Origin of the sequence: Corynebacterium xerosis NBRC 16721 = ATCC 373 (assembly GCF_001552415.1) — a bacterium.
GTDB lineage: Bacteria > Actinomycetota > Actinomycetes > Mycobacteriales > Mycobacteriaceae > Corynebacterium > Corynebacterium xerosis.
This window is the reverse complement of sequence record NZ_BCRD01000002.1, coordinates 516,997-573,690: the sequence shown is the minus strand read 5'-3', so window position 1 is coordinate 573,690 and position 56,694 is coordinate 516,997. Positions and strand designations below refer to the sequence as shown.

Here is a 56,694-nt window from a genome sequence, read left to right as displayed (position 1 = left end):
CCGCGATTCTCCGCCTTCGGCGACTATGCGATCGACCGGTCGGATTTGATGAACGTCGCTCTGATGGAGTGGGACGGCCGCGGCCCCGTCGTTGCCGTCGGCGACACCCCGTCCGACGCCGCGGCCGCGCTGGAAAGCGGGATCGGCTTCGTGGGCGTGACCACCGGGCGCCACACGGCATCGGACCTCACCGCCGCACTCATCAACGTGAACCGGCTTCCCACACCGTATTTCACGGATGATGACATGCCCGACGGAACCGCGATCATCGAGGATCTGCGCGACACGCCGGGCGTCGTCAAGCTCCTGGAATCCATGGCGCGCTGACGCCCCACCGGGGGTGGCGACTGTGATTCGCGCCAACGCGTTGCACCTTCCGGCCCGCGGCGAATTCCGTGCAATTCGGAAGCGAAGTGCACCCGAATCGGGCCGAAAGCCCGCAAAAACCCCATTCACCCACTTTTCCGGGGAAATGGCACGCCCGATCGGGCAAAACTTCGTCAGATTGCCTTATTTAATTCAATAGACGTCGCATAAAATGGGGAAAGGCGGTTCGGCATGCGATGTTCCGCATTGTTAAATTGGAGGGGCCGAATCCGTGAAGCCCACCGGACGCGCCCGCCGCGTCCCCTGGAAGGACTCCCCCATGCCGAGGACCGCCCATCGCCCCACCCAGCGGGATCGCGCCGCCATGTGCGAGGCGATCCTCGATGCCGCGGAGAAGCTGCTGCACCGCGACGTCGACGGCACCGGCATCCCGCCGCTGACGCTCGGCGACGTGGCCAAGGAAGTCGGGCTCGCCCGGTCCAGCCTCTACCGCTACTACGCGGGCGTCGAGGATCTCATCGAGGCCGTCGCCATGCGCGGCTTCCCGGAGTGGGCCGACGGCACCCGCCGCGAGGTGGAGGAAGCCCTGGAGAAGTCCGGCCCGCGCGCCGGCGTCCTCACTTTCGTCGAGTCGAACATGCGCCGCGCCCCCGATGGCAAGCTGCGCTGGCGCCACCAGCTGCTGCGGGTGCACCTCGACGAGATCGCGCACCGCCGCGTGCTCGAACGCCACCAGACGGCCACGACGGTGCTGGCCGAATGCGTCGCCGACATGCCCGGCGTGTCGGAGGAATGCCGCGCAAACCTCCTGGAGGCGCTGCGGTCGCTGGTCAGCGCCGCCGTGCTCGTCGCCGCGGACCACCCCGAAGACGTCGCCGCGCACATCCGCCTGTACACGGCCGCCGCGGCCGCAATGATCGACGAAGTGCTCACCGCCGGGTAGTCCGGCTACAGGTCGCCCGCCGCCCGCGAGATCAGCTCGGCGGCCCGGCGCCCGCCGGCGTAGGCCGGCGCCACCCAGTCCGTCGGCGCCGAGGCGATGCCACGGTCGACGGTGACGTCCACGTGGTCCACGAGGTCGATGCGGGGGAAGGACAGCTCGTCCCACAATCGGGCGACCCGTTCCGCGATGCCGCGTGCGGAAGGCTCCAGATACGCGCCGGTGTGCTCGTCGGTGGCCTCCGGCACCGCGGGCACGGCGCCCAGGATCAGATCCAGCCCGGCCGCGCGCAGGCGGCCGACGCCGTCGAGCATGCCGGAGCCGCGGATCGCCCCGATGGGCATCGCGACGGCCCGCGCCCCGGATTCCAGCAGCGCCTTCTCCAGCGACGGCGGCGTCGGGCCGGGGTGGGGCGCGACCAGCCCGGGCACCGCCATGGCGACGTCCGGGCCGGCGGCGCCGGTGATGGTCCGCCACTGCTCGGCGAGCTCGCGGTAACCCACCGGTCGCAGCAGCGTCCCCGCCACCGCCCCTTCCACGAGTCCCGCCGTCACCTGCGGTGCCGTGGGTTCGTGCATGACGACGCTCACGTCCGCACCGAAACGCCTGGTGATCTCGGCGACGTGGTTCGCCAGGCCCTCGGCCAGCGATGCGGCGAGGTAGGCGACGGCGCCATGGTCCGTGAGCATGCGGTGCCCGCCGGGCAGTTCGATCGACGCCGCCAGGGTCCAGGGGCCCGTGACGGGCACGATGATCTTCTCCGGCGCGCTCCCCCAGAATTCCTCGCAGACGTCGAGGTCGCGCTGCAGGTGATCGGCGGCGATGGATTCCGCGCGTCCGCCCTTGTCCGCCACGCGCCAGGACCGCGGCCCCGCGTCGAGGTCCAGGTCGGCGCAGATGGCGGCGGTGCGGCCGATGGGGTCGGCGCCGATGCCGCGGTCGGCGAGGATCGGCAGGTGCGGGGCGTCCCCGGCCTCTCCGGCCAGCACCTCCGCCGTGGCCCGGATGTCGGTGCCCGGCAGCGGGCCCAGGCCGTGGAAGGCGGTCATCGCGCCGGTTCCGTCGACGTGATGGTGCCGGAGCCGAGGACGACGTCGCCGTCGGCATCCGGCCGGTACAGCACCGCGGCCTGGCCGGGGGCGACGCCGCTGAGCGGCTCGCTCAGGGTGCACGTGAATGCACCGCCGACGCCGGTCCCCGCATCGACCGGCGCGGTCCACGCCACGGTGCACGGGACGGGGCGGCCGTGGGCGCGCACCTGCACCTCGGCGGAGAAGGAGGCGGGCGGCTGGGCCGTGCCGGTGTCCTCGCCGGTGCCGTCGAGCCAGACCGCGCGGTCGACGTGGAGGACCCCGACGTCGAGGTCCGCCCGCGCGCCGACGGTCACTGTGCCCGTGGACACGTCCATGCCCGTGACGTAGCGGGGCTTTCCGTCGGGCGCGGGCCCCGGCAGCCCGAGGCCCTTGCGCTGGCCGATGGTGAAGGCGTCGACGCCGTCGTGCTCGGCCAGGGTCCGCCCCGTCGCCCCGTCGACGATCGCGCCCGGCCGGCGCGGGATGTGGCGGCCCAGGAACGCCTGGGTGTCGCCGTCGGGGATGAAGCAGATGTCGGTGGAATCCGGCTTGTTGGCGATGGTGATGCCGCGCGCGGCGGCCTCGGCCCGGATCTGCGGCTTTTCGGTGTCCCCGATGGGGAACAGCGAATGGGCCAGCTGGCGGCGATCGAGGACGCCGAGCACGTAGGACTGGTCCTTGGCCTGGTCGCCGGCCCGGCGCAGACGGCCATCATCGTCGACGAGCGCGTAGTGGCCCGTGGCCACGGCGTCGAAGCCGAGAGCCAGGCCGCGCTCCAGCAGCGCCTGGAACTTGATGCGCTCGTTGCAGCGCAGGCACGGGTTGGGGGTCTCGCCGCGGGCGTAGGAGTCGATGAAGTCGTCGACGACCTCGGCGCGGAACCGCTCGGAGAAGTCCCACACGTAAAACGGGATGCCCAGCAGGTCGGCGACGCGGCGGGCGTCGCCGGAGTCCTCCAGCGAGCAGCATCCGCGGGCGCCGGCGCGCAGGGTGACGGGGTCCTCGGCCAGCGCCAGGTGCACGCCGACGACGTCATGGCCGGCGTCGACCAGCCGCGCCGCCGCGACCGCCGAATCCACGCCGCCGCTCATCGCCGCCAACACCCGCATCCGCCGTACCTCCCGTGTGTCCCTACCGGTCAAACGCCTCGCGCGGTCAGGCCATTCCCGCCGCGCGCGCCCGTGCGACGGTATCACCCAGCACGGCCAGGACCGCATCGACGTCGGCGGCGGTGGAGTCCCAGCCCAGCGTCAGCCGCAGCGCCCCGCGGGAGGTCGCGGCGTCGATGCCCATCGCCGCCAGCACGTGGCTGGCGCGGTTGACTCCGGCGGCGCACGCCGAGCCGGTCGCCGCGGAGATCCCCGCGGCGTCGAGCAGCATGATCAAGCTGTCGCCCTCGGCGCCGCCCACGCTGACGTGCACGTGGCCGGGCAGCGCCGGCTCGCTGGTGTGCACCACGACGCCGTCGATGTCCCGCACGCCGGCCAACAGACGGTCCCGCAGCATTGCGACCGCCCGGCGTTCCTCCTCCATCGCCGCCGTCGCGGCGCGCAGCGCGGCCGCCATTCCGGCGGCTGCGGCGACGTCGGGCGTGCCGGAGCGCAGGCCCCTCTCCTGTCCCCCACCGGCGTTGAGGGGCGTCACCCTCGCGTCGCGGCGCACCAGCAGAGCACCGATGCCGCGGGGGCCACCGAATTTGTGGGCCGACGCCGCCAGCGTGGCCGCCCCCGTCGCGTGGAAGTCGATGGGCAGGTGCCCGATGGCCTGCACCGCGTCCACGTGGACGGGTGCGCCGTGGTCGCCGGCCGCGGCGATGAACCCGCCGATCGGCTGGATGGCGCCGGTCTCGTTGTTCGCCCACTGGCAGGTCCAGACCCGATGCGGGGCGGCGGGACCGTCGCAAAGCTCCCGGAGACGCCCCACCAGGACGCGGCCGGACGCGTCGACGGGGGCCTCGATGACCTGCGCGCCGTGGTGGGCGGCCAGATGCGCGACGGCCTTGCGGATCGCGTCGTGCTCGACCGGAGTGGTCACGACCGTGCCGGGAGCGCCACGGGCCTCCTTCATCGATGCCAGGTACGGGCCGCGCACCCCGAGATTGTCCGCCTCCGTGCCGCCTGAGGTGAAGATGACCTCGATCGGCTCGGCGCCGAGGTCGGCCGCGAGGGACTCGCGGGCGTCCTCCAGGATCTTCCGCGCGGCGCGCCCCTCCGCGTACTGCGAGTTGGGGTTGCCGGCGCCGAGGGCCGCGACCATCGCGTCGCGGGCCTCGGGACGCAGCGGTGACGTGGCCGCGTGGTCGAGGTGGTGGCGGGCGCCGGCGGCGGGGCGGGTGGCGGTACTGGTGCTGGACATCCCCGACAGACTAGCGCGGCGGGTACGCCGAAGGGGCCGCCCGCGAGATGCGGACGGCCCCTTCGGCGGGATGACCGGAAGACTTACGCCTTCTTGATCTCCTCGGTGGCCTGCGGCGCGACCTTGAACAGGTCGCCGACGACGCCGAAGTCGGCGATCTCGAAGATCGGCGCCTCCTCGTCCTTGTTCACGGCGACGACGGTCTTGGACGTCTGCATGCCGGCCTTGTGCTGGATGGCGCCGGAGATGCCCAGGGCCACGTACAGGTCCGGGGACACCGTCTTGCCGGTCTGGCCGACCTGGAACTGGCCCGGGTAGTAGTCGGCGTCGACGGCGGCGCGGGAAGCGCCGACCGCGGCACCGAGGGCGTCGGCCATCGGCTCGACGACGTCGGCGAAGCCCTCGGCGGACGCGACGCCGCGGCCACCGGAGACGACGATCTTGGCCTCGGTCAGCTCGGGGCGGTCGCCGCCCTCGGCCGGGGTGAAGGACACGATCTCCACCGAGGTCTCGTCGGCGGCCGGGAACTCCACGGCGGTGACGGACGGCGACGCGGCGTTCTCCACCGGGTCGACGGAGCCGGGGCGCAGCGAGTACGCCGGGGAGGCGCCGTAGCCGGCGCCCTCGACGATGAACTCGCCGCCGAAGATCGAGTAGACCGCGGAACGGTCGTCCTTGATCTCCACGACATCGGACAGGACGCCCGAGCCGGTCAGGGCGGCGACGCGGCCGGCGATCTCCTTGCCGGCGGCGGAGGCGGCGACGAGGACCGGCACCTGGCGCTCGGAGGCCAGGCCCACGAGGACGTTGACCTCGGGGGTGATCAGGTGCTTGCCGGCCTCATCGGACTCGGCGGCGAGGATCTCGCCGGCGCCGTACTTGCCCAGGGTCTCGGCGAAGCTCTCGGCGGTGCCGGGCTTGCCGACGACCACGGCCGCGGGGGTGCCGAAGGCACGGGCGGCGGTGAGCAGCTCGGCGGTGGTGTTCTTCAGCTCGCCATCGGTGTGGTCGACGAGAACGAGGACGTCGGTCATGGTGATTCTTCTCCTGCTGTTCGTTCGTGCGGTGTTCGCGATGGACGCTTTAGATGAACTTCTGCGACTTGAGGAACTCGGCCAGCTTCACGCCGGCGTCGCCCTCGTCGTTGATGCGCTCGCCCGCGGACTTCGGCGGCTTCGGGGTGGCGGCGGTGACGGAGGTCGCGGCGTTCTCCAGGCCGACCTGCTCGGCCTCGGCGGCGACGTCGGCCAGGGTCAGCTCGCGGACCGGCTTCTTCTTCGCGGCCATGATGCCCTTGAAGGAGGCGAAGCGCGGCTCGTTGGCCTTCTCGGTCACCGACACGATGGCCGGGAGGTTCGCCTTGAGCTGGTGGACGCCGTCCTCGGTCTCGCGCTCGCCGGTGACGGTCGAGCCGTCGATGGCGACGGAGCGCATGTGGGTGAGGACCGGCAGGCCGCGGTACACGCCGAGCACGGCGGGGACGGTGCCCGTGCCGCCGTCGGTGGAGGCGTTGCCCGTGATGATCACGTCGACGTCGCCGATGGCGTCGATGACGGTGGACAGGGCCCACGCGGTCTGCACGGCGTCGGAGCCGGCGAGCGCGTCGTCGGACAGGATCACGGCGTCGTCGGCGCCCATGGACAGGGCCTTGCGCAGGGCCTCCACGGCGCGCTCCGGGCCGATGGTGGCGACGGTGACGTTGCCGCCGTGCTCTTCCTTCAGCTTCAGGGCGGCCTCGACGGCGTTCTCGTTGATCTCGTCGAGCACGGCGTCGGCGCTCTCGCGGTCGAGCGTGAAGTCGTCGTCGGAGAGCTTGCGCTCGGACCAGGTGTCCGGGACCTGCTTGACCAGAACCACGATGTTCGGCATGTGTCTGTCGTCCTTACTGGTTGAGTGACTGTGTACGTGCTTTTCAGTTTGTCCGGCGCGGCCGTGCCGGGGTCTCGTTCACACCCGAAACGGTGTTCGCGTGACCTCGGCCCACTGCCGCGTCCTCTGTGTCGAAGGTAACAGAGTCAATGTCGAACTGTAGGTGATCCACGTAACAATGTCGATATTTTTTCGTTTCTAGTTGAGTTAGCCAGCATTAACGCAGGGTGGCAAAGGCGCATGTCGGGTGCCCCCGCACCTCATGCACCCGGTCCCCATTGCCTCTGCCGGCATACAAAAGCGGTCGCGCTCACCCCGATCCTTGTCACCACGACGCCCAGTGATGCGCCACCGCTGTTCCCGACCTTCCCACCCTTCCCGGCCTTCTTCCCGCCGCCGAGCTTCCACTGCCTGCGCAGCGCGTCGGGGTTGGCGTCGACGCCGCGCACCAGAATCTCGACGGCCGTGCACTCCCTCGCCGCCAGCGCCTGCCGCACCTTCTTCAGCGGCACCTGCTCCAGCACCTCGAATCCCGACGCCCCCGCCGGGATGGCATCGCCGGTCAGATGCGCGATCCGCTCGTCGAGCTGCCACAGCCCGTGCGCCGCCGCGTAGTGCCGCACCAGCCCGGCGCGCACCACCGCCCCATCCGGGTCGATGATGAAACGGCCGGGTTCGCCGACCCCGCAGTCGTCGGGCAGGCCGTCGTCGTAAAGCTCCCGCTTCACCTCGCCGCCCCGGGTCCGCAACACCTGCGCACTGCGCTTGACGACGCCCCCGTGTCCCGCAACCGACCCCGCCGCCAGTCCCGGCGTGTACAGGCAGGCCTCCTTCACGCCACCGTCCACGGAGGTGATGGCGGCTTCGCCCTCCCACTCCGAATAGTCGATGCCGGGCGCGCACTTGATGGCCATCTCGTGGGCGACACGTGAGGCGGGCCCGCGCCACGCGTCGATGAGGTCCGGCAACGGGGGCAGCAGATCCTCCGGGCGCGGGATGCGGCGGCCGCCGGCCCGGCGCGCAGGATCGGCGACGATGATCAACCCCTCGCTGACCGGGGACAGCGCATCGGCGACGGCGATGTGGGCCCCCGGCGCGTTGTGGCGGGCCATCAGCGCGCGGGCGGGATCGAGGTCCGTGCCCAGCACCGGGAAATCCCCGCCCGCCAGCGCCGCGATCTCCGCCCCGATGGAACAGGTCACGTCATGGACGCCCGGCGCGACGCCATCGCCCACCGCAGCCGCCAGCCGCTGCGCACGGGCGGCGGCGACCACCTGATGCGTCGCCTGCTGGGCCGAATCGGAGTCGAGCAGCCAGCCTTCCGGAAGCTTGCCCGCCACCGAGCGCCGGGCGCGTTCCAGCTCGACGACCGCCCGGGCCATCTCCCCCGCCGAGGCCTTCAGGTGGGCCAGGTCCGAAAGGAGGGTGGCGTCGGAAAGCTCGAGGCCGGATGCCGCCGCGGCCAGATCGGGGTCGGCCAGCAGCGCCCTGACCTCGTCGGGCGACAGGCTCACGCCCGCCCCCGCGCCGCCGCGTCCCCGCGCAGGTGTCCCAGGTGCGTGGCGACGGCGAAGAACTCGTCCATGAACGGGTCCCCGAAGAAGTCGCTGGTGGTGCGGCCCACCGGAGCGTCGTCGGCGTCGGCCGCCGCGAGGACTTCGGCGACCGTGTCATACGGCAGCAGGCGCTTGATCTGCGCCCACGTCGGCGGCATCAGGCCCACCTTGCGGTCGCGCCACCCGTCCATGAGCACCGTCGGACGGAACCAGCCCGTCGACGCCGCCTCCGACGTGTCGCCGTCGGCGATCTGCCCCTCCGGCTGGGCGGCGAGGAAGAAGAAGGTGTCGAAGCGCGTCGGGAACTTCTCCGGGGTCACCCAATTGCTCCACGGGCGCAGCAGATCGGAACGCAGCCCCAGGTTCTCGGCCGCCATGAAGTCGGAGAAGGCGAGCTCGTGGGATTCCATGGCCTTGCGCTGCGCGTGGAACCGGCCGGAATCCGCGACCGTCTCTCCCGTCGCGTCGGTGGCCAGCAGCGTGCCGGTCTCCTCGAACGTCTCGCGCACCGCCGCGCACACCAGCGCCCGTGCCGTCGCCGGCGCGACGTTGAACCGGTCGGCCCACCACTGCGGATCATGGCCGGACCAATTCAGGCGCGGACTGTCGTGGCCGTCGCCGTCGACGTCGCCCGGAAAGTCGCGGGCATCGACGCCGCCGCCCGGGAAGACCGTCATGTTGGCGGCGAACTTCATGGTGCTCACGCGCTCCTGCACGTACAGCTCGATGCCGTGCACCGAATCGCGCACCAGCAGCACCGTCGACGCCAGCCGCGGCGTCGCCGGGGCGGGGGCGTCGCCCGCGGCTCCGTCGGCACTGCCTCCCGGGACCTGCCCGTTGCCGTTGCCGTTCATCTCGTTCCGGGCCATCCGGTCACTTCCCCTTCCGGTGCGCGCCGGCGGCGCGGGCGCGGCGGGCGAAGAAACGGCCGTCGATGCGGTCGACGGCGATGGACTGGTGGAACGCGGCCGACAGATTCTCGCTGGTGAGCACATCGTCGATCAGTCCCTGCGCGACCACCCCGCCGTCGTCGAGAAGCATCGCGTGCGTGAAACCGAAGGGGATCTCTTCGACGTGGTGGGTGATCATGACGATCGCCGGGGCATCCGGGTCCAGGGCCAACTGGCCGAGGTAACCCACCAGGTCCTCGCGGCCACCGAGATCGAGGCCGGCGCCCGGCTCGTCGAGGAGCAGCAGCTCGGGGTTGACCATCAGGGCGCGCGAAATGAGCACGCGCTTGCGCTCCCCCTCCGACAACGTCCCCCAGGTGCGGTCGGCGAGGTGCTCGGCGCCCATGCGCTCCAGGATCTCCGCGGCCTGATCGAAGTCCATTTCCTCGTAGGTCTCGCGCCACCGTCCCAACACCGAATACGACGCCGAGATGACCAGGTCCGCGACCTTTTCGTCATCGGGGATGCGGTGCGCCAGCGCCGAGGAGGTCAGGCCGATCATCGTGCGCAGATCGCGCATGTCCGTGCGGCCCAGCCGCTCGCCCATCACCAACGCCACGCCCGACGACGGGTACTCCTCCGCCGCCGCGATGCGCATCAGCGACGTCTTGCCCGCGCCATTGGGCCCGAGGACCACCCAGCGCTCGTCCAGCTCGACCTGCCAGTCCAACGGCCCGACCAACGTCCGGCCACCGCGCTTGAGCGAGACCCCGCGGAAGTCCAGCAGAAGATCTTCGTCGTAGTCGTCGTCGTTGAAATCAGAGTCAAAGTCAGCCACGTCACCATCGTGCCCCACTTCACCGCCCGGTGCCCCTGCTTCTCCCCCGGCGTGGCGTGGCGGGACGGGCGACCTCGGCTAACGGCGTACGGTCGCAGGACGGTGCGCCCGACGGGCGCCCGCCGTTCCCCGAATGGGGCGGCCCATCATTTCGTCCCCTGTGGGAAACCGGGTACTCCACTACTCTTGTGGGGTGCCCGGGGCGACCGCAGGGTCACGCCGGGAACGGCTGCAGGAACAAACGATCAAAAGCGTCGGACTCGGCGCGAAGGAGACTCGAAGGTGACCGGACGACTCGGAATCGACGATGTACGACCCCAGGTGGACGGCGGTGCGACCCCGTCCAAGGCGGTGGCCGGCGAAGTCGTCCCCGTCTTCGCGGTCGTCTGGCGCGAGGGCCACGATGCGCTCAACGCGACTCTGAACGTCAAGGGCCCGAAGGAGTCTTCTTTCGCCGCCCGCACCCAGCGCATCCCCATGCGCGTCAGCGACCACGACCCGAACCAGGTCAACGCCACGTTCGTGCCGGATGCCCCGGGCCTGTGGACCTTCCGCGTCGACGCGTGGTCCGATCCGATGGCCACCTGGCGCAATGCGGTGACCAAGAAGATCGAGGCCGGGCAGACCGACGAGGAGCTGGCCAACGACCTGGAGATCGGCGCCCGCCTGTTCGACCGCGCCGCAGCCGGCGCCGCCACCGTGTACCGCTCGCACCTGCGCGGCGTGGCCCAGTCGCTGCGCTCCGACGCCGAGCTGCGCGCCCGCGTCTCCCCGGCCCTGTCGGACGAGACCCGCGGCATCCTCGAGCTGCACCCGCTGCGCGAGCTGCTGACCCGCGGCAAGACCCGCAAGGTCCTCGTCGACCGCCGCAGCGCCCTGTTCGGCTCGTGGTACGAGTTCTTCCCGCGTTCCAACGGCGGTTTCGACGAGGACGGTAATCTGCTCCACGGCACGTTCCGTTCCTCCATCCCGCAGCTCGACCGCGCCGCCCGCATGGGCTTCGACGTCGTGTACCTGCCCCCGATCCACCCGATCGGCGAGATCAACCGCAAGGGCCGCAACAACACCCTGACCCCGGAGCCGGGCGACGTGGGGTCCCCGTGGGCCATCGGCTCCGCCGCCGGCGGGCACGACGCCTTCGAGCCGGCTCTGGGCGGCGACGACGAGTTCGCGGAATTCGTCGAGGCGGCCAAGGAGCGCAACCTGGAGGTAGCCCTCGACCTCGCGCTGCAGTGCGCCCCCGACCATCCGTGGGCCGAGGCCCACCCGGATTGGTTCACCGTCCTGCCCGACGGCACCATTGCCTACGCCGAGAACCCGCCGAAGAAGTACCAGGACATCTACCCCCTGAACTTCGACAACGATCCGAAGGGCCTCTACGAGGAGGTCCTGCGCGTCGTGCGCTTCTGGGTCAAGCGCGGCGTCAAGGTCTTCCGCGTCGACAACCCGCACACCAAGCCGGGCAACTTCTGGGAGTGGCTGATCGACACGGTCCACCAGTCCAACCCGGAGGTCATCTTCCTGGCCGAGGCGTTCACCGCCCCGGCCCGCCTGTACGGCCTGGCCAAGGCCGGCTTCACGCAGTCCTACATCTACTTCCCGTGGAAGACCACGAAGAAGGAGCTGACGGAGTTCGGCGAGGAGATCGTCCGCCACACCGACATCGCCCGCCCGTCGCTGTGGGTCAACACCCCGGACATCCTCCACGAGTTCCTGGTCAAGGGCGGCCGCGGGGCTTTCGCCATCCGCGCGGCCCTGGCCTCGACCATGTCCCCGCTGTGGGGCATGTACTCCGGCTACGAGCTCTACGAGAACGTGCCGGTGAAGGAAGGCTCGGAGGAGTACCTGGACAGCGAGAAGTACCAGCTGCGCCACCGCGACTACGACGCCGCGCTGGAGTCGGGCGATTCGCTCGAGCCGTTCATCACGCTGCTCAACACCATCCGCCGCGAGCATCCGGCGCTGCAGCAGCTGCGCACCCTGCGCTTCCACGACATCGGCAACGACAATCTGCTGGCGTACTCGAAGATCGACCCGCTGACCGGCGACGCCGTGCTCGTGGTGGTCAACCTCGATCCGTGGAACGCCCAGGAGGGCATCCTCGACATCGACATGAACTCCATCGGCCGCCGCAGCACCGATCGCATGGACGTCCAGGACCTGATCACCGGCCAGCGCTTCAATTGGGGCAAGGAGAACTTCGTCCGCCTCGAGCCGTGGGCCAACGTCGCCCACATCATCCAGCTTCCGGACGTGCCCGAGGGCACCCGCCGCAAGCTGGCCTGGCGCGACGTCCCGGACTACGAGGGCTGACGCCCCACCGGCCCCACCCGGGGTCAATCCGGTACGGGACCCGCTTTCCGCGCATACGCTGGAGGCGGGTCCCCGGATGCCCGGCCGACGCCACGGCGCCGCCGCCCCCACATCAGATCGACCCGATTTCTGACGCACAACCCGGTATTCACCTGGAAGGACCGCCATGAGCGCCCCCACCGATCCGCGCCTGACCATCCCGTCCGGAGACATGGATCGTCTCCGCAGCTGCACGCACCACGATCCCCATTCGTTCTACGGTGCGCATCTGATCGACGGCGACACCGTCATCCGCGCCCGCATCTTCGGTGCGACCGCGGTGACCGTGACGTCCACCCGCGGTGATTTCGAGGCCGAGCCAGTGGGCGATGACGTCTATGCGGCGCTGGTCCCGGGCGACCTGGACTTCGATTACCGGCTGCGCATCACGTGGGCCGACGGTTCGGTCGAGGAGCGCGCCGACGGTTACCGCTTCCTGCCGACCGTCCGCGAGGGCGATCTGCACCTGATCGGCGAGGGCCGCCACGAGCGCCTGTGGGAGGCCCTCGGCGCCCACCCGCGGACGTACGAGACCGAGCTGGGCGAGGTTTCCGGCGTGTCCTTCTCAGTGTGGGCGCCCAACGCCAAGGGAGTCGCGGTCATCGGCGGTTTCTGCATGTGGAACGGGGCGCAGTACCCGATGCGCTCCATGGGCGGCACGGGAGTGTGGGAGGTCTTCATCCCGAACGTGGCGCCGGGCGACGTCTACAAGTTCGCCATCACCACCCCGGAGGGCCACCGCCGCGACAAGGCCGACCCGATGGCCTACGCCACCGAGGTCCCGCCGGCCACCGGTTCCATCGTCGCCGAGTCGGACTACCAGTGGCGCGACGAGGAGTGGATGGCCAAGCGCGTCACCACCGACTGGCAGGCGCAGCCGATGAGCATCTACGAGGTCCACTTGGGCTCGTGGAAGCAGGGCCTGTCCTACGAGGTCATGGCCGAACAGCTGGTGCGCTACGTCGTGGACATGGGCTACACCCACGTCGAGTTCATGCCCGTCGCGGAGCACCCGTTCTCCGGTTCCTGGGGTTACCAGGTCACGTCCTACTACGCGCCGACCAGCCGTTTCGGTTCGCCGGATCAGCTGCGCGCGCTCATCGACGCGTTCCACGCCGCCGGCATCGGCGTCATCGTGGACTGGGTGCCGGGCCACTTCCCCAAGGACGACTGGGCGCTGGCGCGTTTCGACGGCACGGCGTGCTACGAGCACCCGGACTGGCGCCGCGGCGAGCAGAAGGACTGGGGCACCTACGTCTTCGACTTCGGCCGCAACGAGGTCCGCAACTTCCTGTACGCCAACGCCCTGTACTGGGCCGAGGAGTTCCACATCGACGGCCTGCGCGTCGACGCCGTCGCCTCGATGCTCTACCTGGACTATTCCCGCGAGGAGGGCGAGTGGCTGCCGAACCAGTACGGCGGCCGCGAGAACCTCGACGCGATGCAGTTCCTGCAGGAGTTCAACGCCACGGTGCACAAGCACCACCCGGGCTTCCTCACCATCGCCGAGGAGTCCACGTCATGGCCGGGCGTCACCGCCGCGACGCAGGACGGCGGCCTGGGCTTCAACATGAAGTGGAACATGGGCTGGATGAACGACACCCTGGAGTACTTCGCCAAGGATCCGATCCACCGCGCGTACCACCATCACGAGGTCACCTTCGCGATGGTCTACGCCTACTCCGAGAAGTTCATCCTCCCGTTCAGCCACGACGAGGTCGTCCACGGCAAGGGTTCCCTGTGGGAGCGCATGCCGGGCGACGACTGGAACAAGGCCGCGGGTCTGCGCACCCTGTTGGCCTTCATGTGGGGCCACCCGGGCAAGCAGCTGCTGTTCCAGGGCCAGGATCTGGGCCAGAACCGCGAGTGGAACCACGACGAGTCGATCGCGTGGGACAACCTCGAGGGGTGGGGCGGCGAGTACCATCGCGGCATCCAGCTGCTGGTCAAGGACCTCAATGCGGTCTACCGCGAGACCGACGCCCTGTACTCGCGCGACGATCGCCCGGAGGGCTTCGCGTGGATCAACGCGGACGACTCGAACAACAGCGTGCTGTCCTTCGTCCGCTACGGCGACGACGGTTCGGCGCTGGCGTGCGTGTTCAACCTGTCGGGCGCGACCCAGGAGCGTTACCGCATCGGCGTGCCCCGCGCGGGCGCGTGGGCCGAGGTGCTCAACAGCAACGACGAGCGTTACGCAGGTTCGGGCTACGGCCTCAACGGGACGCTGCAGTCGGAGCCGCAGGGCTGGAACGGCCAGGAGCAGTCGATCGAGTTGACCCTGCCGGCGAACACCGCGATCTGGTTCCGCCACGAGGGCTGATCCGGCCCCGCACGGAGATGACGCCATGAACGGCTGAACCGGCCGACCCGATCACGGGTCGGCCGGTTCCTTCGTTTCCGGGTGCGGGCCCGCCGGGGGACGGGGCGTCCCTAGAGGGCGCGGTAGGGGTTGAACCAATCGGGGTCGAGGGTCTCGTCGTAAAGCGGGGCACCCGATCCGTCGGTGACGCCGGTGCCATCGGCCGCCGCGATCTCATATTCGCTGGCGCCGTCGCCGAGCCTGTCGGCGACGCCATCGCCGTCCCCGTCAGCGCTCCACGTGGCGGCGTCCTCGGGGCTCAGCGGCTTGCCGCCGTCGAGGCGGTTGTAGTCCGGCAGCAACGTAGCGATGCGGCCGCCGAGCCGGCCGAGCAGGGCGTCGGTGAGCTCGTTCATCGGGGTGCCGAAGCGGGTGGTGATGCCGAAGGCGATGGGCCCGGCGCCGGTGTAGAGGATGCCGTGGTCGTTGGTGCCCTCGCCGGTGTCGCCGGTCTTCTGCACCGCATTGCCGGCGTACATGGCGAACTTCTGCGCGCCGCCGTACGTCAGGTAGGTCAGGGCCGTGCGGGCGGTCTCGCCATCTATGAAATCGGCGTCGCCGTCGCCATCGGCCGCCTCGTGGATCTTCGACATGAACAGCGCCGACTGGGTCGGGGAAATCCACGACCGGTCCCCGGACGGGTTGGGGATGTTCATCTTGTTGCCCAGGTGGTAGCGCTCCCCGTCCACCCCGGCATCCTCGATCACTTCGTTGACCGCGTCGAACCCGCCCACGGCGTCGATGAGGCCGTTGGCGGCGGTGTTGTCGGAGTAGGCCATCACGTACCGCAGCAGGGTGTCGACGGTGTAGTCGCCGGCGCCGATGACGCTGCCGCCCACGGCGTCCTCCCAGTCGACGGTGACGACCTCGTCGAGGTCATCGCCGAAGGTGTTCAGCGCGGTCACGACCAGCGGCGCCTTGATGGTCGACGCGGAGTACTGCTCCTCGTCGCCGCCGACCGACGCCGTCAGCCCCCGGTAGGGGCCGTCGATGACCCGCAGATAGGCGGCCAACTCGATGCCGTAGAGGTCAGAGAACTCCTCCATCGCCTCGTCGAGGACGTTCTGCGCGTCGGTCCACTCGACTTCCTCCGACGTGTCCCAACCATCGACCACGGGGGCGACGGCCGGCTCGGACGCTTCGTCCGCGGCGTCGGTCGTGCCCGGGATCGTGCACCCGGCCAGAAGCGCCGTCGCCGACATCGCGGCCAGCATGAGGCCGGGCGTCTTCCGCGCCATCGCCGTTCGCGCTCGCATGATCATCTCCCGAGTACCGTCCCCCGGTGGCTCCCCGGATCGGGGCCGCCGCACCTGGGCCGCAAAAAGACGCCCGACCGAATTCGAGGGTCGGGCGCCGGCGTTTCATCACCGTGAATCGCAGGAAGAGTAACACCGGGGCGGCCCCGGGGACGCTTCGCCACGGTTGAACGGGCGCCCCCCGGTGCGAGGGTGTCAATATCGTGGGGACCGCATCGCGGGGATCCGCATGGAGGACGCCCCCGTCGAGCCGACGCACCGGAGGGGAGGGCCCATGGAGGAGAGGATCAGCCGGTTGATGGACCGGATGAAGTCCCGCCACGAGTCCATGCGCCGGCGCTGGTACGGCCCCTTCCTCTCCCCCGTCCTGCTCGTTCTGGGCTTTTGCCTGCTCATCGTGGGCATCGTCATCTTGCCGACGCCCGCCCCCGGCTGGCTGCTCATCTTCATCTCGCTGGGCCTGCTGTCGCTGGTGCATCCGCCCATGCGCCGGTTCAACGTGCGTTTGGCCCGGCTTTACGACGCTTCGGAGGCATGGTTCCGCGACCGCCACTGGTCCACGCAGGTGGCGTTGGGCGCCGCCCTGACCATTTCGGTGGCGGCGATCATGGCCACGGTCTGGTATCTCATGGCCCCCGGCGATTGGCCGTACACGCGGCAGGCGGCGTGACCCGGGCCCTCCCCGCCGCTAGAACAGCGCGCTGGCCATCCGGCGGCGGGCGTCGAGCGCGACGGGATCGGCGGCGTCGAAAAGCTGCAGCAGGTCGAGCAGGCGATCCTTGATGGCCGCGCGGTCGTCGCCGAACACCGTCGGCAGCAGCACCAGCAGGCGCTCCAGCGACAGCGCCGGGTCGCCGACGAGCATTTCCACGTCGGCGGCCTCGAGGGCCAGGCCGACGTTCTTCGGGTCGGCGTCGGCGCGGGCGATGGGATCGGAGGCGCGGTCGATCTTCTGGGCGCGCGCCAGGAACACGACGTTGGTGCGCGCGGCCTTCAGCTCGGCGTTGGCGGGCTCGGACTTGAGGATCTCGTCGTAGACGGCCACCGCGCCCTCGAAGTCGCCCTCGTTGAGCTTCTCCTCCGCCTGCGCCAGGCGCGGATCGTCGGTCGGGGGCTTGAGGCCGGCGTCGGGCTCCGGGCCCTCCTCCCCCTCGCCCATCATGCGGGTCCCCGCCGGCAACCCCTTCAGGCGGCCGCGGGTGGCGTCCATGACGGCCTCGATCCACTGGTCCATGTAGTCGCGGGTCTGCTCGCCGACGAACTGGCCGATCGGCTGGCCCATGGCGACGGCCACGACGGTCGGCAGCGCCTGCACGCCGAAGGCGCGGGCGACGTCCATCTGGGCGGCGGCGTCGACCCACGCCGCGATCCAGTTGAGGTTGGCTTCGCGCGCCATCTCGTCGAGAAGCAGTCGCATGCGCACCGAATCCGGCGACGACGGGTTGCCGATGAGCACGACGACGGGCACCTGCTCGGAGCGGATGACCACCTCGGGGTCGAAGTTCTCGGCGGTGACGTCGACGAGCGGCGGCAAGCCCTCGCCCTGGTCGGAGATGCGGCGCTCCACTTCGGCACGGGCGTCGGCCTCGCGCTTGATGGCCTCCAGGTCGACGGTGCCGGGCGGCGGCGGGGGCGTCGAGCACTCGCGGTGGCCGGCGTGCGAGTGGGAGTGGCCGTGGGAATGTCCGTGGGCGTGCGTCATGGGCCCGGATCCTACTCGGCGAGCCGGCGCTCGACGGCATCGACCTTCGCCGCCAGCTGCCCCGTGTAGCCGGGCCGGATGTCGGCCTTGAGCACCAGCGACGTGCGCGGCGCGACGGAGGACACGGCCTGGGTGGCGCGCTTGACCACGTCCATGACCTCGTCCCATTCGCCCTCGATCAGGGTGAACATGGAGTTGGTTTCGTTGGGCAGGCCGGACTCGCGGACGACGCGGACGGCCTCGGCGACGGCGGCGGACATGCCCTCATCGGGGTCCGCGGAGGCGGGGGCGACGGAAAAGGCGACGATCATGGCCCCAGGGTAACCCCGGCCCCGGAACGGGCGCGGCAAACGCCGTATCCTGGAGTGCATGAGCGACAACAACGTCACCGTCCCCCACAACTTCGTCACGGCCGTCGACCACGTCGGCATCGCCGTGCCCGACTTCGACGCCGCGGTCGAGTGGTACCGCGCCAACATGGGCTTCGTGAACTACCACGAAGAGGTCAACGAGGAGCAGGGCGTCCGCGAGGCCATGCTCGGCCCGGCCGAGAAGACCGAGGGCGGCACCCTGGTCCAGATCCTCGCCCCGCTGAACGAGGAGTCGACCATCGCGAAGTACATCGACAAGAAGGGCCCCGGCATCCAGCAGTACGCCCTGCGCGTCACCGACATGGACGCCCTGATGGCGCATCTGAAGGAGCAGGGCACGCGCGTGCTCTACGAGGTCCCGAAGAACGGCACCGCCGGTTCGCGCATCAACTTCGTCCACCCGAAGGACGCCGGCGGCGTGCTGCTCGAGCTCGTCGAGCCCGCCGAGTAGCCCGCCCGCCACATTCGGCTTTTTGCTTTACGACGCCCCGGCGCCCGCACCACGCGGCTCCGGGGCGTCGACTACTGTCGCGGGGGTGACGCAGCAGCCGAAAGGGCCCCTCGACGGGGCCGGGGATCAGCCGGACGCCGGGCAAACGAAGCGCGGTGAGCCGGAGCTGCCGTCGTTCCTGAAGAACCCCGCGCCGCTGGACAAGGCGCTGTTCGTCGCGTTGATGCTGATGGGCGTCTACTCGATGGCGCTGATCGCCATGCGCGCCTTCCTGCTGTCGCACCCGCTGGCGTACGCCCTGATGGTCGGCGGCTACACCAGCGCAACCATCTCCGGCGCGAATGCGTCGGTGGGACAGGGCACGTGGTGGGTGTACCTCGCGTGCACCCTCGTCGGGGCTCTGAAGTTCGTGCCCATCTACTGGCTGATGGGCCGGCGCTGGGGCATGGAGTTCATCGACATGTCGCTGCAGTACATGCCGCGGGCGCACCGGTTCTTCAGGAAGGCGCTGACCAACGAGTCCGGCAAGACCAAGGCGATCATCCTGGGGCTGCTGCCGCTGGGTTACGCGCCGGGGCCGGTGCCGGGCACCGTGCTCAACGCCGTCGCCGGGCTGCTCAAGGTCGGGTTGGGCGCCGTTTTGGCCCTCAACGTGCTGAGCGTGCTGGCCATCAACGGCCTGTTCATGTGGCTCGGTTGGACGTTCGGCGACCAGGTGCTCGACATCGTCGAGGTGGTCAACCGCTACCTGCTGTGGATCACGCTGGGGTTGCTCGCGCTGATGGTGTTCCAGGCGCGCAAGAAGACGGCGTAGGAGACGTCGGGCGGTGGCAGTCGGGCGCCGGGGGCAGTCAGACGTGGAGCAGTCGGGCGTGGGGGACGTTCGACGCTGCTTCACGGGGGCGCGGGCCGTCGTAAAGCCGTGGCGGTAAGCGCGGGAATAGCCTCCGCCCCTGTTTTGTTGACATGAACATGAAATCTTTCGGGTTCCTGTCCTTCGGCCACTTCGGCGGCCCCGGCTCCGGCCACGACGCCGCCGACATGCTCAAGCAAGCCGTCGAACTGTCCGTCGCCGCCGACGAGATCGGCGTCAACGGGGCGTACTTCCGCGTCCACCATTTCGCCAAGCAGGCGGCGTCGCCCATGCCGCTGCTGTCGGCGATCGCCGCGCGGACCAAGCGCATCGAGGTCGGCACCGGGGTCATCGACATGCGCTACGAGAACCCGCTTTACCTCGCCGAGGAAGCCGCCGCCCTCGACCTGCTGTCCGACGGGCGCGTGGCCCTCGGCGTCTCGCGCGGATCGCCGGAACCCGCCCTGCGCGGCTGGGAGACCTTCGGCTATCACGGCTCCACCGACCCCCGCGGCGCCGACCTCGCCCGCGAGAAGTTCGACCTGTTCCTGCGCGCCGTCCGCGGCGAGCGCCTGGCCACCGCCGATCCCGGCCAGTTCGGCCCGAACCGGCACCTGCGCGTCGAGCCGCACTCCCCCGGGCTCGCGTCGCGGATCTGGTGGGGCGCAGGCTCGCGCGACACCGCCGAGTGGGCCGGCGAGCAGGGCGTGAACCTGATGAGCTCCACCCTGCTCACCGAGGCCACCGGCGACTCCTTCGCCGCCCTGCAGGCCGAGCAGATCGCCCGGTACCGCGCCGCATGGAAGGCCGCCGGCCACGAGGGGGTCCCGCGCGTGTCCGTCAGCCGCAGCGTCTTCCCCCTGATGACCGACTACGACCGGCAACTGTTCATCCGCGAGGCGCAGGGCCGCGACCAGATCGGCGTCATCGACGGCTTCCGGTCGACGTTCGGCAAGAGCTACGCCGGCGAACCCGACCAGCTCATCGAGGCGCTGAAGGCGGACGAGGCCGTGATGAGCGCCGATTCGCTGATGCTCACCATCCCCTCGCAGCTCGGCGTGGACTACAACATGCACCTGCTCGGCGCCTTCGCCGAGCACGTCGCGCCCGCACTGGGCTGGGAGCCGAACACCGAGGGCCCGACGACCGGCTACGCCGAGCACGAGATCCCTGTGTAGGCGCGGTCTGCGGGCTCGGTGGCGGTGGCAACACCCAGCCCGCAACGGCCGCAGTAGACAGGGCGGGCGCAGCGTCGGCCGCGATCCTCGCCCCTCCCCTTCGGCTTCCGCGCTAACCCACCCCGAATGAGCTAACCCACCCGTTATAGCGGGTGGGTTAGCTCATTCGGGGTGGGTTAAGGCGTGGGTTCGCGGGTGGGCGCGAAAGGCCGGGGTGGGTTAAGGCGAGTGCGCGGGTGGCGCGGGGTCGCGCGGGTGGGGCCGGCGGCTACGCTTCCTTCGGCGGCTTCGGGGTCGCCTCCAGCATCGGGTCGCCGGCCGCGATCGGCCCCTGCTTGCCGACGACGTCCACCGACCCGAACTTCCTGTGGTTCGTCACCAGGACCGGGGTGATCGGCGAGTACCCGGCGGCGACGATCGCCTCCCGGTCGAAGCGCACCAACGGTGTGCCGGCGGTGACGTGATCGCCCTTGGCCACGAGGAACTCGAAGCCCTCGCCGCCCATGTTGACGGTGTCGACTCCGATGTGGACGAGGATCTGCAGGCCATTGTCCAGCTTCAGGCCCACGGCATGGCCGGTCGGGAAGGTCACCATGACCTTGCCGTCTGCCGGTGCGACGACGGTGTCGCCGTCGGGGTCGATCGCGGCTCCCTTGCCCACCTTGCCGGCGGCGAAGGCGGCGTCGGGGACCTCCGACAGCGGCAGCAGCGTGCCGCTCATCGGCGACGCCACGGTCAGATCCACGGCGGCATCCGCGCCTGCATCGGCCGGGGCGGCGGCCGGGGCGTCGGCGACGGCCACGGCGGTCGTTCCCGCAGCTCCCGCGCCCGCGGCGCCCGCACCGGCGACGGTGGTGGCGGGGGCGGGGGCGTCGTCACGCGAAGAGGCCGGCAGCGGCGCATTTGCCGCTTCCTCCATCTCGGCCTTGGCGGCGGCGTGCTCGCGGGCGATGCGTTCGTGGGCGGCGGCCTTCTCGTCCGCCGACCGGTAGTCGAAGAACAGCACCAGCAGCAGCGACGTGAAGAACGCCGCGGCGATGCCGATGACGTAACCGCCCAGCGGATCGAACGCGCCGACGGTCAGCACCGAGGTGAACACGAAGGCCTTCGCCTTGACGTTGAACAGGCCCATCACGATGCCGCCGACGAGGCAGCCCGGCAGCAGGCGCAGGTACGTCTTCTTGAAGCGCAGCACCACGCCGTACAGGCTCGGCTCGGAAATGCCGCCGAGCAGGCCGGCGAACATGCCGCCGGACGAGACCTGGCGCATGGAAGCGTCCTTCTCGCGCATGGAGACGATCATGACGCCGGTGACCAGGCCGAAACACGCGAAATTCCACGCGCCCATGGGGCCCTGGATGAAGTCGTAGCCCAGCGTCGCGATGTTCTGGATCATGATCGCGTTGAGCGGCCAGTGCAGGCCCAGCGGCACCATGAACGGGTAGATCAGCGGCACCACAATGGCCAGGATGAAGGGCGAGAACCCGTTGATGGCCAGCAGCATGTTGGAAATGCCGTTGCCCAGGCCGATGCCGAACGGGCCGACGACGAAGGCGGTCAGCGGGATCATGATCAGCAGCGAGAAGAACGGCACGAACACCATCTGGATGGCGCCCGGGATGACCTTCTTCAGGCCCTTCTCCACGAAGAACAGCAGCACCGCGGCGAACAGCGGCGGGAAGACCTGGCCGGAGTAGTCGTTGAGGACCATCGGCAGGCCGAAGACGGTGACGGTGTCGCCCTGGTCGCCCAGCGCGATGAACTCCGGGGTCAGCATCGCCGCCGGGATCGCGGCGCCGATCCACTCGTTGGCGCCGAGCTTCCGGGCGGCGGTGGCGCCGACCATGATCGGCAGGAAGTAGAACACCGAGCGCCACATGGCGTGGAGGAACTGCCACGTCGGCGGCAGCGTCTCGCCCTCGGGCGCGTTGAAGTCCTGGATGCCGAACGTGTCGGCGAGCACCAGCAGCGTGATGATCAGCGACGCGCCGAGCAGCGCCCACAGCACCGGCCGGAACGTGTCGGAGAGGAATTCGAAGCAGTAGTCGACCCAGCCGAACTTGCCGCGGACGCCGTCGTACTCCTTCTTGCCGTCGGCGCCGGTTTTCGGCCCGGCCTTCTTGCTTTGCGACGCCTTCGATCCGCCGTCCCCGTCGCCGCCGCCCATTCCCGGCTGGCGCATGAGGCCCTGGTAGTAGTTGCCCACGTCGCCGCCCATGATGACCTGCAGGCCGGTGTTGCCCTGGGGGACGACGCCGAGGACCTTGTCGTCGGAGTCGATGGCGTCCTGGTCGGCGAGCGACAGGTCGTGGAGGTGGAAGCGCAGGCGGGTGGCGCAGTGCGTCACGGAGGAGATGTTCTCCGGTCCGCCGACGTTGTCCAGAATGAGTTTCGAGGTTGACTCGACCGTTGCGGCCATGGTCATGCCTTTCGTCGGCCGCGGCGGGGGTCGCCCGCTCGCGGAGGCTTCCGGATACGGCGCGCCGACCGGCCCCGCGTTGCCCGCAACCTCCGCGGGACGTGCGGCATGTCCGATTCAGGGCCCGTTTTCCGGGACTGTCATGATTCAGCGTACTCCCGGAAACGCCCGAACGGAATAGTCCTTTTCCTGCACATGCCCGGTTGTGTGGGGCGGCGTTTTCTTAGGCGAGTCACCCCTGCGCGCGTTATCCCCGGCACTGCATCATCCCCAGCGCCGCGTGATCCCCCGGTCGCCGCGCTTTCCCCAGCAGTTGCGGTGCCAATGCCGGCGGTCGTCGGCCCGTCCCCCGTAATCCGACGGCCACGCCACGACGTGCGCCACCCCGGGCGGGATCTCCTGGTCGCAGCCCGGGCAGCGGTACCACTTGGTGGCCTGCCCCGGCGCGACGTCGCGCACCTGGAAATCCTCGCCGGCCAGCCTGCCCGGCCCGGCTTCGGTGCGGGTCACCTGGAACGCGCCCAGGCCCGGCAGCGGCCGGTCGTCCCCGTACCTGCTTTGCGACGGCCCCCGTCCCCGTCCTCCGCCGCCCTTTCCCGGGCGGCGCTTCTTCCCGCGTCCCATGACGTCCCCGATGCTCCGGTCAGAAGAGGCGCAGCTCGTTGGATTCGGTGCCGCGCAGGGCATCGTAGTCCACGACGACGCACCGTATGCCGCGGTCCTCCGCCAGAGTGCGCGCCTGCGGCTTGATCTCCTGCGCGGCGAAGATCCCCGTGACCGGCGAGAGCATCTCGTCGCGGTTGAGCATCTCCAGGTAGCGCGTCAGCTGCTCGACGCCGTCGATGTTGCCGCGGCGCTTGACCTCGACGGCGACGGTCGCGCCGTCGGAATCGCGGCCGAGCAGATCCACCGGGCCGATGGCCGTCGGGTACTCGCGGCGGATCAGCGTCCACCCTTCGCCGAACGTCGCGAAATGCTCCGCCAGCAGCTCCTGCAGGTGGGTTTCCACGCCGTCCTTGACCAGGCCCGGATCCTGGCCCAGCTCATGCGAGGCGTCGGAAAGCACCTCCGAAATGGTGATGCGCAGCTGCTCCCTCTTGGAGTTCTCCACGATCCAGAGCAACTCGCCGGTGCCCTCGCCCGACTCGTCGAGGATGGGCTGCTCCGTGAGGCTGCACGGAGGGGTCATCCAATTCAGGGGCTTGTACGCGCGATCGTCGGCGTGAATCGAAACCGAGCCATCCGCCTTGACCAGGAGCAGGCGCGGGGCCTCCGGAAGGTGGGCGGTGAGCCGGCCGACGTAGTCGACGGTGCAGCGGGCGATGACGAGACGCATGCCCACCACCCTAACGGTCGGGTGCGTGCGATGGCCGGGCACCCCGGGGAATCTGGCCCGGGTCAGCGCAGCCCGTTGGCGCGGCCGTTGCCGTTGCCGCGGCCGTTGCCCGCGCCACGCGCGCGGACGCTGCGGAAGCGCTGCTCGATGTTGGTCGGCAACCTCCGGGTCTGGCGCACCGACGGCGACGACTCCACCCACGCGACCAAAGCGGTGTCTCCGGAATCGTCGACGGCCAGCTCCCACTCCCCCTGGTTGGCCACGGAGAAAACGACCACGTGCAGCCCATCATCGAAAAACCCCGCCTCGACCGTGGTGGGCTCCCGTCGGGAGATGATTTCCACGTCGTTGCGGGGGAAGGACAGGTCCGCGCCGGGGCGGAGCGAACGAAGCTTGTATACGAGGGCCGCGCCGTCGGTGTACTTCATGACGCCATGGCGCCACGCCGCGCCGTCGCCGGCCGGGATGGGGCGGATGACCACCGGGGTGCCCTTGGAACGCAGCTTCGCGAAGCGCCACAGCGCCAGACAGCCTCCGAACAACAACAGGAAGCCCACGACCAGCACGAAGACATTCAAAGCGTCCACAATGACCTCGTTTCATGCAACCCGGGTATTGAAAGGATACTAGTCGACGGGCCCGCCACCGGTAAATCCGGGAAGACCGTGAAACTCGTGCGACTGGAGGTTTCCGGGCAGAGGCGTCGGAAAGCCAAAAGGAGGGGCCGCCGGAACCACACTTTCATGTGGTTCCGGCGGCCCCTCCCGTGACGCGGGTGGAACTCGGTCGTGCGACCGGACCCGGCCTAGGCGACGCCCTTAGCGCGACGCGATGCGCGCAGCTCGGACTCGGCCTTGGCCTTGACCTCCGGGTCATCCGACTGGAGACGAGCCTCGGCATCGGAGACGTCGACCTCGTCGGCCCAAACGGCCTTGTCGGCGAGGACGGTGATCTTCTTCGTGGACACGGAGAGGAACCCGCCCTGGACGGCGGCGACCATGACCTGGCCGTCGTCGGTCCGGATGGTCACCGTGCCATTCTCGGTCAACTGACCGAGGAACGGCTGGTGGCCGGGCAGCACGCCGATCTCACCCTCGGTGGTCTCAGCCGTGACGGAAGTGGCCTTGCCCTCCCAGAGCTTGCGCTCGACGGCGACCAGTTCGGTGGCGATGTCAGCCATGTGGAACGCCCCTTACTTCTTCTGCATCTCGGCGTACTTCTTCTCGACGTCGTCGAGGCCGCCCAGGCCGTCGAAGGCCATTTCCGGGTAGTTGTCGAAGTCGCCCTTGCAGATGCGGTCGAAGGCCACGATGGTGTCCTTCAGCGGCACGTAGGAGCCCGGCAGACCGGTGAACTTCTCCGCGACGAAGAAGTTCTGGCCCAGGAATCGCTGGATGCGACGGGCACGCTGGACGGTGATCTTGTCCTCTTCGGACAGCTCGTCCATGCCCAGGATCGCGATGATGTCCTGGAGCTCCTTGTTCTTCTGCAGGATGTTGATGACCTGCTGCGCCACGCGGTAGTGCTCCTCGCCGACGATGGACGGCTCGAGGATTCGAGACGTCGACGACAGCGGGTTCACGGCCGGGTAGATGCCCTTCGACGCGATGGAGCGGTCGAGCTCCGTGGTGGCGTCGAGGTGGGCGAACGTGGTCGCCGGAGCCGGGTCGGTGTAGTCGTCGGCGGGCACGTAAACGGCCTGCAGAGACGTGATCGAACGGCCCTTGGTCGACGTGATGCGGTCCTGGAGGACGCCCATCTCGTCGGCCAGCGTCGGCTGGTAACCCACGGCCGAAGGCATGCGGCCCAGCAGGGTCGACACCTCGGAACCGGCCTGCGTGAAGCGGAAGATGTTGTCGATGAAGAGCAGCACGTCCTGGTGCTGCACGTCACGGAAGTACTCCGCCATGGTCAGGCCCGACAGCGCGACGCGCATACGGACTCCCGGCGGCTCATCCATCTGGCCGAAGACGAGCGCGGTGTCCTGCAGCACGCCCATCTCCTCCATCTCGAGGAAGAGGTCCGTGCCCTCACGGGTGCGCTCACCGACGCCGGCGAAGACCGACGTACCGGAGAACTCACGCGCGATACGGGTGATCATCTCCTGGATCAGAACGGTCTTGCCGACGCCGGCGCCACCGAACAGGCCGATCTTGCCACCCTTGACGTACGGGGTCAGCAGGTCGATGACCTTGATGCCCGTCTCCAGGATCTCGGTCTTGCCCTCGAGCTGGTCGAAGGCCGGCGGCTCGCGGTGGATGCCCCACTGCTCGCCGTCGCGACCCAGGCCCGGCTCGTCCAGGCAGTCGCCCAGCGCGTTGAAGACGTGGCCCTTGACGACGTCGCCGACGGGAACCGAAATCGGCTTGCCCGTGTCGGTGACGTCCGCGCCGCGGACGAGGCCGTCGGTCGGGGCCATGGCGATGGTGCGCACCAGGTTGTCGCCCAGGTGCTGCGCCGTCTCGAGGACGATGGTCTTGGCGACCGACGGAAGGGTAACTTCCACGGTCAGCGCGTTGTACAGTGCCGGGAGCTCGTTACGCGGGAACTCCACGTCGACGACGGCACCGATGACACGCACGATGCGGCCGACGGCCGTCGCGGTGTTCTGCTCATTGAGAGCTGTGCTCATATCTAGTCACTTTCTCCGCTGTCGTCGAGCGCACCGGCGCCACCGACGATCTCTGTGATTTCCTGGGTGATCTGCGCCTGACGGGCCTGGTTGGCCACGCGCGAGAGGTCCTTGACCAGCTCGGTCGCGTTGTCGGTCGCCGACTTCATGGCGTTGCGTCGCGCCGCGGACTCGGAGGCCGCGGCCTCGAGCATCAGGGCGAACAGGCTCTTCGACACGTACTGCGGCAGCAGCGCCGTCAGCAGCGTGTCGGCATCCGGCTCAAATTCGTAATCCGGGTGCAGGGCCGCGTCGCCGTCGGAAAGCATTCCGTCGCCCAGTTCCATCTCCTCGGTCTCGATGACCGGCTCGATGGGCAGCATCTGGTGCGCCCGCGGAATCTGGGACAGCATCGACACGAACTCCGTGTAGACCACGTGAACCTGGTCGAAGCCCTGGATGCCCTCCCCCTCGGACACTCGAAGGCCCTTGCGGTACTTCGCCTCGCCCTCGGCGGTCGCCTCGAAGCCGTCGATCAGGTGACGACGGACGTCGTGGGTCAGGTCGTAGTCCGGATCCTGGGAGAAGCCCTCCCAGGTGCCGGCCATCGGCATCTCGCGGAAATCGTAGTAATCGATGCCCTTGCGGCCGGTGACGTAGGTTACGGTCTCGTAGCCCTCGTCGGCCAGCGTCGCACGGAGCTCCGCGGCCTTCTTGAGCACGTTGTGGTTGTAACCGCCGCACATGCCGCGATCGGACGTCACCACGAGAATCGCGGCACGGTTGGCGCCTTCGCGCTCGCGCAGCATCGGGTGATCAAGCGAGGAAGCCGAGGCGAGGCGTCCGATGACGCTCTCGATCTCGTCGGCGTAGGGCTGGGAGTCGGCCACTCGACGCTGCGCCTTGGTGATGCGCGACGTCGCGATGAGCTCCTGTGCCTTGGTGATCTTCTTCGTCGAGTTCACCGACTTGATTCGGTCTCGCAATTCACGAAGATTCGCCATGTTCTAACGCCTCCCTTCTTTTTCGATAACGGTCATCGCAAACACGCCCCGACTACTTCGCGGCGGACTTGCGGGAGACCGAGATCTGCTGCTTGGTCTGCTCGCCGTCGGCGAGGGGCTCCGCGGGAGCCTCCTTGGCGACCGGCGCGCCATCCGAGGTCTGGAAGCCCTTCTTGAACTCGTCGACGGACGCCTTCAGGGCGGACTTCGACTCGTCGGTGAACGGCTTACCACCGTCGATCTGCTCGAAAACGGCCTCGTTGTTGGAGTACAGGTACTCCATCAGCTCGGTCTCGAAGCGACGGACGTCGTCGACCGGGACATCGTCGAACTCGCCCTCGCCGGCCAGGTAGATCGAGGTCATCTGGTACTCGACCGACTGCGGCTTGTTCTCCTGCTGCTTCAGCAGCTCGACCAGTCGCTGGCCGCGCTCGAGCTGACGCTTGGAGGCGTCGTCGAGGTCGGACGCGAACATGGCGAAAGCCTCGAGGTCGCGGTAGGACGCGAGGTCCAGACGCAGGTTGCCGGAGACCTTCTTCATGCCCTTGGTCTGGGCGGCGCCGCCGACTCGGGAAACCGAGACACCGACGTTGATGGCCGGGCGAACACCCTGGTTGAACAGGTCCGACTCCAGGAAGACCTGACCGTCGGTGATCGAGATCACGTTGGTCGGGATGAACGCGGAGACGTCGTTGGCCTTGGTCTCGATGATCGGCAGGGCGGTCAGCGAACCGGCGCCCATGTCGTCGGACAGCTTCGCCGCGCGCTCCAGCAGACGGGAGTGGAGGTAGAAGACGTCACCCGGGTACGCCTCGCGTCCCGGCGGACGACGCAGCAGCAGGGAGATGGCACGGTAGGCCTCGGCCTGCTTGGTCAGGTCATCGTAAATGACCAGGACGTGCTTGCCCTGGTACATCCAGTGCTGGCCCAGGGCGGCACCCGCGAAGGGGGCCAGCCACTTGAAGCCGGCGGCATCGGAGGCCGGGGCGGCCACGATGGTGGTGTAGTCGAGCGCGCCGTGATCCTCGAGGGTCTTGCGCACGCCGGCGATGGTCGAGCCCTTCTGGCCGATCGCGACGTAGATGCAGCGCACCTGCTTCGTCGGATCGCCGGACTCCCAGTTCGCCTTCTGGTTGAGGATGGTGTCCAGGCAGACCGCGGTCTTGCCGGTCTTGCGGTCACCAATGATCAGCTGGCGCTGACCACGGCCGATCGGGGTCATCGCGTCGATGGCCTTGATGCCGGTGGCCATCGGCTCCTCGACCGGCTGACGCTGCAGCACGGACGGGGCCTGGAGCTCCAGGACGCGGTCCTCTTCGGCCTCGATGTCGCCCAGGCCGTCGATCGGCTGGCCCAGGGGGTTGATAACGCGGCCGAGGAACTTGTCCCCGACCGGGATGGACAGGACATCGCCCGTCCGCTTGACCTCGTCGCCCTCGGCGAGCGACTCGAAGTTGCCCAGCACCACGACGCCGACCTTGTCGGTGTCGAGGTTCTGCGCGACGCCGATGACGCCGCCCGGGAACTCGAGAAGCTCGTTGGTCATGACCGACGGCATACCCGCAACCTGCGCAATGCCATCAGCAGCACTGATGACCACGCCGACCTCCTCGCGGGAGGCCTCCGGGGAGTAGCTCGAGGTGTAATTCGCAATCGCGCTACGGATCTCGTCGGAGGAGATCGTCAGCTCCGCCATGTTCTTCCTGCTCTCGGTAATTTCGCTTCCAGTGATTTTCGTTCGAACCATCCGTCAGCCGAGGCCAACGCGGAGCTTTTCGAGCTTCCTCGAAAGGCTGCCGTCGATGACCTCATCGCCGACCCGGATGACCAGTCCACCGAGGATCGAGGGATCGATCTCGGTGTGGATGGACATCTCTTCGCCGTACACTCGGCCGAGCTTGTCCGCCAGCGCACGCTGCTGCTCCGGAGAGATAGCGGTTGCACTGGTCACACGGGCGACGGTGCGATTCCGGAGGCCGGCGGCAAGCCGGGACAGGGAGTCGATGTCGTCCGCGGGGCGCTTCTCGGGGCGCCCGACGGCCTGCAGCGCCAACGCCTCGGTCACCGAAGTGGCCTTGCCGTACAGCACGGAGGCCAGGAGACCCCTCTTCGCCTCGGGGGTCGCGGCCTTATCCGCCAACAGCTGCTCGAGCTGCGGCTCGTTCATGAGGATGCTGCCCAAACGGAACAGCTCGTCCTCGACCGTTTCCAGCTGACCCTGGCCCTCGGCGGAGCGCAACAGGGCGCGACGGCCCAGCTCCACCAGGCCCGCGCGGAATTCGCGCGAGTTCGACCAGGTCTGCGCGGCGGCGTCGGAGATGACCTTGAGGGTCGTCTCGGACACCTTGCCAGCGAACAGGCTCCGGACGAGTCCGGAGCGCTGCTCCGCCGCCACCGACTGATCGGCGACGGCGACACGCAGGCCGCGGTCGGAGTCGAGGGTTTCGACGACGTCGAAAAGCTCGGAGCCGGTCTGGGCCGCGTTCGCGACGGAGACGGTGGCACCGCCGACGGCGGCGTCCAGCTCCGTGCGGAGCTGCGCCAAAGATTCGCGGCTAGCTGCGTGCATGTCGCCTACTTTCCGGCCGGGGCCACGGTGTCAAGGTTGCTGAGGAAGCGATCGATCGTTCCCGACGTCTTGACGTCGTCGGAAAGCTGCTCGCCGAGCAGACGCTCCGCGAGGTTGATCGAGTTCTGCCCCATCTCCTTGCGAAGCTCGGCGACGACCTGCTCACGCTGGGCCGCCAGCTGCTTCTCACCGGACTCGATGATTCGTGCGCTCTCGTCGTTGGCCTTCGAAGTCGCCTCGGCGATGATCTTCTGACCCTGAACTCGGGCCTCATCGCGGATCTTGGCGGCTTCGGTGCGGGCCTCGGCGAGCTGGCTGTTGTACTTCTCGAGAGCGGCCTTGGCCTCGGCCTGTGCGGCCTCGGCACGCTCGATGCCGCCCTCAATCCGGTCCTCCCGCTCGGTCAGGACCTCCTGGAACTTCGGAAGCACGAGCTTCCAGAAAAGCACCAGGATGACAATGAGCGGGACAATGGACCAGACGATGTCATAGGACTTGGGCAGCAGGGGGTTGATCTGCTCCTCGAGAGGAAGTGCCTCCCCCGCCGCCAAATGGTAAATGAAATCCGTCATGGTTCAGTGTTCTCCGCTTAGTTGAGGTCCGGACTTAGAAAACGAAGCCGGCGACCAGGCCGATGAGGGCGAGCGCCTCGGTGAAGGCAATGCCCAGGAACATGGTGGTGCGGAGCTGGCCGGCCATCTCGGGCTGGCGAGCCATGCCCTCGACGGTCTTGCCGGCGACGATGCCGATGCCCAGGCCCGGGCCCAGGGTCGACAGGCCGTAGCCGATGGTCTTCAGGCCAGCGTTGGTGTCGACGGCGGCGACAGTGTCCTGGGCGGAGAGGATGACGTCGTTCATTATGAACCGTTCCCTTTCTGAGGAGTCCCGGGCTTTGGAGTCGTAGTTGATGCCCGGGCGAGGTCAAATGGGTCGTGCTATGAAATTGGGCCCGATGCCGGGTTGACCCGGCGGCGGGCTTGCTAGTGCTCGTCTGCGTGCAGCGACAGTTCGATGTAGACGGCGGTCAGCAGGGCGAAGATGTACGCCTGCAGGAAGATCACCAGAAGCTCGAACAGCGTGAACAGAATCGAGGCGATGAGGGTCAAGCCGGACAGGGCCGTCCAACCGTCCATCTGCCAGAAGAAGAAGTTCGTGGCACCGAACAGGAGGACCAGGACCATGTGACCGGCCAGCATGTTGGCCATCAGACGGATGGTCAGCGTGGCCGGGCGCAGAACGAAGGTGGAGAAGATCTCGATGGGCACCACGATGAGGTGGAGCACCGGGGGCAGGTTCGGAATGACCACCGACGACTTCACGTACTTGAAGAAGCCGTACTTCTTCGAGCCCGCGTAGATGAAGGCGATGTAGGCGAACACTGCGAGGACCAGCGGCATGCCGATTCGCGCGTTGGGCGAAATGTTCATGCCCGGAATGATGGCCGCGAGGTTCATCGAAATGACCAGGAAGAAGATGGTGGCCAGGACCGGCAGGAACCGGCGGCCTTCCTTCTTGCCCAGAATCTCCTCCGCGACATGAATCCGGACGAAGTCCATCATCATCTCGGCGACATTCTGCAGTCCAGTCGGCACCAGCTTCGGACGCCGGAAGGCGATCACGAAGAAAATGCCGACGATCACGGCCATGAGCAGACGAACGACCATCAGGCGGTCCATGGCGAACCAGTCGCCGGCACCACCAATGATGAAGTCGTTGTACAGCTCACCCGGGAAGTACTCCTCCTGCAAGTTGGGTGCGTGGAACTCACCCTTCATCTCGGCAAGTGTGTAAACGCTCAGCGTTCTCTCCCGTGATTGGGCCGCATGAACTGGGTCAAGCGGTGCGAAGGACGTCGTTTAACGTGGATCGCCGCGGATTCCATTCGCACATCTGCACGGCGTACACGGGGCGCCGGCGTGAAGCCGGCCCCGTATCGCTACGGCCGCCGACCGCGCCCCGCCACCGGAAGTCCGATGCAGGGGCAAGCCGTCTTACCCGTCGTTCAGGATAACAGTTCCGGCACGCTTTTCACATTGAGCACACCCCCGGCGATCCGGCCCCGAAAACCGACAAAACGGCGCATCCCCATGTGGGATTGCGCCGCTTTCGGGTGAAAAACGGAAGAAACGCCGGGCCAGGGCTCCGAGCGTGGCGTCCGGGCGGGCGAATTCGGTCATGCGTTCGCCCGGCGGGGTTCTCAGCTTCCGGCCACGTACGTGAGATTCGACTGAGACATCCCCCACACTTCCGCGCCCAGGGTGACGATCAGGGCCAAAACTACCGTCACGAAGAAGGCCATCGTGTCGTAGAAGGTCATGTCGCGGATCACCAGCAGGATGAGGATCAGCACGACGATCTTCGCCAGCCAGCCGAACATCACCACCGCACCCGTCATCGTCGGCGTCGACTTGGCGGTGACCAGAACGGAGACCACGGTCAGCAGGACGAAGCCGCCGCCGATGCCGGCGCCGAGCAGGACGCCCCACACTCCCGGCATGCCGTCCTTGCCGCCCCAGACGAGCAGTGACCCGACGGTGAGGACCGCCAGCGCGATCGCGCCCGAGCGCGCCGCCGCGAGCAGCGGGATGCGGGGGTCGTCGTACTTGGACATCGGCTTGGCGACGTCCGCCGAATCGGAGGATCCGGCCGCGTCGCCGGTCACGCCGTCGTTGTCATTGATGGGGGTGTCTTCGCTCACGGGGGGACATGGTACCCGCTCCCCTGCGGCGCCAAATAGGCACCATCGTCAACGCGACGGCCAGCACCAGAAGCAGGCCGAAGGCCACGGCGACGAACGGCGCCGGGAACACGGTGGTGCCAACCGCGCCGAAGGCCACGACCGACACCCACATGTAGAGGACCAGCACGACCTTGCGGTGGCTGTGCCCCATTTCCAGCAGGCGGTGGTGCAGGTGCATCTTGTCGGGGGCGAAGGGCGATTGGCCGCGGCGCGTGCGCCGGATGATGGCCAGCAGCAGGTCGAGCATGGGCACGCTCAGCGCCGCGATGACGACGATGATCGGCGACATCAGCGCCAGCGCGTCGGCGGTGCCGTACATCGACGGCGAGATCCGGCCGGACGCCGACACGGACGCGCCGGCCAGCATGAGGCCGATGAGCATGGCTCCGGAATCGCCCATGAAGATGCGAGCGGGCTCGAAGTTGTGCGGCAGGAAGCCGATGCACGCGCCGAGCAGGCAAGCGGAGATCATCGCGGGCGGGTAGGCGGACACGGTGCCGCCCTGGTCGTGGAGCATGACCATGGAATAGACCAGCAGAGATCCGGCGGCGATCATGCCCAGGCCGGCGGCGAGCCCGTCGATGCCGTCGACGAAGTTGATGGCGTTGATCAGGGCGACGGTGAACAGGACGGTCACCACGGTCGACGACACGGGATCGAGGATCAGCGTCGTCCCGCCGCCGAAGGGGATGTAGAGCAGGTACCAGGTCACGCCCATCAGGGACATGACCACCGCCGCCAGCACCTGCCCCAGGAACTTGGTCAGCGCGTCCAGGTCGAAGAGGTCGTCGAGGATGCCGACCAGCAGCAGGATCGTGGCGGCGACGGCCATGGCGTTCATGTCCGGCGTCATGGGCGGAAAGCCCCTGTTCAGGGCGGGCAGCTCGCTGGCGACCCAGATGGCCGCGAGGATGCCGCTGTACATGGCCACGCCGCCCAGGCGGGGCTTGGGGATGTCGTGGACGTCGCGCACGCGCGGCATGTCCACGTACCCGGCCCGCACCACGAGGTACCGGACGAAGCCGGTGAGCAGGTAGCTCACGGCGGCCGAGACGAGCACCAGCAGCGCCAGTTCGCGCAGGGGCACGCCGGCCCCTCCGCCCGGGGCGCTCAGCAGCGCTACGTCGTGGGGCATGCGTCAGCCGTCGGCGGGGCGTCGCAGTGCGGCGGGGTCCTTGCCCAGGACCTCGCCGATCTGCTCGGCGGTGATGGCGCCTTCGCGGAGGATGCGCGCTTCGTGGCCGGACAGATCGACGATGGTCGACGGCTTGCCGATGGTCGCCCGGCCGCCGTCGAGGTACACGGCGGCTTCGGCCCCGAGCTGCTGCTTGGCGCGCACGGCGGTCAGTGCGGGCTCCTGGCCGGAGATGTTGGCGCTGGACACGGCCATGGGGCCGGTGCGGCGCAGGAGTTCGATGGCGATGGGGTGCAGCGGCATGCGCAGCATGACGGTGCCGCGGGTGTCGCCGAGGTTCCACGGCAGGCTGGGCGCCTGGTTGACCACCAGCGACAGGCCGCCGGGCCAAAACGCCTCGACGAGCGCGCGGCCGGCGGCGGTGTGCTCGCGGACGAGGCCGTCGACGGTCGTCCACGATCCGACCAGGACCGGGACGGGCATGTCGGGCCCGCGGTGCTTGGCGCGCAGCAGCGAGGCCACGGCCTGGTTGTTGAACGCGTCGCAGCCCAGCCCGTAGACGGTGTCGGTGGGCAGGACGACGAGCCGCCCGGCCTCCACCGCGTCGACCGCGGCCTTCAGCCCGGCTTCGCGCCCTTCGTCGGTGGAGCAGTCGTGGATGATGCTCATGTCGCCTGGTCAATCCCTTCGTCCGTGGTGGGTTCGTCGCCGCTTGGTTGTTCGCCGCCGGATCCGCCGCCGATCATGATCGCGGAGGTGAAGCGGTCGCGGCCGGCGAGGTCGGGGTGGACCTCGATGCCGCGGAACCGCCCCGTGCCGGCGAGCAGCTTCACGACGTCCGCGCCCGAGTCGTCATCGTGTTCGATGGCGACCAGGCCGCCTGGCCGCAGCAGCGCGCACACGACGTTCATCATAGGACCGATGACGTCGAGCCCGTCGGTTCCCCCGAACACGGCGTGATGCGGATCGTGGCGCACTTCGGGGCCGACGTCGGCGTCCAGCGGCACGTAGGGCGGGTTGGACACCACCAGGTCGACGCGGCCGCGCAGGTGCGCCAACGGTCCCGGGGCGCCCGATGCTTCCGCCACGAGCGCCATGTCGGTGGCGTCGCCGCGGATGATGCGCACGTCGCCGGTGCGCGGCGGGCCGGCCACGGCCTGCTCCCCCGCCCACAGTCCGCGGCAGGACTCCAGGTTGCGCAGCGCCCAGCCGTGGGCGACCCCGTCGATTTCGACGCCGGTGACGTCCGCCGCCGGCACGGCGTCCGCGATGGCCAGCGCCAGCGCGCCGGATCCGGTGCACAGATCCACCACGGCGGGTCCGGTTGCTTTGCGACGCCCCGAGGCGTCGTCACGCATCTTTTTCCCGAGGGCATCGACGCACCATTGCGCCATCAGCTCGGTTTCCGGGCGGGGCACGAACACGCCGGGGCCGACGGCGAGTTCGAGGCGGCCCATCGGGGCGGTGCCGATGATGTGCTGCAGCGGCTCGCGCGCGGCGCGGCGGGCCACGAGCGCCGGCAGCTGCGCCACCAAAGGATCATCGGCCGGCACGGCATCGCGGCGGGAAAGAACGAGATCGGTGCGGGACCGGCCGCTGACGTGCATCATCAGCTGCTCGGCATCGGCCTGCGGCGACGGGCACCCGGCGTCGGCGAGGGCCGCGACCGCACCCGCCAGAATCGACCCGACGGTCGGAGACACTCCCCCGACCGCCTACTCGGCTTCCAGGCGTTCCTGGCGCTCGGCGTCGTGCAGGGCCTTGAGCAGGTCCTCCATGTCGCCGCCGAGGACCGCGTCCAGATTGTGGGCCTTGTAGCCGATGCGGTGATCGGACACGCGGTTCTCCGGGAAGTTGTACGTGCGCACGCGCTCCGAGCGGTCCATGGTGCGGACCTGCGACTTGCGGGCGTCGGACGCGGTGGCCGCGGCCTCCTCCTCGCGCATCTGCTGCAGGCGCGCGGCCAGCACCTGCATGGCGCGTGCCTTGTTCTGGATCTGGGAGCGTTCCTTCTGGCACGTGACCACCAGGCCGGTGGGCAGGTGCGTCAGGCGCACGGCGGAGTCGGTGGTGTTGACGCCCTGGCCGCCCTTGCCGGAGGAACGGTAGACGTCGACGCGCAGATCCTTGTCGTCGATCTGCACGTCCTCGATCTCGTCGGGCTCCGGGTAGACCAGCACGCCGGCGGCGGAGGTCTGGATGCGGCCCTGCGACTCGGTGACCGGCACGCGCTGCACGCGGTGGACGCCACCCTCGAACTTGAACACGGACCAGGCGCCATCGCGCGACGGGTTCTTGGCGCGGACCGACAAGGTCATGTCCTTGACGCCGCCGAGATCGGACTCGGACAGGCCGAGGATCTCGGTGGTGAAGCCGTTCTTCTCGGCGTAGCGCTGGTACATCCGCGCCAGCTCACCGGCGAACAACGCGGCCTCTTCGCCGCCGGCGCCGGACTTGATCTCCATGACGATGTCGTCGGAGTCGTGCGGGTCGCGCGGAGCCAGCAGATCCGCGAGGCGCTCCTCGAGCTCCTCGGCCTCCACGGCCAGACGATCCGCCTCGGCCGCGAATTCCGCGTCCTCCGACGCCATCTCGCGGGCGGCCTCCATGTCCTCGCGGACCTGGGTCAGGCGCGCATGCGTCTGGATGATCGGCTGCAGCTCGTTGAAGCGCTTGCCCACCTTGCGGGCGCGCGCGGCGTCGTTGTGCAGGTCGGGATCGCCGAGCTGGGCTTCGAGGCCGTGGTACTCGGACAGGACGTCATCGACTGCGGTGACCTTGTCGGACATTGGGATGTCTCCTTCGGCGGGCCGGTCGCGCCGGTCCGGTCGTGCGGGTGCTGCTCGTTGCTGGTCGGAGGTCCGGCCGTGCCCCTGGCGGGGCGCCGGTGGCCCCCCGCTAGAGCATGTCGTCGACGTCGACGTCCGCGGCCATCGGCGCGCTCGAGGCGACCTGCATGAGGAACTCGCGGTTGCTGCTCGTCTTCTTCAGCTGCTTCATCAGCAGATCGATGGCGGCCTGCGGGTCCAGCGCCGACAAGATGCGGCGCAGCTTGTGCATGACGCGGGCCTCGTCGGGGGCGAGCAGCAGCTCGTCCTTGCGGGTGCCCGACGGGTTGACGTCAACGGCCGGGAACACGCGGCGCTCGGAGATCTTGCGGTCGAGCTTGAGCTCGGCGTTGCCCGTGCCCTTGAACTCCTCGAAGATCACCGTGTCGCCGGCGGAGCCGGTTTCGACCATCGCGGTGGCGATGATGGTCAGCGAACCGCCGTTTTCGATGTTGCGCGCCGCGCCGAGGAAACGCTTCGGCGGGTACAGGGCGTTGGAATCCACGCCACCGGACAGGATGCGGCCCGACGCCGGCGAGGAGTTGTTGTACGCGCGGCCCAGGCGGGTGATGGAGTCCAGCAGGACGACGACGTCCTGGCCCTGCTCCACCAGACGCTTGGCGCGCTCGATGGCCAGCTCGGCGACCGTGGTGTGGTCCCCCGGCGGGCGGTCGAAGGTGGAGGCGATGACCTCGCCGCGCACGGAACGCTGCATGTCCGTGACTTCCTCCGGGCGCTCGTCGACGAGGACGACCATCATGTAGCACTCGGGGTTGTTCGTGGCGATCGCGTTGGCGATGTTCTGCAGGATGGTCGTCTTGCCGGCCTTCGGCGGCGAGACGATCAGGGCGCGCTGGCCCTTGCCGATGGGCATGATCAGATCGATGACGCGGGTGGTCAGGATCTTCTGCTCCGTCTCCAGGCGCAGGCGCTGGTTCGGGTACAGCGGGGTCAGCTTGCCGAACTCGGGACGGTTCTTCGCCTGATCCGGGGCCTGGCCGTTGATGGTGTCCACCTGCACCAGCGGGTTGTACTTGCGCTTGTTGCGGCCCGAACCGTGGGTGACCTGTCCGCCGCCACCGTCGCGGGGCATGCGGACCTGGCCGGTGATGGCGTCGCCCTTGCGCAGGCCGAACTTGCGGACCAGCTGCGGCGAGACGTGCACGTCGTTGGAGCCCGGCAGGTAGCCCGAGGTGCGGACGAAACCGGAGTTGTTCTCCATGACGTCGACGATGCCGGCGACCGGCTGCAGGACGTCGCCCTCGCGCACGCCCTCGTCGTTGCCCCCGCCGCCCTGGTTGTCGCCGCGTCCCTTGCGGTCGCGGCGGTTTCGGCGGTTGCGGCGGTTGCCGCGGCCCTCGTGATCATCGTTCCGGTCGTTGCGATCGTTGCGGTTCCGGTTGCGGTTGCGGCCGCCCTGGTTGTCGCGGTTGTCGCCGCCGCCCTGGTTGTCGCGGTTGTCGCGATTGTCGCGATTGTCCCGGTTACCGCGGTTGTCGCGGTTGTCCGAACCATCGTCGTGGTTGTCCTGGCCACCGCGGTTGTTGCCGTTGTCGCGGTTGTCTTGGCCACCACGGTTGTCGCGGTTGTCGCCGCCACCCTGGTTGTCCTGGCCACCACGGTTGTCGCGGTTGTCGCCGCCCTGATTGCGCTGGCGGGCGCGGTCGCGGCGCGCACGGCGCGACTGCGAACGGGACGGGAACTCGTTCTGCCCGTCGCGGTCGTCCCCCTGATCGCCGCGATCATTCGACTCGCGGCCCTTGTCGCCACGGTCGCCACGATCGCCACGGTCGCCCCGGTCGCCCTTATTGCCCTGGTCACCGGAATCGCCCGACTGCTTCTCGCGCCGGCTCTTCGGCGCCTCCTCGGTCTTGCCGTCCTGCTGCGACGACCCGGCCTTCTCGGCGGGGGCGGCGGCGTCGTCACGCCCGGCGGAGCCGGAATCCTCGCCCGACTTCTTGGCCGCGGGAGCCTGGCCCGACCCGGCACCCTGGATGGCCGCGATCAGCTCGTGCTTGCGCATCGCCGAAATGCCGCGGATGCCCTTCCCCGAGGCGATCGCCCGCAGATCGGCCATGCGAAGCGCGGTCAGATTCTCCTGGCCCTGGGTGGCGCCGGTGGTGTCCGTATCGGTCACGGAAATCCTTTCGTGTTTTTCCCTCGACATCGTCACCGGCCCAAAAGGGGGCGCGGTTCGAAGCGGGGGCCGGGAATGCATGGGCCCCGGTCAACCCGGCCGCATCTGGCGGCCGATCCCGTCGCGCGGGTGTCGTGGGGTGGTGGCGCCGCGGTGATCATCGCTCCCCATCGATTCCCCGGGGGCGATCCGCTGCCGCTGCCGGAACCAAGCGCCGGCCCCCGTATCCCGGCAGCGCGGGAGAAGAAAGGTGATGGGGGTGGCGGAGCGGTCCGGCGGTGTACGTCGCGGCGTCCTGGGGTCCCAGAGTAATCGCCGCCGCCGCCGCAGGGCAACCGGGGCGGGGGCGGCGTGTCGGCCGAACCTTCGGGCTACCCTGTACGCATGCGCAGCACGATGCAGGACATCCCGCTTTCCGTGGCGAGGATCCTCGAGTACGGACGCACCATCCACGCGAACACCCAGGTGACGTCGTGGCACGCGGACGGCCCGGAGACCACCACCTTCGCGGCCGTGGCCTCCCGCGCCTCGGCGCTGGCCAATGCGCTGCGCGACGAGCTGGGCATCGACGGCGACCAGCGCATCGGCACCCTGATGTACAACTGCGCCGAGCACCTGGAGGTGTTCCTGGGCGTGGCGTCGATGGGCGCGGTGTTCCAGCCGCTGAACCAGCAGCTGATGCACGACCAGATCGTGCACATCATCAATCACGCCCACGACGAGATCATCATCTGCGACCCCGCCCTGGCGGAGGGCCTGGGCCGCATGCTGCCGGAATGCCCGGGCGTGCGCGCGGTGATCATCATCGGCACTTCCGGCGTGGAGGAGGCCGCCGCGCACCTGCCGGACGGCGTGCCCTGGTATTCCTACGAAGCGCTTCTCGACGGCCGCCCGTCCACCTACGACTGGCCGGAACTCGACGAGACGCTGGGTGCCGCGATGTGTTACTCGACCGGCACGGAGGGCGCGCCGAAGGGCGTCATCTACTCGCACCGGTCGCTGTACCTGCACAGCCTGAACCTGCGCACCACGGACTCCTTCGCCATTTCGCACGGCACCCCGTGGCTGTGCTGCGTGCCCATCTACCATGTGCTGAGCTGGGGCGTTCCGCTGGCGAACTTCGCGTGCGGCGCGCCGATGGTCTTCCCCGGCGCCGATCTGTCGGCGCCGCGGCTGGCGGAGATCATCGCCACCTCGCTGCCGCGCGTGGCGCAGGGCGTGCCCACCCTGTGGATCTCGCTGATGGTCCACTACCTGAACAATCCGCCGGAGCGCATGAGCCTGCAGGACATCTTCGTCGGCGGCTCCCCCGCCCCGCCGGCGCTGATGCGCATGTGGGAGGAGCGCTATGGCGTCGACGTCATCCACCTGTGGGGCATGACGGAGACCTCGCCGGTGGGCACCGTCGCCCGCCCGCCGTCGGGCGCGTCCGGCGAGGCCCGGCAGCGCTACCGGGTCAGCCAGGGCCGCTTTCCGGACATCATGGATTTCCGCATCGTCGACGAGGAGGGCCGCATCCTGGACCTCCACGACCGCAACCAGGGCGAGCTGCAGGTGCGGGGCAACACCGTCACCGGCGCGTACTACCAGTCCCCCGAGGAAGCCGACGGCGGCGACGCCCACCTGTTCCGCGGCGGCGAGGTCGACACCGCCCGTTCGCGTTTCACCGCCGACGGCTGGCTGCGCACCGGCGACGTCGGCTCCATCACCCGCGACGGCTACCTCACCGTGCAGGACCGCGCGAAGGACGTCATCCGGTCCGGTGGCGAGTGGATCTACTCCGTGCAGCTGGAGAACCTGGTCATGGAGTCGCGCGAGGTCGTCGAGTGCGCCGTCATCGGCTTCCCCGACGAGAAGTGGGGCGAACGGCCGCTGGCCATCACCGTGCTCTACCCCGACGTCCCCGCCGACCGCGACCAGGCCGAGAAGCTCCGCGACGAACTGCGCCCCAAGCTGCCGAAGTGGATGCTGCCGGAATACTGGGCCTTCGTCGACCACATCGACAAGACGTCGGTGGACAAGTTCGACAAGAAGGACCTGCGGGCGCATCTGGCGGCCGGGGCGTTGGACATCATCAAACTCAAGGGCCCGGGCGAAAAATAAAGGGGCTTTGCGACGGTCCACGTGGGCCGTCGCAAAGCCCCGACGGAGGCCGGGCCGGAAGGGCCTAGCCTTCGACCTCGACCTGGACCGGGCCGGCGACCGTGAGTTCCATGACCTTGATGCCGGACTCGCGGGCCTCGTCGAGGACCTTGTCCGGCACCGCGCCGGTCGACAGCACCAGGCAGGTCGGCCCTGCACCCGACAGGAACGCGGCATAACCGCGGTTGCGCAGGCGGTTGACCCACTCCGCGGTCACCGGCAGGACCTCCGCGCGGTACGTCTGGTGCAGGCGGTCGCGGGTGCCCTCCCACAGCAGCTCCGGGTGATTGGTCAGGGCGGTGACCATCACGGCGGCGCGGGAGACGTTGAAGCGGGCGTCGATGTGGCTGACGTCGCTGGGCAGCACCTGGCGCACGGCGTTGGTCGAGGCGTGGAAGGACGGCACCAGCGCGGTGGCGCGGATGTCCGGGTGCACGTCCAGGCCCACCGCGCGGTACTGCGGGGCGGTGCGGCCGTCGACGGGCTTGTCCGTCCAGCTGACGACGGCCCCGCCGAGCACGGACGCGGCGGCATTGTCCGGATGGCCCTCGAAGACCGAGGCCTCCTGGATCACCTGGTCGTCCGACAGCGGGAAACCGCACAGGCCGTTGGCCGCGGCGACGCCGGCGACCGCGGCGGCGGCCGAGGAACCCAGGCCGCGCGACTGCGGGATGGTGTTGTGGCACACGACCTTCAGGCCGGGCGCCTCCATCCCCGCGGCGCGCAGGCCGGCGCGGATGGCGCGGACGACCAGATGCGACTCGTTGGTCGGCAGCTCCTCGGCGCCCTCGCCGTGGATCTCCACCTCGACACCGGACTCGGTGATCTCCACCTCGACGGTGTCGTGGATCGACAGGGCCAGGCCGAGGGTGTCGAAGCCCGGGCCCAGGTTCGCCGAGGAACCGGGCACCGTCACGCGGACCCTCTGGCCCGGCAGCAGTTCCTGCGCCATGGCTAGACGTCCATTCCCTCGATGCGGATCACCGAGTTGACCTCGAGGATCGCGTCCAGCTTGGACAGCGCGTCGACGGTCGCGGCGAGCTCCGACTCCTTGGCGCGGTGGGTGATGATCACCAGGCGCGCACCCGGGTTGGCGCCCTCCTGGCGGACCGTGCGCAGCGAAATGTGGTGATCGGCGAAGGTCTGGGCGATGTCCGCGAGGACGCCCAGGCGGTCGTCGACGTGGAGGTCGATGTGGTAGCGGGTGCGCACATCACCGAAGTCCAGGATCGGGAGGTTGGCGTAGGTCGAGTCGCCCGGGGCGCGGCCGCCGTGGACGATGTTGCGGGCGGCGGCGACGACGTCGCCGAGCACCGCCGACGCGGTCGGGTTGCCGCCGGCGCCGTTGCCGTACAGCATCAGCGAACCGGCGGCCTCCGCCTCGATGAACACGGCGTTGAAGGACTCGCGGACGGTGGCCAGCGGGTGGCGGCGCGGGATCAGCGCCGGGTACACGCGGGCGGACACGCCCTCCGTGCCGTTGTCGTCTGTCACGCGCTCGCAGGTGGCCAGCAGCTTGATGGTGCAGTCGGCGGCCTGGGCGGCGGCGATGTCCTCGGCGGTGATGGACGAGATGCCCTCGCAGTGGACGTCATCGGCGGTGACGCGGGTGTGGAACGCCAGCGACGACAGGATCGCGGCCTTCGAGGCGGCGTCGTGGCCCTCGACGTCGGCGGTCGGGTCGGCCTCGGCGTAACCCAGGCGGGTGGCCTCGGCCAGCATCTCGCCGTAGTCGGCGCCGGTGGAGTCCATGGCGTCGAGGATGAAGTTGGTGGTGCCGTTGACGATGCCGACGACCTTGTTCACCGTGTCGCCGGCCAGCGAGCGGCGCAGCGGGCCGACGATCGGGATGGCGGCGGCGACGGCGGCCTCGAAGAAGAGGTCGGCCCCGGAAGAATCGGCGGCGTCGGAAAGCTCGGCGCCGTGGGCGGCGACGAGGGCCTTGTTCGCGGTGACCACGGACTTGCCGGCGCGGAGGGCGGCGAGCACGACGCGGCGCGGGTAATCGATGCCGCCGATGACCTCGACCACCAGGTCGACGTCGTCGCGCTCGACCAGCGAGTACGCGTCATCGGTGATCAGCTCCGGATCGATGCCGGGGCGGGGCTTGGTCTTGTCGCTGACGGCGACGCCCTTGACCTCGATCGGGCCGCCGATGCGGCGCTCGAAATCCTCGGCCTTCTCGCCCAGCAGGCGCAGCACCTGCGTGCCGACGGTGCCGAGGCCGAGAATGGCCACGCCGACGGACTGCCCCTCGCCCTTGCCGGGGTTGAAGGTGGTCTCGTTGTTCGCGCTCATTGCTCTCCCGTGTGTGTTCGTCGCGTGTCCTAACCGGATTGGTACGCCGATCAGCCTACTGGTGGCCCCTCCCCCTCCGCCCGTCGGGTGAAGGGCGGGCCCGCCGTCCCCGACTTGCGGCGGGGCGGCGGGCATGTGGATTCTCAGCCCTCGAGGGCCAGGAAGTCCTCGATGGTCTCGCGCCGCATCATCGGCGTGACGGCGCCGTCGCGCACCGACACGATCGCGGGGCGGTTGAAGGCGTTGTACCGGCTCGACATCGCGTAGGTGTACGCGCCGGTGGCGGCCAGCGCCACCAGATCGCCGCGGCGGATGTCGTCGGGGTACTCCGCATCGCGGATCAGCACGTCGCCCGATTCGCAGTGGGATCCGACGATGCGCGTGGACGTCGCCGTGCCGTCGACGGTGCGGGACACCACGCGGGCGTCGTAAAGCGAGCCGTACAGGGCCGGGCGGATGTTGTCCGACATGCCGCCGTCGACGGACAGGTAGCGGCGGGAAACGCCCTCGTCGACGGTGACGTCCTTGACCGTGCCGACCTCGTACACCGTGACGGTGCCCGGGCCCGCGATGGCCCGGCCCGGCTCGACCAGCACCGACGGGGCCTCGATGCCCAGCTCGGCGGCCGTCTTGGCCACCGCGGTGAGCAGGTCGTGGGCGACCTCGTCGACGTCGAGCGGCTGCTCGTCCTCGGTGTAGGCGATGCCGTAACCGCCGCCGAGGTCGAGCTCCGGCAGGATCACGCCGAGCTCGTCGTGGATGCGCGAGTACAGCTCCAGGACGCGGTCGGCGGCGGCGGTGAAGCCCTGCGCGTCGAAGACCTGCGAGCCGACGTGGCAGTGCAGGCCGACGAGCTCGAGGTTGGCGGCCTTCACCGCGGCCTCGGCGGCGCGGTAGGCCGACCCGGACGCCAGGGAGAACCCGAACTTCTGGTCCTCGTGGCTGGTGGCGATGAACTCGTGCGTGTGGGCCTCGATGCCGGGCTTGACGCGGATCATCACGTGCTGGGCGCGGCCGGCCTCGCCCGCGATGGCGTCGAGGCGCTCGAGCTCCTGGTCGCTGTCGAGCACGACGTGGCCGACGCCTTCGTCGACGCAGGCGCGCAGGAAGGCGTCGTCCTTGTTGTTGCCGTGCGCGGTGATCCGGGCGGCCGGGAAGTCCGCCATCAGCGCGATGCGCAGCTCGTTTTCGGAGGCCACGTCCAGCGACAGGCCCTCCTCCTCCACCCAACGGGCGATGGTGCGCGTCAGAAACGCCTTCGATGCGTAATGCACGTGCTCCGGGCCGCCGAACGCGCGGGCCATGTCGCGGCAGCGCGAACGGAAGTCGTCCTCGTCGACGACCATGACCGGAGTGCCGAAGCGCTCGGCGATGTCCGTCAACGCCACGCCGGCGATGGACACGACGCCGTCGGCGCCGCGGGCGGCATTGCGGGGCCACACGTGGGCCGGCAGGCCGTTGAAGGCGGCGGCACCAGTGGCGGCGGTGGTGGCGGGGTTGGATTCCGTCATGCGCTACATCCTCTCCGGGGCGGTGACGCCGAGCAGGCCCAGGGCGTTGGCCAGCGTCTGGCGCGTGGCCTCGGCCAGGCCCAGGCGGGCGGCGTGCAGCGGCTCGGCGGTCTCGCCGGCCTTCGGCAGGATCTGGCAGACGTCGTAGAAGCGGTGGAACACGCCGGCGAGCTGCTCGGCGTAGCGGGCGACGCGGTGCGGCTCGCGCAGCTGCGCGGCGGCGGTGACCACGGCGGGGAACTCGCCGAGGGTGCGGATCAGCTCGCCCTCGCGATCGTGGACGAGCAGGCCGAAGTCGGCGCCCTCGGAGGTCACGCCCGCCTCGGCGGCGCGGCGCGCGATGGAGCTGATGCGCGCGTGGCCGTACTGGACGTAGTACACCGGGTTGTCGTTGGACTGCGACGCCCACAGCGCCAGGTCGATGTCCAGCGAGGAGTCGACCGACGAACGGATCAGGGAGTAGCGGGCGGCGTCGATGCCGATGGCCTCCACCAGGTCGTCGAGGGTGATGACGGTGCCGGCGCGCTTGGACATGCGCACGGCCTCGCCGTCGCGCAGCAGGTTGACCATCTGGCCGATGAGCACCTCGACGGCGTCGGCGTCGTAGCCCAGCGCCGCCGCGGCGGCCTTCAGGCGGGCGATGTAACCGTGGTGGTCGGCGCCGAGCATGTAGATGCACAGGTCGAAGCCGCGGTCGAACTTGTCCTTCGCGTAGGCGATGTCGCCGGCGATGTAGGCGGCGTTGCCGTCCGACTTGATGACCACGCGGTCCTTGTCGTCGCCGTAGTCGGTCGACTTCAGCCACCACGCGCCGTCGTGCTCGTAGAGCTTGCCGTCGTTCTTCAGCTGCGCCACGGCCGACTCGACGGCCCCGGACTCGAACAGCGAATTCTCGTGGAAGTAGACGTCGAAGTCGGTGCCGAATTCATGCAGGGACTCGCGGATGTGGGCGAACATCAGCTCCACGCCGGTGGCGCGGAAGGTCTCCTGCACCTCGGCGTCGGTGCCGGAGAGCACGTCGGGGTTCTTCTCGATGACCTGCGCGGCGATGTCGGCGATGTAGCCGCCGCCGTAGCCGTCCTCCGGCGTCGGCTCGCCCTTGGCGGCGGCGACGAGGGAGCGGGCGAAGCGGTTGATCTGCTCGCCGTGGTCGTTGAAGTAGTACTCGCGGGTCACCTGCGCGCCACGGGCCGACAACACGCGGCCCAGCGCGTCGCCGACGGCCGCCCAGCGGGTGCCGCCCAGGTGGATCGGCCCGGTGGGGTTGGCGGAGACGAACTCCAGGTTGACCTTGGTGCCGGCGTAATCGTCGCCATGGCCCCACTTCTCGCCGGCGGCGAGGATCTCCGAGACGATCTTGCCCTGCGCCGCCGAGCCCAGGCGGATGTTGATGAAGCCCGGGCCGGCCACCGACGCCTCGTCGATGCCGTCGGTCGCGGCGAGCTTGTCCACCAGCCAGCCGGCGACGTCGCGCGGCTTCGCTCCGGCGCGACCGGCGGCCTGCATGGCCACGTTGGTGGCGTAATCGCCGTGCTCCGGGTTGCGGGGGCGCTCGACGACGACGTCGTCGGGAAGCACCGACGGGTCCAGGTCGTTTTCGGTGAAGACGTCGACGGCGAGGCCGCGGATCAGGGCGGCGAGTTCGGCTGGAGTCATGGTTGCACATCCTAGCGGGTGCGCCGGACCTCGCTTTACGACGGTCGAACGTCCCCGAACACCGCTCTCTGAATCGTTTCCGACGTTACTTTCCGGGCGTAGACTCGGCCCCGAATCAGCCCACCACCCCAGGAGCCCACATGAAGGTCGCGCTTTTCGCCACCTGCGTCGGCGACGTGATGTTCCCCTCCGCGGTCCAGGCCACGGCCGCGGTCCTCACCCGCCTCGGCTGCGACGTCGTCTTCCCCGAGAAGCAGACGTGTTGCGGTCAGATGCACGTCAACACCGGATACCAGGAAGAGGCGCTGCCGCAGATCGACACCTACGCGGACGCCTTCTCCGATCCGTCCATCGATTACGTGGTCGCCCCGTCCGGCTCCTGCGCCGGCGCCGTGCGCCACCAGCACCCCATGATCGCCTCGCGCTTCGGCACCGCCGCCCAGGCCGCGGTGGCCAAGACCTGCGCGAACAAGACGCTGGACCTCTCGGAGTTCATCGTCGACGTCGCCGGCGTCACCGACGTCGGGGCCTACTTCCCCCACCGGGTGACGTACCACTCCACGTGCCACAGCCTGCGCGTCCTCCACGTCGGCGACCGGCCGCTGAAGCTGCTGCGCGCCGTCGAGGGCATCGACCTGGTCGATCTGCCCGGCGCCGAGGAATGCTGCGGCTTCGGCGGCACCTTCAGCGTCAAGAACGCCGAAACCTCTGCGGCGATGGTCGCCGACAAGGTCGTGGCCGTCGAGTCCACCGGCGCGGAGTTCGTCACCGCCGGCGACGCCTCCTGCCTGCTCAACATCGGCGGCTCGCTGCTCAAGCGCGACGGCCACGCTCGGGCACTGCACATCGCCGAGATCCTGGCGTCCACCCGCCGCCACCCGTTCGAGGCCGGACTGGACGCACCGCGGGACGTCGCAAAGCAGGGCGTCGCAAAGCGGAACGGGGAAAACCGATGAGCCCCGTGAACCTGGGCCTGCCCACTCCCCCGCGTGCACCGGCCGGCGTCGGCCACCTGCGCGGCGACGAGGGCTTCACCGCCGCCGCCCACCACGAGCTGCGCAACGGCCAGCTGCGCTCGAACCTGCGCAACGCCACCCACACCATCCGCGCCAAGCGCGCCCACGTCGTCGGCGAAAAGCCCGACTGGGAGCAGCTGCGGCTGGCCGGATCGGCGATCAAACGCGACGTCATGGCGCGGCTGCCGGAACTGCTCGAGCAGTTCGAGGCCGCCGTCACCGCCCGCGGCGGCCACGTGCACTGGGCGCGCGATGCGGCGGAGGCCAACCGCATCGTCACCGACCTGGTGCGAGCCACCGGCGAAACCGACGTGATCAAGGTCAAGTCGATGGCGACGCAGGAAATCGGGCTCAACGAGGCGCTGGCCGACGCGGGCATCTCCGCCCGCGAAACGGACCTGGCCGAATTGATCGTGCAGCTCGGCGACGACAAGCCGTCGCACATCCTCGTGCCCGCCATCCACCGCAACCGCGACGAGATCCGCGACATCTTCCGCCGCGGCATCCCCGGCGTCGACCCGGACCTGGGCAACGAACCGGCGGAGCTGGCGGAGGCGTCGAGGCGGTTCCTGCGCGACCAGTTCATGTCCGCGAAGGTCGCCATCTCCGGCGCGAACTTCGGCGTCGCCGAAACAGGCACCGTCACCGTGGTCGAATCCGAGGGCAACGGCCGCATGTGCCTGACGCTTCCGGAGACGCTGATCACGGTGATGGGCATCGAGAAGCTGCTGCCCCGGTTCGAGGACCTGGAGGTGTTCCTGCAGCTGCTGCCGCGGTCGTCGACCGGCGAGCGCATGAACCCGTACACCTCGATGTGGACCGGCGTCACCGACGGCGACGGCCCGACCGAGTTCCACATCGTGCTGCTGGACAACGGCCGCACCGCCACGCTGGCCGACCCCATCGGCCGCGAGGCGCTCAAATGCATCCGCTGTTCGGCGTGCCTGAACATCTGCCCCGTCTACGAGCGCGCCGGCGGCCACGCCTACGGCTCGACGTACCCCGGGCCGATCGGCGCGATCCTGTCCCCGCAGCTGACGGGCATGGATTCGGCGAAGGACCCCAACGCCTCGCTGCCCTACGCGTCGTCGCTGTGCGGCGCGTGCTTCGAGGTGTGCCCGGTGCGCATCGACATCCCCGCCGCCCTGCTGGAACTGCGCCACCAGAAGGTCCGCGACCACCGTCCGCCGGTGGAGGGCAAGCTCTTCGGCCTGATGGGCTGGGTCATGGGCGGCTCGCGCCTGTGGGACATGACCGTGCGGTCGGCGTCGCTGGCCCGCGTGCTGGGGCTGCGCGACGGCGAGATCCACAAGCTGCCGCTGTTCCTGTCCGGCTGGTCCGACGCCCGCGACACCCCGGTGCCGCCGAAGAAGCCCTTCCGGGCGTGGTGGGGCTCGGATGCGGCCAGAACCAGGCTTGACGACGAAGCCGCGCACCGGATCCCGTCCAGGATCACCGGCGGCGCGGGCATGGAGGAGGACCGATGAACGCCAAAGATTCGGGCGCTGCGGGCGCGGGCGGCGTCGCCAAGCAGGAGATCCTGCGGCGCATCCGTGAGGCTCATGCCAGGTCCGCGGCCGAGCACGTGATTTCGGAGGGCGCCGGCATCGACGAAGGTGCCGCCGACCAGCCGTACCCGGTCCCGCGCGATTACATCCGCGGCCGGAGCACGCCGGGTGCGCAGCTGGTCGACCTGCTCGTCGATCGCCTGGAGGACTACAAGGCGCAGGTCGTGCGGTGTTCGGCGTCCGCCGGCGGCGCCGACGGCATCGGCGCGGCGGTGGCGAAGGTGCTGGCCGACCACGGCGTCGGCCGCGTCGGCATCCCCGGCGGGTTGGACGAGGCATGGCTGGGCGACTTCGGCGCCGACTCCGGCGAGATCGTCGTCGATGATCCGGCGGTCTTCGCCGCCCGCGAGTTGGACGTGCTGGACGGCATCGTGACGTCGTCGGCCGTGACCGCCGCGGAGACCGGCACGATCTTCCTCGACGGCTCCCCCGTCTGCGGCCGGCGTGCGCTGACGCTGGTGCCGGACCTGCACGTGTGCGTGGTGCCAGTCGACACGATCGTCGACGGCGTGCCCGAGGCCATCGCGCGGCTGGACCCCACCGCCCCGATCACCATGATCTCCGGGCCATCGGCGACGTCCGACATCGAGCTCAACCGCGTTGAGGGCGTCCACGGCCCGCGAACGCTGGTGGTCGTCATCGCGGGATAGGCGGGACGCCGCACGCGACGGCACCCGGACACGAAAAAGTCCCGCACCAGATGGTGCGGGACTTGTTTTCGTGCCCCCGATAGGAGTCGAACCTACGACCTTCGGTACCGGAAACCGGTGCTCTATCCACTGAGCTACGGAGGCGTGCGCCCTTGCGGGCAACGTTCGATACTTTAGCACCGCCCCGGCACGAACAACGAAAGGGCCGGTCGTTCGCATCGAATCCCAGACGGTTACTTACACAATCCTTGCCGGAATCTCCGACGAATCCCCGCCGAAATCCCCACTCCTCCGGTATCCCTACGCTTCCGGGATGACCAGCCACGCGCCCAAGTACAGGATCAGGGCCAGCGGCGCGACGGTCAACGCAAGGACGGCGAAGATCACGCGCAGCGCGGTGCCGCTGAAGCCGGTGGCCTCCTCGATGCCGCCGCACACGCCGGCGACCCACTTGTTGGAGTGGCTGCGCCGCACGGGTCGGCCCGCCATCCGGTCGATGGATGCCGACACCTTCTGCTGGTTGAAAAGTCCGTTCTTGTCCATGTTCGCCATGCCCCCGTTATACGGGAACACGGCATTCACCGCCGGGCGGGGCCTGCGCCGGGAAAGTACTACAGCAGCTTCGAACCGTTGCCCTGCTCGGCGTGGTTCATGATCGTCGTGAAGCAGCGGGTCATGTGGGCGAGGTCGTCGTCGGAAAGCTGCTCGAAGACCTCCGACCGGACGGTGCCGACGTAATCCGGCGCCGCCTCCGCGAACACGTGGCGGCCGACGCCGGTCAGGGCCACCGTGTAGTCGGCGTCCGGGTCGGCGCCCGGATCCTCGACGCTGATGACGCCGCGCTTTTCCATGCGCGAGGTGTGCAGCAGCGCGCGCGGGTGATTCCACTTCAGGCGACGGCACAGCTCGTCGACGTGCATGACGCCGTCCTCGGTTTCGCTCAGCGCGATGAGCACCGTGAAGTCGCCGAACGTCAACCCCGTGCGCTCGCGCAGCGTCGCCTCAATGTTGCGCTCCACGCTGCGGAAGGTGGACACGAGCATCTGCCAGAACTGCTGCTCGTCGTCGGTGAGCCAGTCATAGTCGTTCAAGGGGGCGTTCATGGGGACAAGGCTAACGGGGATACCGCCCGCGGGCGTAGTCGAGACGCCGCGCGGCGGGGTTGGCGGGGGTTGGCAAGGGCCGGCGGGCGCCGGTTACGCGATCGTCTCGCCGCGGAAATCCTCGGCGGCGGCGGAAATGGCGCGCATGGCCGTCAGAGCAGCGTCGCGGTCGAGGCCCGGGATCGAGTCGAGTTCGTCGAAGACGATGCGGCGGATCATGCGGACGTGATCCGGTGCGGCGCGCTCGATGACCTCGCGGCCGTGCGCGGTCAGTTCGACGTCGATGCCGCGGGAATCGTTGGCGCAGCGCAGCTTGGTCACCAGGCCGCGCTTTTCCATGCGGGTGATCTGGTGCGACATGCGGCTGCGGTCCCACTTCAGGCCCTCGCACAGTTCGCGCATGCGCACCGTGCCCCCCTCCGCTTCGGAGAGCTGGACCAGCACGGAAAAGTCCGCGCTGGAAATCTCCTCGGTGGTGAGCAGGCGCGTGTCCATCGCGCGCTCGACTGCCTTTGCGGCGCCCATCATCGCCCGCCAAAGAGTTTGCTCGTCGTCATTGAGCCACGGAACTTCCTGCTGCATGTCGCTCACGCTACCCCAATGACCACGTGTTTCACCAAAATCCGGAAAGTTGTTGACACGTCATCCATGCGTCGCTACAGTGTTCATTGTTGATACGGCAACTAGCCGCCGGGCGTGATCCGTGCAATCGTGCACGTGTCCCCCGGAAACGTTGAAAGGACTCTTCCCATGGCTCTCTCCCCCAACTTCGCCGGCACCTGGAACATCGACCCGTCGCACTCGCAGCTCGGCTTCATGGTCCGCCACGCGATGGTCACCAAGACCCGCGGCCAGTTCACCGACTACGCCGGTTCCTTCACCATCGATCCGGAGAACGTCAACAACGCCGCCAACGTCGTCATCCAGGCCACGTCCATCGACACCGGCAACGCCGACCGTGACGGCCACGTCCGCACCGGCGATTTCTTCGAGGTCGAGAAGTACCCGGAGATCACCTTCGTCGCCACCGACGCCAAGGTCACCGGCGACAACGAGGGCGTCCTGACCGGCGACCTGACCATCAAGGGCGTCACCAAGTCCATCGATCTCGACGTCGAGTTCGAGGGCACCAACGTCGACGCCTACGACCTGGAGCGCATCGGCCTGACCGCCTCGGGCTCCATCAACCGCAAGGACTTCGGCGTCGACTGGCAGGCCCCGCTGAACTCCGGCGTCATGGTCTCCGACAAGGTCGTCCTGGAGATCGAGATCTCCGCCGTCAAGGCCCAGTAGTTCCGGCTTTCGGCTGACTCGTTCGGCGAAGGGCAGCGTCTCCCTTTGCTTGACGACGGGGCGTCCCCACCGATTCGGTGGGGACGCCCCTTTTTCGTCGTCGCATGCACGCCGGCCGCGACGGCGCGCCCGCGTTGACGTCATAAGCGCAGGCGTCGGGCGCTTACACCGGCCTCGCCACGCCCTCACAGGTGTCAGTCGTCTGTGCGCAACAGTTCTGCCATGTCCAGGCGGTGACTGCCGCCGATCCGGGAGAACCGCTCCGGGTAACAGGTCAGCACCAGGATCTGGCTGTCCTCTCCGGCGCGGGCGAAGGCGTTGTTCATCTTCCGCAGGCGATCCGGGTCGGAGTAGCCCAGCGCATCGTCGATGATCACCGGCGCACCGCCTTCGCCGTCCATGACGCCGGCGACGGCCAGGCGCAGCAGCACGTCGATCTGCTCCTGGGCACCTCCGGAAAGCGCATCGAATTCGAAGGTGCCGGAGGCGTTGGACCGCGACTTCACCGCCATGCCCTCGTCGAGCTCGAACGTGGTGCTGTGCCCGAAGACCGCGCCGCCGTACTGCGCCAGCTTCTGCAGCAGCGGCTCGCCGATGGTCCGGCGGGTCTCCTTGCGGGCGGCCTCAAGGGTCTCGTACAGCAGCTTCGCCGCCGCGGCCCGCCGATTGATCGACTCCAGTTCGCGGCGCAGGCGGGTGCGCTCCGCGTCGGCTTCGGCCAGCTCCTCGTTGACGCCGGAGACGGACTTGAGCTCGCCGGTCAGCCCGCCCCGGCGGACGCGCAACTTCATCTGCTCGTCGCGCAGTCCTTCCAAGTACGACTCGGCCCCGATCAGTGACGCGTCGGCATCTTCGGCGCCGCGCTCGACCAATGCCTCGCGGGCACGGTCGGCCGCGACCCGGGCATCGGCGAACGTGGCCTCGGCACCCGCCAACCGCTCGGCGAGGTCCTCGTCGTTCTCGCGTGCGCGGGCTTCGGTCAGGGCGTCGACCGCCCGGCGGACGTCTTCGACCCTGGCGTGCTCATCGGCCTGCTTCCGGTGCAATTCGTGGCGGGCCGGGCGGGCGCTCATCGACTGCGCCGCCTGCATGGCGGCCTCGTACTCGACGCCCGCGGTGCGCTCGGCCTCCCGCGCGTCGTCGAGGATGCGCTGCGCCTCGGCCTCGTCGTCGGGCAAATCGGAGGCAACGAAGGCGGCGTCGGAGGAGGCGGCCACACCGTCGCCAGTGCCGTCGTCCGTGCCAGTGGGGTCGTCATCACCATCGCCGTCACCATTGCCTGACCAACCGGCGATCATGTCGGCGCGGATGCCCGGGTAGGCCTCGACGTCGGCGTCGAGCCCCACGCGCGCGTCCTGCATCTCGCCGAGATCGCGGTTGCTCAGTTCGGCGTCGAGGCGGGTGCGGGCGATTTCCAACTCGGATTCGACGGCCGCGCGCGCCTTCGCCTTTTCTTCCGCCCGCTTGACGGAGCTGACCCCCAGGTCCGACAGGATGTCGTCGAGCTTCTCCTTCGCCAGCGCCGCCCGGCCCGAGTACTCGCCGGCCCCGTCACCCGGGGTGACGGTGACGGTGACCTCGCCTACCCGCACGCTCGTCGGCGCGGTGACGGCACGGGTGACGGCCTGCTCGCCGACCTCCACGTCCTCCCCGTCCACAGACACCGTCGCCGCGGTCGCGGCCCTGACACTCAATTCCGACGACGACGCCTCCAGCACCGTCGTCGCCGTACGCCATTCGTTTTCCGCGTCATAGGCCCGCTTGGCGTCGTCGGCGGTGATGCGGTGCTCGGCGAGCTTGCGCCGCTTGACCTTGACCACCTCGTCGAGCTCGCGGACCCGATCGAGGACCTCGTCGAGTTCGGCGAGCTTACGGACGTTCACGCAATGCGCCAGATCCGTGTCCGCCACATGCAGCAGCCGACGTGCCCGGTCCCGCTTCGCCCGCGTCCGGACCACCGTCGCCTCGATCGCGTCGACGTCCCGTGCCTCCGCCGCCGCGGCCTCGCGCAGCGGCACCAGCTCCGCGACGACCGCATCCAAAGCCGTCTGGGCCTGCTTCTCCTGCGCGATCAGCTCGGCGCGCGCGTCCTGCGCCGAGCGGGCGTTGTTCAGCTCCACCGTCGCCAACGTCACTGCATCGTCGGCCTTCGACTTGGCGTGATGGAATTCCTTGAGCTCCGCCACCGTCGCGCGCCACGACGCAACCTCGGCTTCCGCCGCTGGCAGATCCGATTCGAGCTCGGCCCGACGCCGATCGTTCTTCTTCGCCTCGTCGACCAAGTCGCGCACTTCCTCCACGCGCGCGGACGCCGCGGCGTAGCGGGCATCGGCGGCCTCCACCGCCGCGGCCGCCTCCTTCAGAGAGGATTTCTCCTTGCCCTGCGCCGTGTAATACAGCGCACGCTCCGCCAGCGCCGCCTCGACGATGGACTTCTGCTCGTCGGTTTCCGCCGATCCGCCGGACGCCTCCTGCAGGGCCGCCGTCACCTGCGCGTACGCACCCATTTGCAGTGCCTTCTGCTCGGTGCCCTGGCGGGCCACGAACGCGTTCCACAGGTCGCGCGTGCCCTCGCCGCGGGTCAGCTCGTTGAGCCACTGCTGCGCGGCGTCGCCCGCCAGCTGCTTGGGTGCGGGTTCCGCCACCGAAATCTCGGTCAGAGTGGCGTTGCGGTTGCCCGCGAACACCTTGCGCATGGTGAACCGCGTCCCGCCCAGCGTCATGTCCAGCGTCACGTCCGGGAACGTGTCGCGGTTGTTCGGCCGCAGGGCCTTGACTTCCTTGCGGTCGGACTTCGCGGGCCAGGTCAACGCCACGTGGATCGCTTCGGCGATGGTGGACTTGCCCATCTCGTTGTCGCCGGCGATGACGATCACGCCGCGGTCCGGCAGCTCGTCGGCCACCAGATGCTCGATGCCGCGGACGTTCTTCAGCTCGATCGAATGCAGTTTCATGGTCCGCCCCTACTTCCCGGTCCCGGCCAAACGCGCCAACAGCCCCAGGGCATCGGCCGCCGCCCGGCGATCCTCGTCTGCCAACGCCCCGTCCGCCGTCCGCGCCTTCAATTGCTCCGCGGCGTCGAGCGGGAATCCGTTGAGCCCCAGCGACGTGATGTCGCCGTCCTCCGGCACCACGGTGACCTCGCTGCCGCTGCCCCGGCGGTACAGCGCGGCGAACGACGGGGCGATCTCCTCCATGCCCCGCTTCAACTCCGCCGAGCCGATGAGATTGAGCGTCCCGCGCAACGAATACTTCACGCACGTCCGGGACTTGTCGGTGAGCATCCGCAGCTCGTCCAACCACGCCCGCGCATCCTCGACCCCGGCGAAATCGCGCTCCATGGCCCGGAAGTTCCACTGGCCGATGTGCGCCACCTCCACCAACGGCTCCGCATCCGGCGAGGCGTCGACGACCAGGACGTTGCCGGAATGCCTCTCCTTGTCGTCGTAATCCGTCGTTTCGGGCGACCCGGAAAACCACATCCGCCCGGCGTCGTCGAGCTGCTGCGTCGAGTGGGAATCGCCCACGGCCACGTAATGCACGGCACGCTTGCCGACGGCCTCCGCCACCGCATCCAGCGACAGCGTCTCCCCCACCTCCGCGCCGAATCCCGCGACCTGGCCATGCGCGACGGCGATGCGCACCCCGGCGGTGGGCTCCAGCCCCGCCAGCGCCTCGGCGAGCACATCCGTATCCGGGGCCCTGCTGGTCAGCGGCGCCCCGACGATCTCCACTCCCGGGCGCACCTCCACCGGTTCCGAATCGCGCAGGACGTGGACGCCCTTCTGCGCCACCTCGTCGAACACGCGGCGGTGGTAGATCGACGTCGCATCCAGCGCGTCATGATTGCCCGGCAGCAAATACACCGGGACGGGCAGCTCTCGGATCACGTCCAGCGCACGCTGGAAATCGCGTTCCGGCAAAGTGTTTGACTCGAAGACGTCGCCGGCCACGACGATGAACTCCGCGCCCCGCTCCTGCGCCAGCCGCCCCAGCCGCCGCACGGCCTCGAGGCGATCCGCCGAAAACCTGGCCTGCGCCTCGCCGTCGCCCTCCCTGAGAAACCACCGCGTCATGCCCAACTGCCAGTCCGACGTGTGCAGGAACCGCACCGCCGACCCGTCCGCCGCCCGCGAATCCCGCTGCTCATCCATGCCCCGATTCCTATCAGAGCCCCCGGATCACCGCCGGGCGAAACACCCCCGGCGCGCCATCACGCCCGACTCACTCCGCATCGTCGTCGAACGAGGCCGCCACCATGCCGTCGTCGTCTTCGCCGCGCCGTCGCTCCGGACCATCGTCGAG

Annotated in this window: 52 protein-coding genes and 1 tRNA gene (2 of these 53 cut by a window edge); 13 read left to right on the top strand and 40 right to left on the bottom strand. The window is 69.2% G+C overall.

The window, feature by feature from the left end:
• Positions 1 to 327, top strand: the 3' portion of a protein-coding gene (locus CX1_RS05405; RefSeq protein ID WP_046651081.1) for an HAD family hydrolase. 372 nt of this gene lie to the left of the window's left edge; 327 of the gene's 699 nt are visible here — the last part of the coding sequence; the start codon falls outside the window, past its left edge; it ends in the stop codon at positions 325 to 327.
• A gap of 319 nt (positions 328 to 646) precedes the next feature.
• Positions 647 to 1,270: a TetR/AcrR family transcriptional regulator gene (locus CX1_RS05400; RefSeq protein ID WP_113570026.1), complete on the top strand. Its 624-nt coding sequence runs from the start codon at positions 647 to 649 to the stop codon at positions 1,268 to 1,270.
• A gap of 5 nt (positions 1,271 to 1,275) precedes the next feature.
• Here CX1_RS05400 and CX1_RS05395 read toward each other — a convergent pair whose 3' ends face one another.
• From CX1_RS05395 to CX1_RS05360, 8 genes are all read right to left on the bottom strand, one after another.
• Positions 1,276 to 2,316, bottom strand: coding sequence for a uroporphyrinogen decarboxylase/cobalamine-independent methonine synthase family protein (locus CX1_RS05395; RefSeq protein WP_052753292.1), 1,041 nt, complete (start codon positions 2,314 to 2,316; stop codon positions 1,276 to 1,278).
• The gene (mnmA, locus tag CX1_RS05390; protein WP_060925365.1) at positions 2,313 to 3,449 is read right to left on the bottom strand and encodes a tRNA 2-thiouridine(34) synthase MnmA; all 1,137 of its coding nucleotides are present in this window, start codon (positions 3,447 to 3,449) and stop codon (positions 2,313 to 2,315) included. The genes CX1_RS05395 and mnmA overlap by 4 nt, the downstream gene beginning before the upstream one ends.
• 46 nt (positions 3,450 to 3,495) lie before the next feature.
• Complete coding sequence (locus CX1_RS05385; RefSeq protein WP_060925364.1) at positions 3,496 to 4,695, bottom strand: cysteine desulfurase family protein; 1,200 nt, start codon at positions 4,693 to 4,695, stop codon at positions 3,496 to 3,498.
• Between the two features lie 83 nt (positions 4,696 to 4,778).
• Positions 4,779 to 5,729: an electron transfer flavoprotein subunit alpha/FixB family protein gene (locus CX1_RS05380; RefSeq protein WP_046651084.1), complete on the bottom strand. Its 951-nt coding sequence runs from the start codon at positions 5,727 to 5,729 to the stop codon at positions 4,779 to 4,781.
• Between the two features lie 49 nt (positions 5,730 to 5,778).
• A complete protein-coding gene (locus CX1_RS05375; RefSeq protein WP_046651085.1) occupies positions 5,779 to 6,564 on the bottom strand; it encodes an electron transfer flavoprotein subunit beta/FixA family protein in 786 nt (261 codons plus the stop codon).
• 260 nt (positions 6,565 to 6,824) lie between these two features.
• Positions 6,825 to 8,078 (bottom strand): THUMP-like domain-containing protein, encoded by a 1,254-nt coding sequence (locus CX1_RS05370; RefSeq protein WP_060925363.1) that lies wholly within the window; start codon positions 8,076 to 8,078, stop codon positions 6,825 to 6,827.
• Positions 8,075 to 8,989 carry an NUDIX hydrolase gene (locus CX1_RS05365; RefSeq protein ID WP_244465524.1) on the bottom strand — a complete coding sequence of 305 codons (915 nt, stop codon included), beginning with the start codon at positions 8,987 to 8,989 and terminating at the stop codon, positions 8,075 to 8,077. The genes CX1_RS05370 and CX1_RS05365 overlap by 4 nt, the downstream gene beginning before the upstream one ends.
• A 4-nt stretch (positions 8,990 to 8,993) precedes the next feature.
• Positions 8,994 to 9,848: an ABC transporter ATP-binding protein gene (locus CX1_RS05360; protein ID WP_060925362.1), complete on the bottom strand. Its 855-nt coding sequence runs from the start codon at positions 9,846 to 9,848 to the stop codon at positions 8,994 to 8,996.
• Positions 9,849 to 10,130: 282 nt separating this feature from the next.
• Here CX1_RS05360 and CX1_RS05355 point away from each other — a divergent pair, with 282 nt between their 5' ends.
• The gene (locus CX1_RS05355; protein ID WP_046651457.1) at positions 10,131 to 12,161 is read left to right on the top strand and encodes an alpha-1,4-glucan--maltose-1-phosphate maltosyltransferase; all 2,031 of its coding nucleotides are present in this window, start codon (positions 10,131 to 10,133) and stop codon (positions 12,159 to 12,161) included.
• A gap of 166 nt (positions 12,162 to 12,327) precedes the next feature.
• Positions 12,328 to 14,523, top strand: coding sequence for a 1,4-alpha-glucan branching protein GlgB (glgB, locus tag CX1_RS05350; protein WP_046651456.1), 2,196 nt, complete (start codon positions 12,328 to 12,330; stop codon positions 14,521 to 14,523).
• 110 nt (positions 14,524 to 14,633) lie between these two features.
• On the opposite strand, the gene CX1_RS05345 is transcribed toward glgB, so the two are convergent.
• Positions 14,634 to 15,818, bottom strand: a complete 1,185-nt coding sequence (locus tag CX1_RS05345) for a serine hydrolase (protein ID WP_046651478.1) — start codon at positions 15,816 to 15,818, stop codon at positions 14,634 to 14,636.
• 229 nt (positions 15,819 to 16,047) lie between these two features.
• Between CX1_RS05345 and CX1_RS05340 the strand changes: the two genes are divergently transcribed.
• The gene (locus tag CX1_RS05340) at positions 16,048 to 16,488 is read left to right on the top strand and encodes a TIGR02611 family protein (RefSeq protein ID WP_244465573.1); all 441 of its coding nucleotides are present in this window, start codon (positions 16,048 to 16,050) and stop codon (positions 16,486 to 16,488) included.
• Between the two features lie 18 nt (positions 16,489 to 16,506).
• Here CX1_RS05340 and CX1_RS05335 read toward each other — a convergent pair whose 3' ends face one another.
• The gene (locus CX1_RS05335) at positions 16,507 to 17,520 is read right to left on the bottom strand and encodes a tetratricopeptide repeat protein (RefSeq protein ID WP_052753356.1); all 1,014 of its coding nucleotides are present in this window, start codon (positions 17,518 to 17,520) and stop codon (positions 16,507 to 16,509) included.
• 11 nt (positions 17,521 to 17,531) lie between these two features.
• Positions 17,532 to 17,831: a thiamine-binding protein gene (locus CX1_RS05330; protein ID WP_046651454.1), complete on the bottom strand. Its 300-nt coding sequence runs from the start codon at positions 17,829 to 17,831 to the stop codon at positions 17,532 to 17,534.
• A gap of 58 nt (positions 17,832 to 17,889) precedes the next feature.
• Between CX1_RS05330 and mce the strand changes: the two genes are divergently transcribed.
• From mce to CX1_RS05315, 3 genes are all read left to right on the top strand, one after another.
• Positions 17,890 to 18,342, top strand: a complete 453-nt coding sequence (gene mce / locus CX1_RS05325; protein WP_060925361.1) for a methylmalonyl-CoA epimerase — start codon at positions 17,890 to 17,892, stop codon at positions 18,340 to 18,342.
• 85 nt (positions 18,343 to 18,427) lie between these two features.
• Positions 18,428 to 19,156, top strand: coding sequence for a DedA family protein (locus tag CX1_RS05320; RefSeq protein WP_244465572.1), 729 nt, complete (start codon positions 18,428 to 18,430; stop codon positions 19,154 to 19,156).
• Between the two features lie 158 nt (positions 19,157 to 19,314).
• Positions 19,315 to 20,373 carry an LLM class flavin-dependent oxidoreductase gene (locus CX1_RS05315; RefSeq protein ID WP_046651475.1) on the top strand — a complete coding sequence of 353 codons (1,059 nt, stop codon included), beginning with the start codon at positions 19,315 to 19,317 and terminating at the stop codon, positions 20,371 to 20,373.
• A gap of 268 nt (positions 20,374 to 20,641) precedes the next feature.
• Here CX1_RS05315 and CX1_RS05310 read toward each other — a convergent pair whose 3' ends face one another.
• The 18 genes from CX1_RS05310 to rho form a co-directional block, all read right to left on the bottom strand.
• Positions 20,642 to 22,792, bottom strand: coding sequence for a glucose PTS transporter subunit IIA (locus CX1_RS05310; RefSeq protein ID WP_060925387.1), 2,151 nt, complete (start codon positions 22,790 to 22,792; stop codon positions 20,642 to 20,644).
• A gap of 264 nt (positions 22,793 to 23,056) precedes the next feature.
• Positions 23,057 to 23,416: an Rv1322 family protein gene (locus tag CX1_RS05305; RefSeq protein WP_306302939.1), complete on the bottom strand. Its 360-nt coding sequence runs from the start codon at positions 23,414 to 23,416 to the stop codon at positions 23,057 to 23,059.
• A gap of 19 nt (positions 23,417 to 23,435) precedes the next feature.
• Positions 23,436 to 24,128, bottom strand: a complete 693-nt coding sequence (nucS, locus tag CX1_RS05300) for an endonuclease NucS (protein WP_046651220.1) — start codon at positions 24,126 to 24,128, stop codon at positions 23,436 to 23,438.
• Between the two features lie 62 nt (positions 24,129 to 24,190).
• A complete protein-coding gene (locus CX1_RS05295) occupies positions 24,191 to 24,715 on the bottom strand; it encodes a DUF2550 domain-containing protein (RefSeq protein ID WP_244465534.1) in 525 nt (174 codons plus the stop codon).
• A 218-nt stretch (positions 24,716 to 24,933) separates the two neighbouring features.
• Complete coding sequence (locus tag CX1_RS05290; protein WP_046651164.1) at positions 24,934 to 25,308, bottom strand: F0F1 ATP synthase subunit epsilon; 375 nt, start codon at positions 25,306 to 25,308, stop codon at positions 24,934 to 24,936.
• 12 nt (positions 25,309 to 25,320) lie between these two features.
• A complete protein-coding gene (gene atpD / locus CX1_RS05285) occupies positions 25,321 to 26,760 on the bottom strand; it encodes a F0F1 ATP synthase subunit beta (protein WP_046651165.1) in 1,440 nt (479 codons plus the stop codon).
• A gap of 2 nt (positions 26,761 to 26,762) precedes the next feature.
• Positions 26,763 to 27,743 (bottom strand): F0F1 ATP synthase subunit gamma, encoded by a 981-nt coding sequence (locus tag CX1_RS05280; RefSeq protein WP_046651166.1) that lies wholly within the window; start codon positions 27,741 to 27,743, stop codon positions 26,763 to 26,765.
• Between the two features lie 52 nt (positions 27,744 to 27,795).
• Positions 27,796 to 29,439, bottom strand: a complete 1,644-nt coding sequence (gene atpA, locus CX1_RS05275; protein WP_060925360.1) for a F0F1 ATP synthase subunit alpha — start codon at positions 29,437 to 29,439, stop codon at positions 27,796 to 27,798.
• A gap of 54 nt (positions 29,440 to 29,493) precedes the next feature.
• Positions 29,494 to 30,312: a F0F1 ATP synthase subunit delta gene (locus tag CX1_RS05270; protein WP_046651167.1), complete on the bottom strand. Its 819-nt coding sequence runs from the start codon at positions 30,310 to 30,312 to the stop codon at positions 29,494 to 29,496.
• 5 nt (positions 30,313 to 30,317) lie between these two features.
• Entirely contained in the window at positions 30,318 to 30,884 is a 567-nt protein-coding gene (locus tag CX1_RS05265; protein WP_046651168.1) for a F0F1 ATP synthase subunit B, read from the bottom strand.
• A 34-nt stretch (positions 30,885 to 30,918) separates the two neighbouring features.
• Positions 30,919 to 31,170, bottom strand: coding sequence for an ATP synthase F0 subunit C (locus CX1_RS05260; protein WP_046651169.1), 252 nt, complete (start codon positions 31,168 to 31,170; stop codon positions 30,919 to 30,921).
• A 122-nt stretch (positions 31,171 to 31,292) separates the two neighbouring features.
• The gene (gene atpB, locus CX1_RS05255) at positions 31,293 to 32,087 is read right to left on the bottom strand and encodes a F0F1 ATP synthase subunit A (protein WP_046651170.1); all 795 of its coding nucleotides are present in this window, start codon (positions 32,085 to 32,087) and stop codon (positions 31,293 to 31,295) included.
• A gap of 422 nt (positions 32,088 to 32,509) precedes the next feature.
• Positions 32,510 to 32,923, bottom strand: a complete 414-nt coding sequence (locus CX1_RS05250; protein ID WP_046651222.1) for a Cg1360 family ATP-synthase-associated protein — start codon at positions 32,921 to 32,923, stop codon at positions 32,510 to 32,512.
• A 61-nt stretch (positions 32,924 to 32,984) separates the two neighbouring features.
• Complete coding sequence (locus CX1_RS05245) at positions 32,985 to 34,187, bottom strand: MraY family glycosyltransferase (RefSeq protein ID WP_046651171.1); 1,203 nt, start codon at positions 34,185 to 34,187, stop codon at positions 32,985 to 32,987.
• Positions 34,188 to 34,190: 3 nt separating this feature from the next.
• Positions 34,191 to 34,856 (bottom strand): L-threonylcarbamoyladenylate synthase, encoded by a 666-nt coding sequence (locus CX1_RS05240; RefSeq protein ID WP_060925359.1) that lies wholly within the window; start codon positions 34,854 to 34,856, stop codon positions 34,191 to 34,193.
• A complete protein-coding gene (locus CX1_RS05235) occupies positions 34,853 to 35,890 on the bottom strand; it encodes a N5-glutamine methyltransferase family protein (RefSeq protein ID WP_160298033.1) in 1,038 nt (345 codons plus the stop codon). The genes CX1_RS05240 and CX1_RS05235 overlap by 4 nt, the downstream gene beginning before the upstream one ends.
• Positions 35,891 to 35,902: 12 nt before the next feature.
• Complete coding sequence (gene prfA / locus CX1_RS05230) at positions 35,903 to 36,976, bottom strand: peptide chain release factor 1 (RefSeq protein ID WP_046651172.1); 1,074 nt, start codon at positions 36,974 to 36,976, stop codon at positions 35,903 to 35,905.
• 109 nt (positions 36,977 to 37,085) lie between these two features.
• On the bottom strand, positions 37,086 to 39,152 hold the full coding sequence (gene rho / locus CX1_RS05225) for a transcription termination factor Rho (RefSeq protein WP_046651173.1): 2,067 nt from the start codon (positions 39,150 to 39,152) through the stop codon (positions 37,086 to 37,088).
• Positions 39,153 to 39,536: 384 nt separating this feature from the next.
• Between rho and CX1_RS05220 the strand changes: the two genes are divergently transcribed.
• Positions 39,537 to 41,255, top strand: coding sequence for a long-chain fatty-acid--CoA ligase (locus tag CX1_RS05220; RefSeq protein WP_046651174.1), 1,719 nt, complete (start codon positions 39,537 to 39,539; stop codon positions 41,253 to 41,255).
• A gap of 64 nt (positions 41,256 to 41,319) precedes the next feature.
• Here CX1_RS05220 and thrB read toward each other — a convergent pair whose 3' ends face one another.
• From thrB to argS, 4 genes are all read right to left on the bottom strand, one after another.
• Complete coding sequence (gene thrB / locus CX1_RS05215) at positions 41,320 to 42,246, bottom strand: homoserine kinase (RefSeq protein WP_046651175.1); 927 nt, start codon at positions 42,244 to 42,246, stop codon at positions 41,320 to 41,322.
• 2 nt (positions 42,247 to 42,248) lie between these two features.
• Positions 42,249 to 43,592, bottom strand: coding sequence for a homoserine dehydrogenase (locus tag CX1_RS05210; RefSeq protein WP_046651176.1), 1,344 nt, complete (start codon positions 43,590 to 43,592; stop codon positions 42,249 to 42,251).
• A 143-nt stretch (positions 43,593 to 43,735) separates the two neighbouring features.
• Positions 43,736 to 45,103 (bottom strand): diaminopimelate decarboxylase, encoded by a 1,368-nt coding sequence (lysA, locus tag CX1_RS05205; protein WP_060925358.1) that lies wholly within the window; start codon positions 45,101 to 45,103, stop codon positions 43,736 to 43,738.
• A gap of 3 nt (positions 45,104 to 45,106) precedes the next feature.
• Entirely contained in the window at positions 45,107 to 46,759 is a 1,653-nt protein-coding gene (gene argS / locus CX1_RS05200) for an arginine--tRNA ligase (protein ID WP_046651177.1), read from the bottom strand.
• Between the two features lie 140 nt (positions 46,760 to 46,899).
• On the opposite strand from argS, the gene CX1_RS05195 reads away from it, so the two are divergent.
• Genes CX1_RS05195 through CX1_RS05185 form a run of 3 tightly spaced genes read left to right on the top strand, consistent with a single transcriptional unit; the run spans position 46,900 to position 49,993 of the window.
• The gene (locus tag CX1_RS05195; RefSeq protein ID WP_082719120.1) at positions 46,900 to 47,715 is read left to right on the top strand and encodes a (Fe-S)-binding protein; all 816 of its coding nucleotides are present in this window, start codon (positions 46,900 to 46,902) and stop codon (positions 47,713 to 47,715) included.
• Positions 47,712 to 49,262: a LutB/LldF family L-lactate oxidation iron-sulfur protein gene (locus tag CX1_RS05190; protein WP_046651178.1), complete on the top strand. Its 1,551-nt coding sequence runs from the start codon at positions 47,712 to 47,714 to the stop codon at positions 49,260 to 49,262. The genes CX1_RS05195 and CX1_RS05190 overlap by 4 nt, the downstream gene beginning before the upstream one ends.
• On the top strand, positions 49,259 to 49,993 hold the full coding sequence (locus CX1_RS05185) for a LutC/YkgG family protein (protein ID WP_052753309.1): 735 nt from the start codon (positions 49,259 to 49,261) through the stop codon (positions 49,991 to 49,993). Before CX1_RS05190 ends, CX1_RS05185 begins: the two co-directional genes overlap by 4 nt.
• Before the next feature lie 71 nt (positions 49,994 to 50,064).
• Here CX1_RS05185 and CX1_RS05180 read toward each other — a convergent pair.
• From CX1_RS05180 to CX1_RS05165, 4 genes are all read right to left on the bottom strand, one after another.
• Positions 50,065 to 50,137: transfer RNA gene (locus CX1_RS05180), tRNA-Arg, on the bottom strand.
• 156 nt (positions 50,138 to 50,293) lie between these two features.
• Entirely contained in the window at positions 50,294 to 50,545 is a 252-nt protein-coding gene (locus CX1_RS05175; protein ID WP_082719119.1) for a PspC domain-containing protein, read from the bottom strand.
• Positions 50,546 to 50,604: 59 nt separating this feature from the next.
• Positions 50,605 to 51,096: a MarR family winged helix-turn-helix transcriptional regulator gene (locus tag CX1_RS05170; protein WP_240941436.1), complete on the bottom strand. Its 492-nt coding sequence runs from the start codon at positions 51,094 to 51,096 to the stop codon at positions 50,605 to 50,607.
• Positions 51,097 to 51,189: 93 nt separating this feature from the next.
• Positions 51,190 to 51,678 carry a MarR family winged helix-turn-helix transcriptional regulator gene (locus CX1_RS05165; protein WP_046651180.1) on the bottom strand — a complete coding sequence of 163 codons (489 nt, stop codon included), beginning with the start codon at positions 51,676 to 51,678 and terminating at the stop codon, positions 51,190 to 51,192.
• Positions 51,679 to 51,846: 168 nt separating this feature from the next.
• On the opposite strand from CX1_RS05165, the gene CX1_RS05160 reads away from it, so the two are divergent.
• On the top strand, positions 51,847 to 52,389 hold the full coding sequence (locus tag CX1_RS05160) for a YceI family protein (protein WP_046651181.1): 543 nt from the start codon (positions 51,847 to 51,849) through the stop codon (positions 52,387 to 52,389).
• A gap of 194 nt (positions 52,390 to 52,583) precedes the next feature.
• On the opposite strand, the gene CX1_RS05155 is transcribed toward CX1_RS05160, so the two are convergent.
• The 3 genes from CX1_RS05155 to CX1_RS05145 form a co-directional block, all read right to left on the bottom strand.
• Entirely contained in the window at positions 52,584 to 55,343 is a 2,760-nt protein-coding gene (locus CX1_RS05155; RefSeq protein ID WP_046651182.1) for an ATP-binding protein, read from the bottom strand.
• Positions 55,344 to 55,352: 9 nt separating this feature from the next.
• Positions 55,353 to 56,543, bottom strand: a complete 1,191-nt coding sequence (locus CX1_RS05150; protein ID WP_046651183.1) for a metallophosphoesterase family protein — start codon at positions 56,541 to 56,543, stop codon at positions 55,353 to 55,355.
• A gap of 70 nt (positions 56,544 to 56,613) precedes the next feature.
• A protein-coding gene (locus CX1_RS05145) for a hypothetical protein (RefSeq protein ID WP_060925357.1) crosses the window boundary here: on the bottom strand, positions 56,614 to 56,694 show its 3' end. It continues 942 nt past the right edge of the window; only the last 81 of its 1,023 coding nucleotides appear in the window; its start codon lies beyond the right edge, outside the window; it ends in the stop codon at positions 56,614 to 56,616.

Bases quoted from the DNA above. Each gene is read 5' to 3' on its own strand.
- CX1_RS05400 (WP_113570026.1), top strand. From the start codon at position 647: ATGCCGAGGACCGCCCATCGCCCCACCCAGCGGGATCGCGCCGCCATG.
- CX1_RS05395 (WP_052753292.1), bottom strand. From the start codon at position 2,316: ATGACCGCCTTCCACGGCCTGGGCCCGCTGCCGGGCACCGACATCCGG.
- mnmA (WP_060925365.1), bottom strand. From the start codon at position 3,449: ATGCGGGTGTTGGCGGCGATGAGCGGCGGCGTGGATTCGGCGGTCGCG.
- CX1_RS05385 (WP_060925364.1), bottom strand. From the start codon at position 4,695: ATGTCCAGCACCAGTACCGCCACCCGCCCCGCCGCCGGCGCCCGCCAC.
- CX1_RS05380 (WP_046651084.1), bottom strand. From the start codon at position 5,729: ATGACCGACGTCCTCGTTCTCGTCGACCACACCGATGGCGAGCTGAAG.
- CX1_RS05375 (WP_046651085.1), bottom strand. From the start codon at position 6,564: ATGCCGAACATCGTGGTTCTGGTCAAGCAGGTCCCGGACACCTGGTCC.
- CX1_RS05365 (WP_244465524.1), bottom strand. From the start codon at position 8,989: ATGGCCCGGAACGAGATGAACGGCAACGGCAACGGGCAGGTCCCGGGA.
- glgB (WP_046651456.1), top strand. From the start codon at position 12,328: ATGAGCGCCCCCACCGATCCGCGCCTGACCATCCCGTCCGGAGACATG.
- CX1_RS05345 (WP_046651478.1), bottom strand. From the start codon at position 15,818: ATGCGAGCGCGAACGGCGATGGCGCGGAAGACGCCCGGCCTCATGCTG.
- CX1_RS05340 (WP_244465573.1), top strand. From the start codon at position 16,048: ATGGAGGACGCCCCCGTCGAGCCGACGCACCGGAGGGGAGGGCCCATG.
- CX1_RS05335 (WP_052753356.1), bottom strand. From the start codon at position 17,520: ATGACGCACGCCCACGGACATTCCCACGGCCACTCCCACTCGCACGCC.
- CX1_RS05330 (WP_046651454.1), bottom strand. From the start codon at position 17,831: ATGATCGTCGCCTTTTCCGTCGCCCCCGCCTCCGCGGACCCCGATGAG.
- mce (WP_060925361.1), top strand. From the start codon at position 17,890: ATGAGCGACAACAACGTCACCGTCCCCCACAACTTCGTCACGGCCGTC.
- CX1_RS05315 (WP_046651475.1), top strand. From the start codon at position 19,315: ATGAAATCTTTCGGGTTCCTGTCCTTCGGCCACTTCGGCGGCCCCGGC.
- CX1_RS05310 (WP_060925387.1), bottom strand. From the start codon at position 22,792: ATGGCCGCAACGGTCGAGTCAACCTCGAAACTCATTCTGGACAACGTC.
- CX1_RS05305 (WP_306302939.1), bottom strand. From the start codon at position 23,416: ATGGGACGCGGGAAGAAGCGCCGCCCGGGAAAGGGCGGCGGAGGACGG.
- nucS (WP_046651220.1), bottom strand. From the start codon at position 24,128: ATGCGTCTCGTCATCGCCCGCTGCACCGTCGACTACGTCGGCCGGCTC.
- CX1_RS05290 (WP_046651164.1), bottom strand. From the start codon at position 25,308: ATGGCTGACATCGCCACCGAACTGGTCGCCGTCGAGCGCAAGCTCTGG.
- atpD (WP_046651165.1), bottom strand. From the start codon at position 26,760: ATGAGCACAGCTCTCAATGAGCAGAACACCGCGACGGCCGTCGGCCGC.
- CX1_RS05280 (WP_046651166.1), bottom strand. From the start codon at position 27,743: ATGGCGAATCTTCGTGAATTGCGAGACCGAATCAAGTCGGTGAACTCG.
- atpA (WP_060925360.1), bottom strand. From the start codon at position 29,439: ATGGCGGAGCTGACGATCTCCTCCGACGAGATCCGTAGCGCGATTGCG.
- CX1_RS05270 (WP_046651167.1), bottom strand. From the start codon at position 30,312: ATGCACGCAGCTAGCCGCGAATCTTTGGCGCAGCTCCGCACGGAGCTG.
- CX1_RS05265 (WP_046651168.1), bottom strand. From the start codon at position 30,884: ATGACGGATTTCATTTACCATTTGGCGGCGGGGGAGGCACTTCCTCTC.
- CX1_RS05260 (WP_046651169.1), bottom strand. From the start codon at position 31,170: ATGAACGACGTCATCCTCTCCGCCCAGGACACTGTCGCCGCCGTCGAC.
- atpB (WP_046651170.1), bottom strand. From the start codon at position 32,087: ATGAAGGGTGAGTTCCACGCACCCAACTTGCAGGAGGAGTACTTCCCG.
- CX1_RS05250 (WP_046651222.1), bottom strand. From the start codon at position 32,923: ATGTCCAAGTACGACGACCCCCGCATCCCGCTGCTCGCGGCGGCGCGC.
- CX1_RS05245 (WP_046651171.1), bottom strand. From the start codon at position 34,187: ATGCCCCACGACGTAGCGCTGCTGAGCGCCCCGGGCGGAGGGGCCGGC.
- CX1_RS05240 (WP_060925359.1), bottom strand. From the start codon at position 34,856: ATGAGCATCATCCACGACTGCTCCACCGACGAAGGGCGCGAAGCCGGG.
- prfA (WP_046651172.1), bottom strand. From the start codon at position 36,976: ATGTCCGACAAGGTCACCGCAGTCGATGACGTCCTGTCCGAGTACCAC.
- CX1_RS05220 (WP_046651174.1), top strand. From the start codon at position 39,537: ATGCGCAGCACGATGCAGGACATCCCGCTTTCCGTGGCGAGGATCCTC.
- thrB (WP_046651175.1), bottom strand. From the start codon at position 42,246: ATGGCGCAGGAACTGCTGCCGGGCCAGAGGGTCCGCGTGACGGTGCCC.
- CX1_RS05210 (WP_046651176.1), bottom strand. From the start codon at position 43,592: ATGAGCGCGAACAACGAGACCACCTTCAACCCCGGCAAGGGCGAGGGG.
- lysA (WP_060925358.1), bottom strand. From the start codon at position 45,103: ATGACGGAATCCAACCCCGCCACCACCGCCGCCACTGGTGCCGCCGCC.
- argS (WP_046651177.1), bottom strand. From the start codon at position 46,759: ATGACTCCAGCCGAACTCGCCGCCCTGATCCGCGGCCTCGCCGTCGAC.
- CX1_RS05195 (WP_082719120.1), top strand. From the start codon at position 46,900: ATGAAGGTCGCGCTTTTCGCCACCTGCGTCGGCGACGTGATGTTCCCC.
- CX1_RS05190 (WP_046651178.1), top strand. From the start codon at position 47,712: ATGAGCCCCGTGAACCTGGGCCTGCCCACTCCCCCGCGTGCACCGGCC.
- CX1_RS05185 (WP_052753309.1), top strand. From the start codon at position 49,259: ATGAACGCCAAAGATTCGGGCGCTGCGGGCGCGGGCGGCGTCGCCAAG.
- CX1_RS05175 (WP_082719119.1), bottom strand. From the start codon at position 50,545: ATGGCGAACATGGACAAGAACGGACTTTTCAACCAGCAGAAGGTGTCG.
- CX1_RS05170 (WP_240941436.1), bottom strand. From the start codon at position 51,096: ATGAACGCCCCCTTGAACGACTATGACTGGCTCACCGACGACGAGCAG.
- CX1_RS05165 (WP_046651180.1), bottom strand. From the start codon at position 51,678: ATGCAGCAGGAAGTTCCGTGGCTCAATGACGACGAGCAAACTCTTTGG.
- CX1_RS05160 (WP_046651181.1), top strand. From the start codon at position 51,847: ATGGCTCTCTCCCCCAACTTCGCCGGCACCTGGAACATCGACCCGTCG.
- CX1_RS05155 (WP_046651182.1), bottom strand. From the start codon at position 55,343: ATGAAACTGCATTCGATCGAGCTGAAGAACGTCCGCGGCATCGAGCAT.
- CX1_RS05150 (WP_046651183.1), bottom strand. From the start codon at position 56,543: ATGGATGAGCAGCGGGATTCGCGGGCGGCGGACGGGTCGGCGGTGCGG.